Source organism: Lacticaseibacillus jixianensis (assembly GCF_003946485.1).
Classification (GTDB): domain Bacteria; phylum Bacillota; class Bacilli; order Lactobacillales; family Lactobacillaceae; genus Lacticaseibacillus; species Lacticaseibacillus jixianensis.
Map to the genome: position 1 here is coordinate 1 of NZ_RHOJ01000020.1, position 44,211 is coordinate 44,211.

At 58.7% G+C, this 44,211-nt stretch carries 42 protein-coding genes; 21 read left to right on the forward strand and 21 right to left on the reverse strand.

Going from position 1 to position 44,211, the window contains the following annotated elements:
• Positions 1–288: 288 nt before the first annotated feature.
• The 3 genes from EKM85_RS08380 to EKM85_RS08390 all read right to left on the reverse strand — a co-directional run bounded on the left by EKM85_RS08380 (position 289) and on the right by EKM85_RS08390 (position 3,447).
• Positions 289–915, reverse strand: a complete 627-nt coding sequence (locus EKM85_RS08380) for a sugar O-acetyltransferase (protein WP_125585876.1) — start codon at positions 913–915, stop codon at positions 289–291.
• Between the two features lie 394 nt (positions 916–1,309).
• Positions 1,310–2,470 carry an MFS transporter gene (locus tag EKM85_RS08385; protein ID WP_125585878.1) on the reverse strand — a complete coding sequence of 387 codons (1,161 nt, stop codon included), beginning with the start codon at positions 2,468–2,470 and terminating at the stop codon, positions 1,310–1,312.
• A 101-nt stretch (positions 2,471–2,571) separates the two neighbouring features.
• A complete protein-coding gene (locus EKM85_RS08390; protein ID WP_125585880.1) occupies positions 2,572–3,447 on the reverse strand; it encodes an AraC family transcriptional regulator in 876 nt (291 codons plus the stop codon).
• A 210-nt stretch (positions 3,448–3,657) separates the two neighbouring features.
• Here EKM85_RS08390 and EKM85_RS08395 point away from each other — a divergent pair, with 210 nt between their 5' ends.
• Both EKM85_RS08395 and EKM85_RS08400 read left to right on the forward strand, forming a co-directional pair.
• On the forward strand, positions 3,658–4,446 hold the full coding sequence (locus EKM85_RS08395; RefSeq protein WP_125585882.1) for a Cof-type HAD-IIB family hydrolase: 789 nt from the start codon (positions 3,658–3,660) through the stop codon (positions 4,444–4,446).
• A 301-nt stretch (positions 4,447–4,747) separates the two neighbouring features.
• The gene (locus tag EKM85_RS08400; RefSeq protein ID WP_125585884.1) at positions 4,748–5,200 is read left to right on the forward strand and encodes a MarR family winged helix-turn-helix transcriptional regulator; all 453 of its coding nucleotides are present in this window, start codon (positions 4,748–4,750) and stop codon (positions 5,198–5,200) included.
• A 25-nt stretch (positions 5,201–5,225) separates the two neighbouring features.
• Here the strand turns inward: EKM85_RS08400 and EKM85_RS08405 are convergent, their stop codons facing one another.
• The gene (locus EKM85_RS08405) at positions 5,226–5,828 is read right to left on the reverse strand and encodes an FMN-dependent NADH-azoreductase (protein WP_125585886.1); all 603 of its coding nucleotides are present in this window, start codon (positions 5,826–5,828) and stop codon (positions 5,226–5,228) included.
• Positions 5,829–5,984: 156 nt separating this feature from the next.
• A complete protein-coding gene (locus tag EKM85_RS08410; RefSeq protein WP_125585888.1) occupies positions 5,985–6,284 on the reverse strand; it encodes a DUF2316 family protein in 300 nt (99 codons plus the stop codon).
• Between the two features lie 131 nt (positions 6,285–6,415).
• Between EKM85_RS08410 and EKM85_RS08415 the strand changes: the two genes are divergently transcribed.
• The 4 genes from EKM85_RS08415 to EKM85_RS08430 all read left to right on the forward strand — a co-directional run bounded on the left by EKM85_RS08415 (position 6,416) and on the right by EKM85_RS08430 (position 9,278).
• Positions 6,416–6,850, forward strand: a complete 435-nt coding sequence (locus EKM85_RS08415; RefSeq protein WP_164510723.1) for a MarR family winged helix-turn-helix transcriptional regulator — start codon at positions 6,416–6,418, stop codon at positions 6,848–6,850.
• A 39-nt stretch (positions 6,851–6,889) separates the two neighbouring features.
• Positions 6,890–7,759, forward strand: coding sequence for an SDR family NAD(P)-dependent oxidoreductase (locus EKM85_RS08420; RefSeq protein WP_125585892.1), 870 nt, complete (start codon positions 6,890–6,892; stop codon positions 7,757–7,759).
• A 32-nt stretch (positions 7,760–7,791) separates the two neighbouring features.
• Positions 7,792–8,763, forward strand: a complete 972-nt coding sequence (locus tag EKM85_RS08425; protein ID WP_125585894.1) for an amidohydrolase family protein — start codon at positions 7,792–7,794, stop codon at positions 8,761–8,763.
• 164 nt (positions 8,764–8,927) lie between these two features.
• Positions 8,928–9,278 (forward strand): GtrA family protein, encoded by a 351-nt coding sequence (locus EKM85_RS08430; RefSeq protein ID WP_125585896.1) that lies wholly within the window; start codon positions 8,928–8,930, stop codon positions 9,276–9,278.
• Positions 9,279–9,385: 107 nt separating this feature from the next.
• On the opposite strand, the gene EKM85_RS08435 is transcribed toward EKM85_RS08430, so the two are convergent.
• The 9 genes from EKM85_RS08435 to EKM85_RS08475 all read right to left on the reverse strand — a co-directional run bounded on the left by EKM85_RS08435 (position 9,386) and on the right by EKM85_RS08475 (position 19,941).
• Positions 9,386–10,144 carry an ABC transporter permease gene (locus EKM85_RS08435; protein ID WP_125585898.1) on the reverse strand — a complete coding sequence of 253 codons (759 nt, stop codon included), beginning with the start codon at positions 10,142–10,144 and terminating at the stop codon, positions 9,386–9,388.
• Positions 10,033–11,049 carry an ABC transporter ATP-binding protein gene (locus EKM85_RS08440; RefSeq protein ID WP_125585900.1) on the reverse strand — a complete coding sequence of 339 codons (1,017 nt, stop codon included), beginning with the start codon at positions 11,047–11,049 and terminating at the stop codon, positions 10,033–10,035. The genes EKM85_RS08435 and EKM85_RS08440 overlap by 112 nt, the downstream gene beginning before the upstream one ends.
• Complete coding sequence (locus EKM85_RS08445; RefSeq protein ID WP_125585902.1) at positions 11,046–11,252, reverse strand: PLDc N-terminal domain-containing protein; 207 nt, start codon at positions 11,250–11,252, stop codon at positions 11,046–11,048. Before EKM85_RS08445 ends, EKM85_RS08440 begins: the two co-directional genes overlap by 4 nt.
• Before the next feature lie 72 nt (positions 11,253–11,324).
• Complete coding sequence (locus EKM85_RS08450) at positions 11,325–11,987, reverse strand: DUF1648 domain-containing protein (RefSeq protein ID WP_125585904.1); 663 nt, start codon at positions 11,985–11,987, stop codon at positions 11,325–11,327.
• The gene (locus tag EKM85_RS08455) at positions 11,974–12,258 is read right to left on the reverse strand and encodes an autorepressor SdpR family transcription factor (protein ID WP_125585906.1); all 285 of its coding nucleotides are present in this window, start codon (positions 12,256–12,258) and stop codon (positions 11,974–11,976) included. Before EKM85_RS08455 ends, EKM85_RS08450 begins: the two co-directional genes overlap by 14 nt.
• 198 nt (positions 12,259–12,456) lie before the next feature.
• The gene (locus EKM85_RS08460) at positions 12,457–15,105 is read right to left on the reverse strand and encodes a hypothetical protein (protein WP_125585908.1); all 2,649 of its coding nucleotides are present in this window, start codon (positions 15,103–15,105) and stop codon (positions 12,457–12,459) included.
• Positions 15,106–15,248: 143 nt separating this feature from the next.
• Positions 15,249–16,418, reverse strand: a complete 1,170-nt coding sequence (locus tag EKM85_RS08465) for a hypothetical protein (protein WP_125585910.1) — start codon at positions 16,416–16,418, stop codon at positions 15,249–15,251.
• 494 nt (positions 16,419–16,912) lie between these two features.
• Positions 16,913–17,956, reverse strand: coding sequence for a DUF6287 domain-containing protein (locus EKM85_RS08470; RefSeq protein WP_125585912.1), 1,044 nt, complete (start codon positions 17,954–17,956; stop codon positions 16,913–16,915).
• An 839-nt stretch (positions 17,957–18,795) separates the two neighbouring features.
• Entirely contained in the window at positions 18,796–19,941 is a 1,146-nt protein-coding gene (locus tag EKM85_RS08475; RefSeq protein WP_125585914.1) for an HNH endonuclease, read from the reverse strand.
• 311 nt (positions 19,942–20,252) lie between these two features.
• On the opposite strand from EKM85_RS08475, the gene EKM85_RS08480 reads away from it, so the two are divergent.
• The 9 genes from EKM85_RS08480 (at position 20,253) to EKM85_RS08520 (ending at position 28,399) form a co-directional block, all read left to right on the forward strand.
• Positions 20,253–20,540, forward strand: a complete 288-nt coding sequence (locus EKM85_RS08480; protein WP_125585916.1) for a rhodanese-like domain-containing protein — start codon at positions 20,253–20,255, stop codon at positions 20,538–20,540.
• Positions 20,541–20,542: 2 nt separating this feature from the next.
• On the forward strand, positions 20,543–20,851 hold the full coding sequence (locus EKM85_RS08485; RefSeq protein WP_125585918.1) for a rhodanese-like domain-containing protein: 309 nt from the start codon (positions 20,543–20,545) through the stop codon (positions 20,849–20,851).
• Positions 20,848–22,506 carry an FAD-dependent oxidoreductase gene (locus EKM85_RS08490; RefSeq protein WP_125585920.1) on the forward strand — a complete coding sequence of 553 codons (1,659 nt, stop codon included), beginning with the start codon at positions 20,848–20,850 and terminating at the stop codon, positions 22,504–22,506. The genes EKM85_RS08485 and EKM85_RS08490 overlap by 4 nt, the downstream gene beginning before the upstream one ends.
• On the forward strand, positions 22,503–22,760 hold the full coding sequence (locus EKM85_RS08495; protein ID WP_125585922.1) for a metal-sensitive transcriptional regulator: 258 nt from the start codon (positions 22,503–22,505) through the stop codon (positions 22,758–22,760). Before EKM85_RS08490 ends, EKM85_RS08495 begins: the two co-directional genes overlap by 4 nt.
• A gap of 201 nt (positions 22,761–22,961) precedes the next feature.
• On the forward strand, positions 22,962–23,669 hold the full coding sequence (locus tag EKM85_RS08500) for a response regulator transcription factor (protein ID WP_125585924.1): 708 nt from the start codon (positions 22,962–22,964) through the stop codon (positions 23,667–23,669).
• Positions 23,662–24,636, forward strand: a complete 975-nt coding sequence (locus EKM85_RS08505) for a sensor histidine kinase (protein WP_125585926.1) — start codon at positions 23,662–23,664, stop codon at positions 24,634–24,636. The genes EKM85_RS08500 and EKM85_RS08505 overlap by 8 nt, the downstream gene beginning before the upstream one ends.
• 158 nt (positions 24,637–24,794) lie before the next feature.
• Entirely contained in the window at positions 24,795–25,613 is an 819-nt protein-coding gene (locus EKM85_RS08510) for an ABC transporter ATP-binding protein (protein ID WP_125585928.1), read from the forward strand.
• Positions 25,613–27,622: an FtsX-like permease family protein gene (locus EKM85_RS08515; protein WP_125585930.1), complete on the forward strand. Its 2,010-nt coding sequence runs from the start codon at positions 25,613–25,615 to the stop codon at positions 27,620–27,622. Before EKM85_RS08510 ends, EKM85_RS08515 begins: the two co-directional genes overlap by 1 nt.
• Positions 27,623–28,027: 405 nt before the next feature.
• Positions 28,028–28,399 carry a hypothetical protein gene (locus tag EKM85_RS08520; RefSeq protein ID WP_125585932.1) on the forward strand — a complete coding sequence of 124 codons (372 nt, stop codon included), beginning with the start codon at positions 28,028–28,030 and terminating at the stop codon, positions 28,397–28,399.
• 137 nt (positions 28,400–28,536) lie between these two features.
• Here EKM85_RS08520 and rsgA read toward each other — a convergent pair whose 3' ends face one another.
• The 5 genes from rsgA to EKM85_RS08545 form a co-directional block, all read right to left on the reverse strand.
• A complete protein-coding gene (gene rsgA / locus EKM85_RS08525) occupies positions 28,537–29,439 on the reverse strand; it encodes a ribosome small subunit-dependent GTPase A (protein ID WP_225418965.1) in 903 nt (300 codons plus the stop codon).
• A gap of 319 nt (positions 29,440–29,758) precedes the next feature.
• Complete coding sequence (locus EKM85_RS08530; protein WP_125585936.1) at positions 29,759–30,943, reverse strand: RNA-guided endonuclease InsQ/TnpB family protein; 1,185 nt, start codon at positions 30,941–30,943, stop codon at positions 29,759–29,761.
• Positions 30,944–31,556: 613 nt separating this feature from the next.
• Complete coding sequence (locus tag EKM85_RS08535) at positions 31,557–33,872, reverse strand: hypothetical protein (protein WP_125585938.1); 2,316 nt, start codon at positions 33,870–33,872, stop codon at positions 31,557–31,559.
• A gap of 235 nt (positions 33,873–34,107) precedes the next feature.
• Positions 34,108–35,127 (reverse strand): LLM class flavin-dependent oxidoreductase, encoded by a 1,020-nt coding sequence (locus EKM85_RS08540; RefSeq protein ID WP_125585940.1) that lies wholly within the window; start codon positions 35,125–35,127, stop codon positions 34,108–34,110.
• Positions 35,128–35,286: 159 nt separating this feature from the next.
• Entirely contained in the window at positions 35,287–37,461 is a 2,175-nt protein-coding gene (locus EKM85_RS08545; RefSeq protein WP_125585956.1) for a Tex family protein, read from the reverse strand.
• Between the two features lie 135 nt (positions 37,462–37,596).
• Between EKM85_RS08545 and EKM85_RS08550 the strand changes: the two genes are divergently transcribed.
• Together EKM85_RS08550 and EKM85_RS08555 are read left to right on the forward strand one after the other, a co-directional pair.
• Complete coding sequence (locus EKM85_RS08550; RefSeq protein ID WP_125585942.1) at positions 37,597–38,322, forward strand: SDR family NAD(P)-dependent oxidoreductase; 726 nt, start codon at positions 37,597–37,599, stop codon at positions 38,320–38,322.
• A 153-nt stretch (positions 38,323–38,475) separates the two neighbouring features.
• Entirely contained in the window at positions 38,476–39,096 is a 621-nt protein-coding gene (locus EKM85_RS08555) for a hypothetical protein (RefSeq protein WP_125585943.1), read from the forward strand.
• Positions 39,097–39,149: 53 nt separating this feature from the next.
• On the opposite strand, the gene yaaA is transcribed toward EKM85_RS08555, so the two are convergent.
• The gene (gene yaaA, locus EKM85_RS08560; RefSeq protein ID WP_125585945.1) at positions 39,150–39,899 is read right to left on the reverse strand and encodes a peroxide stress protein YaaA; all 750 of its coding nucleotides are present in this window, start codon (positions 39,897–39,899) and stop codon (positions 39,150–39,152) included.
• Between the two features lie 209 nt (positions 39,900–40,108).
• Between yaaA and EKM85_RS08565 the strand changes: the two genes are divergently transcribed.
• The 3 genes from EKM85_RS08565 to EKM85_RS08575 all read left to right on the forward strand — a co-directional run bounded on the left by EKM85_RS08565 (position 40,109) and on the right by EKM85_RS08575 (position 42,231).
• Entirely contained in the window at positions 40,109–40,498 is a 390-nt protein-coding gene (locus EKM85_RS08565; RefSeq protein WP_125585947.1) for a hypothetical protein, read from the forward strand.
• A 71-nt stretch (positions 40,499–40,569) separates the two neighbouring features.
• The gene (locus tag EKM85_RS08570) at positions 40,570–41,019 is read left to right on the forward strand and encodes a hypothetical protein (protein WP_125585948.1); all 450 of its coding nucleotides are present in this window, start codon (positions 40,570–40,572) and stop codon (positions 41,017–41,019) included.
• A 102-nt stretch (positions 41,020–41,121) separates the two neighbouring features.
• Complete coding sequence (locus tag EKM85_RS08575; RefSeq protein ID WP_125585950.1) at positions 41,122–42,231, forward strand: NADH-dependent flavin oxidoreductase; 1,110 nt, start codon at positions 41,122–41,124, stop codon at positions 42,229–42,231.
• Positions 42,232–42,315: 84 nt separating this feature from the next.
• On the opposite strand, the gene EKM85_RS08580 is transcribed toward EKM85_RS08575, so the two are convergent.
• The gene (locus EKM85_RS08580; RefSeq protein WP_125585952.1) at positions 42,316–42,777 is read right to left on the reverse strand and encodes an NUDIX hydrolase; all 462 of its coding nucleotides are present in this window, start codon (positions 42,775–42,777) and stop codon (positions 42,316–42,318) included.
• Positions 42,778–42,930: 153 nt separating this feature from the next.
• Here EKM85_RS08580 and EKM85_RS08585 point away from each other — a divergent pair, with 153 nt between their 5' ends.
• Entirely contained in the window at positions 42,931–43,923 is a 993-nt protein-coding gene (locus EKM85_RS08585; RefSeq protein ID WP_125585954.1) for an aldo/keto reductase, read from the forward strand.
• Positions 43,924–44,211: the final 288 nt, after the last annotated feature.

Here is a 44,211-nt window from a genome sequence, read left to right on the forward strand (position 1 = left end):
ATTATATCGGCGATGGCGGCTGTTTCATATCATGATTACGAGGGCAAAGCAGAGCGGCGCCCTCAGATAGTTTTTTGCGCGGCGCTTGTCCATTCAATCAAGATGTCCTGGTCGCTTTAGAGCACGGAAAAACGACTTCCCTTCTCCACTCTCTTGATTGGAATAATACAAGCCGGCGTTTTTAAATCAAGTTGGCCACGCTCGCCGCTGCGCCAAGAAAATTAAAGTCCCAAGGCAATACGACCGCTTATCATTGTGGTTCCTCCGCAAACAATGCAAGCTGACTAGTTAATCCATGTATTTTGCTAAGAGGTCCGAACTGATTTTCAAATCCTTGAAGTAGTATTCACGGTCATGCTGATTAACCTGACGGGCGATTTTGCATGGATCACCGTAGGCAACCACGTTATCAGGCAGATCTTTGGTGACAATACTGCCAGCGCCAATCACAGCATTATTGCCAATGGTAACGCCTGGCAGGATCGTCGCCGAAGCGCCGATCCAACAATTCTCACCAATGCGGACCGGTGCGTTGTACTGGTAACCCTGCGCCCGCAGCTCTGGAAGGATCGGATGACCCGCGGTGGCGATTGTGACGTTGGGGCCGAACATTGTGCGGCTGCCAACGTAGATGTGCGTATCGTCGACCAGTGTCAGATTAAAATTGGCGTAGATCCGATCACCAAAGTGAACGTGCCTGCCGCCAAAGTTAGCGTGGAAAGGTGGTTCGAGATAGCAGCCCTCGCCAATTTCTGCAAACATCTCATGCAGAAGCTGCTGACGTAATTTCTGCTCACTTGGTCTGGTTTGGTTAAAATCGTAGAGCCGTTCCAAACAAGTTAATTGAATTTTTGAAATTTCGGGATCATCGGGATTGTACAACGCTTGAGAGTGCATCTTTTGCTTATCGTTCATAATATTCTCCTTATTGTTGTTAAGCTGAAAAGTAGTTGAAATAATGAGCCGCATCCGCATTCCTGTTATCACTGGTGGAATTGGCAACGTATACGAGTCGGCGTTTGGGCTAGGGGTGCCCTGCCGTTGCAGTTCGAACTGCATTCGGCAGGGCCGGCCGCCGCCAATCTTAGGGTCTTGGCCAGATCAAGAATTGAAGCGCCGTTAAAACAATCTCAACACCAGAAATTGGTATGCCGCCTATATTTAACCCAGGATTAAGGTGCTTGTTGGGAAACCAATGAGAGGCAAAGATGAGCTCGCGCAAGCGCTTGACGAGTTGATGAAGTAAGGTGGCGATGCGGTTCCAGAGGTGCGTTTTCGATCTTTATCCACAGACGTTTGGTCGGCAAGGTTAGTTTTTCACTCCCCTCTCGCGACGCGCAAAGACGGTGCTGCCGATCGCGATCAGAACTAGGAGCAGCGCGATCCAGACGAGGACATTATCCGCTAAATCCCCCGGCCCGAAGCGACCGATCCAATTCCAGACCACTGGTGCAAAAAAAGCGCTAATAATCGTCGCAATTGTCAAATAACTGCTCACTTGATTGATCAATTGATCGGACAGCCCCAAGTTACTGCGATAGACAATATAGGGACCGGTGTACGAATAGATGAAATTAAAGAAGACTGCAGCCATGATAACAATTACCGGGCTTTGAAACAGGACCATCGCAAGGACGGACAGCCCTGCACCAAAGTAGCCAATGCTAAGCGTGAAGCCGGCGAACCGCTTGTGTAACCTGCCAAAAGTGAGCCCTGCGACTAAGCCCCCAATATTCATGGCCGATAGTGTCCAATTCGCAACGGCGGCGGTGCCAATATGCTGTGCTGAAAACAGAACTGGGATTTTAAGTTGGACGCCCCAGATAATGAGATAGGTGAAGAACGCCAGTATGCACAAGCCAAGTTGCAGTCGCGGCAGCTTATCTTTAGGTTGATTTTTCTGCCGCTCGCCGCTCGCAACATTAGGCAGATACCTGAAGGCTAATAAGGCAATCGGGACTAATAGCATGTAAATTGCAAACACTGCATGCCAGCTAATAGTGATGACGAGGCCTGCAATTGCCAGTAACACCGCATTTCCAAGCGCGGAGATTCCCGTTTGATAGCCTAAAAGCCGGGCCCGGAAATCACCGTTGTAGACATGAGCGATCATGCTGATCGCGTGCGGTGAGAACAGGCCGATCCCCAGCCCCAAAAGAACGCGACAAATGAACAGGAAATAGAAGTTGGTAATGAAGGCGGGCATCGCGCCAAATATCCCACTGACTAATAGCCCGGAAATCACCACCCGGCGAACTCCGAATTTGGTTGTTAAAAAGGGATTCACCATCAGCGTCAGCAGCGCGCTGAGGTTGGCCACCGTGACCGTCCACTCGATCACCGTGGTCGGAACACTGCTGAACTGTTGGTGCAATTGGGGGGTGATGCCAGTGACGATGGTCGAGACACCGCTCACCGCCGACAAGCTTAAGATGCTGGCGAGCGATGAGGCGTTGTGATGATTAGACATAAAAAGGCCTCACTTCTGATTTGAATTCAGGAAGCCACACTAGTGCGGCTGGATCAAATCCTGCGAGTACCTTAGCATGTTTGCTGACGTTTAAAGCGACACTATTGAAGGCAATTGGCGTCGTTGAGGTCGACGTCGTATGGAGACTTGCGGAAGTCAGAAGGCGTTTTATTGGTCCAGTCGTGAAAATTCCGCTGAAAGGTTTTAATGCTCCCAAATCCACAAGCACTTGCGATATAGCCAACGCTCTGGCTAGATTCAATGAGCATCTTCCGAGCATTGATCAACCTGATTTGCCTAATATACTCGTGAACCGACATGCCCAGACTGCTCTGGAATTGCTGGTTGAGGGTCTGCAATGAGACGTGTGCGTCGCTTGCAAGCTGAGAACTGTGAATATCCTCTGCGAACTTGTCGTGGATGTACGCCATCACGTTGCTAACCAACTGCGGATTATCCGTGACGGGTAGATCCTTGACTGAATGCGCAAAGTTCTTTCCAAGAAACGTCAGCAGTTGATAGAAGTGACTTAAAATCTCAAGCCTGTTGTATTCATCAACGCCAGCGCCAATGAGGCGGCGGATCGCCAAAGCATGATTATAGATCTGTAGATATTCGTTTAGCTTGCGTTTTGCGGATGCTTGTCCTTGAAGCTGAAGGTCCCAAGATTGACTGGAAGGTAACTTACCTTGCAGAAAAGTCTCGTCGATAATAAAACCAAACTCATCCCAAGCAAGCCCTTTATCACCGGAAGCACTGTGAATGTTTCGCCGGTTTACCGCCCAGCAATCACCAGGAGTATATACTGTGGTTTCGCCATTTGTCGTGAACGCCAACGGCCCGCCTGCGACCAAAAAGTTTAGCTCGATCCCAGTATGCCAGTGTGGATCAACGGCGATATCCAAGCCTGGTTGGTGTTGGAAAAACTTGAACGGGAGCGTCGGCCATTGCTGCACCTGCTCGAACTTAATGACCAACCGAAACACCCCCAGTTATGTTTGCCGTGAATTGGCTTCAATCCTGATCCATAGCGCCATTACGAATATGCTACGATTTCTTTGTTCGGATGGCAAGCATGCGAAGAATCGGACAAATTGTACCAGATTGTACAGTGAGTCTTCTATTCGGGCGACAAAGACCAGCATGATAGAACCTGACTGGGTACAGCCAATGTAGAGGAGACAGTGATGATCAAGTTAATTGCGACTGACATGGACGGGACATTCTTGCGCGGCGATATGAGCTACGACGAGGTCAAGTTCGCGGCTTTGCACGAGAAGATGAATAAGCAACACATTCAGTTTGTGGTGGCTAGCGGTAACCAATATTACCAGCTTCGATCGTTCTTTACTCAATACGCTAACATCATCTACCTGGCAGAAAACGGCGCATATATTCGGACGCCGGAGAAAGAGTTGATCGTGCACCACTTTGAAGCAGATCAAGTCACGGCGATTCTTAACCAGCTTGGCACTGTTCAAAACATTAAGATGCTGATTTGCGGGCGGAAGAGCGCGTACGCTTTGAGCACCGTCGATGCCGCCCATGTTGAGCAGATGCGGAACTATTACCATCACCTTGACGTAATTGATCGCTATGATCAGATCGACGATGACGTCTTAAAGTTTGCCATCTCGTGCCCACCTGAAATGACGGAGCGCATTGTGAACGAATTAGCAGAAAAGCTCAGGGGATTAGCGGAACCAACCAGTAGTGGTCATGGTGATATTGATCTGATTCAGCCTGGTATCAACAAGGCTGCGGGGCTAAAAGAGCTGGGTCAGTTGCTAGATACCAAGTTAGCCGAGATGGTAGTCTTTGGCGATGGCGGCAACGATTTGGAAATGATTCGTGAAGTTGGCCTGGGCGTTGCAATGGCAAACGCGCAGCCAAACGTGAAGGAAGCATCAGCCGCACAGACTGGGGATAACGAATCGCAGGGGGTGCTTAGTTTCCTTGAAACCCAGGTTCTATAATTTTCGCGATCCGGAAGCTAGGCCAGCCCCAATGTATCGAGGGGCTGAGACGCAAAGCGCCTTTCGCCCCAAACGCAGGCGCCGCGGGGTCATTTGCGGATGCATCAAGCGAGGTAACAAATTCTGCGGTTGTGGGGGCCGGGCTTTACCGCCAATACATAAAATCTCAGCATCCGTTGAGAACGATCAACTTTGCTTGAACCACTCGCTCCCTCACCGGTCAACTCCGCGCCAAAGTTTGTAAAAAAAAGAAATCCTGATATTCTTAGTATGTTGCCGGCAACGGACAAGGAGGCGCAACATGCTGATCTTCAATGAATTTCCGGTCGGGGCAGCGACTTTAAACGTCGTCGCGGCGCACCGGGCCAGGACCGAGGAGGGGCTCCGGGCCCTAGGCGTTTATCCGGGCCAAGAAATGCTGCTGATGGCGCTCCTGAAGGACAGCGCCCAGGCGAAACCACAAACAGAGTTGGCTGCGCTGCTCGGAGTCAACCACTCGACGATTGCCAAATCCGTCCGCCGCATGGCTGCGGCCAAGGTCGTCGCTACCCACGCTTCCGCGCAGGACGGCCGCGTGACCTTAGTAGCCCTGACCCCCACTGGCCTGACCCTGGCTCAGCGGGTCAAGGCCGTGTGTCAAGCGGTAGAACGTCAATCAACGGCCGTACTGTCACCCGCGGAGCAGGCCGAATACATTAGGCTTGCCGCCAAAATGACGGCGGCACTAACCAAAAAGCCACTGAGCGACGACTAGTCTCAGTGGCTTTTCTCTGTCCTGATTAAAATGTTTGGCCCATGGCCTCAGCCTGCTTTTCGGCAGCGGCCACGATGGCTTGCGCCTGGTCCGGGAAGTGATCCATCCCCTCGACCGGCAGATCAATGACCGTTTCGGAGCCCAGGTACTCCAGCGCTGCGTGTACGTACTGCGTCGCCGGATCCTGACCTGCATACTTGCCACCTGCCGCCTGAATGTGCATCACCTTTTTGCCCGGCAGCAAAGCGATGTGCCCGGTGGCAGTGTAACGGAAGGTCTGGCCAACGACCGTGATGGCGTCGATCCAGGACTTCAACTTGGTCGGAATGCCGAGATTCCACATGGGGTTGGCGATGATAATTTTGTCCGCCGCCTTGAATTGGCTTAACGCCGAACCGTAGACAGCCAGCTTAGCCTGAGTGTCAGCCCCAGGCGTCGCGTTCGGGGTGAAGGCGGCCAGCATCTCACCGTCCAGCTCCGGAAAGTTTTCTTGGTAAAGGTTGCGTTCCGTGATCGTGTCTTCAGGATGCGCTGCTTGATAACTCTTCATGAACGTTTCCAACACCCGCATGCTGCGTGAGCGGTCCGGACCGAACGGATGGGCTTTTATCACTAATACTTGACTCATGGCAATAGTCTCCTTTTTGCTTTCGTTAGCTGTTTTCTGACCGGCATTTTAGTTGCCGGCTACCTAAGTACCCTACCATCAAAAAAGGTGGCCGGCAACCCTTTTTGCCAAAGTCGGTGGTCCACGGCGCTCATGCTGGCCGCCAATACCAGGTGGTTAATCGATGAGGCCGCGGTCGATCCGCTCACCATCAAGAAACCAATACTGGTGATAATCGCCTTTCAACGCGGTGAATGGTACCGGCTGCTTGCCTTGCGTCTGGATCTGCTCAATCAGGTAATTCCGCAGGATCCAGGGATCCTCCAGCCGGGCTGGCCGCAGCTGGAGGTCCGCTTCGATCATTGGCTTAGAGGTCCCAAGCGCCGCGGCAATGGTCTGAATATCCAACCCACTGAGGGCGAGATTCTGTTTGAACTCTTCTTTGGTGGCGCGCTGTTGTGAAAGTGTGAGTGACATGGTGATCCCCCTTGATTAGTTGTAATTGCATCTGTTATACTAGCTGGCGTAGCAATGAATGTCAAATGAATACTTGTAAATATAAGCGGGCGACCCGCGCCGTGGGTCACTGCAAAATTAGGGGGACGATCATGAATTTAGGCGAAGACGACCAAATCGTCGACAAGATTTTCCAAGTCTCACAAAGCGAAAAGAACGTGATCCATCGGCAGCTCAAAACTTTTGGGCTCAATGCGATCCAGGCGCGGGCACTGAACTTCATCGCCGACCACCCTGGCACCATCCAAAAGTCCTTGTCTGAACACCTCGGCAAACCTGGCGCCACCACCACCAATATCTTGAAGGTGCTAGAAACCAGCGGGCTGATCGTTCGCCGCGTCCAGGAAACCAACGAACGGCAAAAGCAGCTCTACCTCTCACCTGCCGGTCAGGAAACGGCGGCAGCGGTGCGACAGATTTTTATCGAAATGGAGAACCGCATCCGCTCGCTACTGGCCAAAAACGAGCAGGATCTGTTATTGCGGCTGCTGGATCAGGTCCAAGCTGGCCTCGCCAACGCGCAATAGCCATTCTAACCACCAGATCAATTAAAAGGAGCCTTCCTCATGCCAAACACCATCATTATCACCGGGGCCAACTCTGGCCTTGGGTTTGAAACCACCAAGCAGATCGCCGAACGCAGGCCAGACCTGCAGCTCATCATGGCCTGCCGCAACATGAAAAAGGCCGAGGCAGCCCGGGCCGCCATCCTGAAAGTCGTCCCTGACGCCCACCTGCTGTGTCTCGAACTGGACACCGCTTCGCTGGCCAAGGTCCGGGCCTTTGCGGCGGCCTTCAAAGCGCTCAACCAGCCGCTGGCCGGACTAATTTGCAATGCCGGCATCGCGGGGCGGACGGTCGAAGAAACCGCCGATGGCTTTAACAATATCTTCGAAACGAACTACCTCGGTCATTTTCTCCTGACGCAGCTGCTGCTGCCCCTGATGCGAGAAGGTGCCCGGATCATCAATGTCAGCAGCGACCGCCATGCTGTGCCAGAAGACCTGACCTGGCCCGGGGCTCAAGTCGTGGCGCACAGCGGCAGCGATCCGGTCGTCGATGCCCGCAGCTACTCCTACTCCAAACTTTGCATGCTGCTTTTCACCTACGAACTGGCGCGGCGGTTAGCCACTCAACCAAGCCGGGTGGTCGTCAACGCCGTCAATCCAGGTCTGATGACTGAAACCGGGCTGGCGAAAGACAAATCCCGGTTCACGCCGGAAATGTTGGCGCAAAATGCCGATATCCTCAGCACTGCCAAAGACTCCGGGCGTATGGTGGCTGACCTCATGTGTGAGCCGCAATTTGGCCACGGCCCCGCCAGATACTTTGACCGCAGAAGCGATAACCCGATCCCTTCCTCGCCGCTGTCTTACGACAAGGAAGCGGCTTTGGACCTCTGGCAGTTCAGTATGACTGCTGCCGGTCTCGCCTAGCCACTAGTCACACTCATAAAAGGAGCACTGTCATGAAATTAATCACCGTTGAGGAACACTACGACACCGACCAGAACATCGAGGCCTTCAATCAGCACTCAGCTGTGGCAAACAATAACCCGTTTCAAGATCAGCTGCGGCCCGCACTAGTGGATTTTGCCACCAAGGTCACCTACATGGACCAACACGGCATTGATATGCAGGTCATCTCAGATGCCGGCAACTCGCCGCAGGTCTTGCCCGATCAGTACGCCGCCAGCGGCGCGCACGCGCAAAATGAGACGCTGGCCGAAAACATCAGCCACTATCCAGACCGGTTTGCCGGCCTGGCCACGCTGCCGGCCAATACCCCAGAACGCGCCGCCGAGGAGCTGACTTACGCGGTGACCAAGCTGGGCATGAAAGGCGGCATCATCAGCGGCAGCGTCAATGGCCAGTTTTTAGACGACCCGCGTTTTGAGCCGATCTTTGCGGCGGCCGACCAGCTGAAGACGACCTTGTACCTCCATCCCGGCGTGATCACCGATGAGCAAAAAGCCGTACTCTACGACAGCAAGGCCTACAGTCAAATGGGGGCGACGATGATGGCGGGCGCAATGTGGGGCTGGCACATGGAGCAAGGCATTCAGATCATGCGCCTCATCACGGCTGGCATCTTGGAGAAGTATCCTCACGTCAAGATCGCCTCAGGTCACTGGGGAGAATTCGTGCCGATGTTCCTGGAACGGATCGACGGGTTTTCGCGCCTCGTGTCTACACTTCCGCTGAAGTTCTCAGATTACTACAAGCGCCAGGTCTACATTTCCCCGTCCGGGATGTTCACGGCCCCGCAGATGCAACTGGCCCTCACCGAAATGGGCGCCGATCACATCATGTGGTCGGAAGATTACCCCTACGTTCAGGCAAAAGATCAAGTCCGCCAATTCCTCGCACAGGCTGACCTCACCGCCGCTCAGCGTGAAGCCATCGCTCACGGCACCGCAGAAACGGTTTTCGGCCTTTAATTTCAACCGGCGAGTATCTGAACTTTCTTCAGAAACGCTTCAGTATCCCTGGCTAGTAGATGTGTGACCTGCAGGTTATCCTAGAGGCGAGTACCGAGTAAACCCACTGTTCAAGCGCCGATTGTAGACGCGGCTGACAGCCATTTTCCGCGGGAGGGATCGGATTGAAAACAACCCTGTTACTGGTCGAAGACGAAGCCGCCCTAGCCGATTCGCTGACGACTGAATTTGAGCTGGAGGACTACGATGTGATTTGGGCGCGAGACGGTAGCGTGGGTTTTGCCTTTGCCGCCAATAAACTCGTCGTCTTCGGCTCCGCTGACACCTCCCCGCGCACGGTGCTTAGGGAGGGGATCAGTTTCTTCAGCCTCCGCGGCGCCTCATTGTTGGCCGACACGGCGATTCTCTTCGTCGGTCTCACCCTGTTGCACGGCGCCCCGCTCCTCGTTAAAATCATTGACCAGGTCGTCGTAATTGCGCTGAACTTTGGCTTCAGTAAACAAATTTTCGCGTAACGTATATAAAGAGAAGACCGTCCCGGTGCCGCTAACGACACTGGAACGGTCTTTTCTGCCCTAGTCGACCAAGTCAGGCCCCTCACGCGGCAGCCGCGTTCCCCTGCCTACAGGCGCTTTTGGCTAAACACGGCGATGGCCGCCAGGAGAAAAAGCACGGTCAGCCCGCCGGTGACGCCACTGGCCAGGGCCAGGTCACCTAATGGCATGGTTCCGCGCACGACTGCAAGGTTATCGGCCACGAGTCTGAGCGGCAGCCCGGCCTTCAGCGGCTTAACCAGACTGAGCAGCGCCATCACCACATAGCCCGCCACGACCGTGAAAAAGCCGCCCATCCCGCTGCTCGTGAGCGTCGACCCAAACAGCGTCACCGCGACCAGCAGCAAGCCGAACAGCAGCAGCGGCAGCAGGCCCAGCACGGGATGCTTGGCCAGACTGTCCGGAAAGTAGTACCGCGTGTAGCCCCACGTCACGCCAAAGGCGAGAAGAACCGAGCCACCCCAAAGGATCAACCCCATCAGGTACTTGGCCACCAGCACCGCACTGCGCGCCAGCCCCCGCGCCGCGAAGGGCACCAGCGTGCGCCGACTGACTTCACGGCTAACCGTGTCGCTGAACATGGCCGCTATGAGGAAAATCCCGATTTGGGTGATATTTTTGTAGAACTGCTGCCACGAGTCAAGACTCGTCGGCGTAGGCAAGTTGACCGTCACGTTCAGCGTCGATTTCAGCAGCGTGGGGGTGAGCTTCGCGATCAAGGGACTTTCCAGGCCGACGAGCAGGAAAACGAAGCCAAGCACGAGAAACCGGTAGCGGCGCCAAGCAACGAGGCATTCCTTATTGAGGAAGAACCACACGTTGGCCATTTCACCACCTCCATAAAGATGTCATCAAGCGTGGTGCTCTGCTGGGCCAGGGCGACGGGAATGAGGTCGGCCGCGGCAAGCGCTTGCATCACCATTTTCATCGCGGCAGCGGCCTCGCCGGCGTACGGGACGTCAACGCGCGCACCAGCGGCGGTGGCCGGGCCGCCGAGTGCCGTAGCGGCCTGCCCCGCCGCCAAGGCGTCCGCCATCTGCACCGCGATCCGGGGCCGGGCGTAGCGCTGCCGCAGTTCGGCCAGAGTGCCTTCAGCCTGAAGCTGGCCGCCGTTCAGGATCCCCACGTGGTCCGCCACCCGCTCCACATCGCTCAGAATATGTGTAGAAAAGATGATCGTCATGTCGTGGCGCAGGCTGGCCAGGAGCGCCAGAAAATCATTGCGGCCGCTGGGATCAAGCGCGGAAGTCGGCTCGTCGCAGATGAGCAGCTGCGGCTCAGTCAACAGCGCCTGCGCGATGCCCAGCCGCTGCTTCATCCCGCGCGAAAAGCCGCGGATCCGGCGCCGGTCACTCGGCAGCCCGACCAGCTTGAGCACCGTCTGACAGCGGTCAGCAAGCGCCGCCCCGCGCATCCCGGCCAGCTGGCCGGCAAGCGTCAGGTACTCCCGTGGCGTCATGTCGTCGTAAAACGTGGGCACATCCGGCAGATAGCCGATGGTTGGGAAACTCTCGGGGTGTGGGTCTCCGGCCGGCGCGTCGTTGAACATGATCGTGCCGGCGTCCATCCGCTCCAGCCCCAGAATCAGCCGCATGGTCGTCGTCTTGCCGGCCCCATTTTTGCCGACGAAGCCGTAAATGCTGCCTTCCGGGACCGCCATCGTCAGGTGGTCCAGCACCTGCTTTGCCCCAAACCGCTTGCTGATGTCGTGCAGCTCAACGAGGTTTCTCATTGTTCTTCACGGCCAATCAGAAAATAGGCGATGGCGCCAAACGGTTGGACCAGCACCGCCAGCAGCACCCAGACTAGGCGATTGGCGAAGTGGTAATGCTGGTGGCGGAAAATGCTGACCAGCGCGGTGAGCGTCAAAATCACCTCAGCAATGATCAGCGGGATCAGCAGTGGCAGATACGGGTGTAGATGTTCAGTTGACATGACAAAGCCCCCTTCGGCTTCACTGGGCGGTGCGGGCAGAACGGCGACTCGCTGCGCAGCCTCTGACTTAGTTCACTTCTGCTTGGCGCGCCCGGTCCACCGGTAGCTCACCGGCAACATCACGAGGATCGCCGCGATCACCAGCCCCAGCGCAATGGCCGAGGCCACCGGCGGCAGCAGCAGCGTCACGAGCATGAGCACCCCGCCGGCTACCATGACGTATCCCAGCACGCGGGTCGCCTTCAGGACCCCCGCTGGGTTCTTGATCGTCCACGGCACGTGGTAACCGAACCCGGTCCACCCCTTGTGTGCTGAACTGGCGGGTGCCGTTGGCAAATAATTCCCAAGCAGAATGAACATGGCGCTGACCACCGCGATCGCCCACAGCCTAATGTTGACCGGTTGGCCCTGAGCGTAGCGGATCGTCACGGCGTAGATGACCACGGTGATGACGGGGAAAAACCACACCAGCACGCGCGCCATGCGCGGCGCCCCTTTGCCGTGCGCGTCAGCCCAGTAGGTCGCGCCCATCGTCAGCCAGTGCGCCGCCAGCATGATGCCTGGCAGCCCAAACACCGCCATCGCTTTGGGCATCCACCCGTTTGGCTGGTTGTCGATGCCCCAGTGCGTCACCATGGTGGCCGGCAGCGATGCGTACTGGCTTGCCCCATAAAGCATCGTGGCCAAGATGACGGCGCTGGTGATTGCCATGAGGACCCATTTATTTTTTGTCATCAGAATCGCCTCCAATTCCCAAACTGTATATCCAGTTGAGCACCTCTTCGAACACGCTGGCGTTCAGGTCGTAGTAGATAAAATTCTTCTCACGCCGCTCGGAGATCAAGCCCGCCTGCTTGAGCAGCTTCAGGTGATACGACACCGTCGCGGGAGTCAGGGCGAACTGCGCCGCGATCTCCCCCGCCGGCTTCGACTCACTTTTCAGCAGGTTAAGGATCTGCCGCCGCACCGGATCGGAAATGGCCTTTAACGTGTCACTCATTGCCATGATCGCGGCCTCCATTCAATGTTGATCAGTTTCTACTTAGAAGAATTTCTAATTAGAATATAGTCGGTCCGGATGCGGCCGTCAACCACTATTTAGATTTTTTTCGAATTAGCGTCTCGCTGATGGCGCTGACGTCAAAAATAGCCCGGCAGTGACCTGCTGGGCTTAATCCGGGTGCCGCACGAACCAACTGCGCCGTCACTCTCTGGAATTGATTGCCTGCGCCTTATCATGGTAGAAGGTCTCGATCTGGTCTGGGTACTCCGGTTCGGTCAACACCGCGACCGTTTTACCGGCCACCTGCTTTTGCTCAATGCAGTAAAACTTGCCGGAATCTGAAGGATACCAAGTGTTCCAGACCCGCAGCCCCGCCTTGCCGTTGAACGGCGCCAGCGAGGCGGCCCACCAGTGATCGGCCCGATAACGGTCCCCTGCCGTATACTGCGGACTTAGCGAGCCGCCATTCGCCTGTTCTCGCGCGTGTTGATCCTCGGCGGTGCGAACGGCCTCGTCATAAAGCGAATAGACCCGCCCGTCGTCAGCCGTGCCATCAACTTGAGCAATGGTGTGCTGACCAAAGGTGATCGTCGTCAGCGTGTCGCTATAGGCTTCGTACCCGTACCACGTGCCGCGCATGTTCGCAGGCACCGTGATCGCCTTAAAGCCCTTGGCGTAAGCCGCCGGCGAAGGGTCACCGGCGGGCTTGCCAAGCGTCGCTGTCTGGCTGGCATCGGCCTGCCACTTGAACAGTTGATGCCTAAAGGTGCGCTCATCGGTTTTGACGTCCTTCACGTGGAAAAGCTGACCCACTTCGGTTTCCGCGGACGTTTTCGCGACAAAATTGCCTTCAACGCTGGCATGCTCACGCGCCCCAAGCTTGGCGGCCGCGGTCGGCGAGACCTTGCTGCCGCTGCAGTGAAAGCTGGCATCGGCCTTGATTTCCACCCCGGCTGACGCATTGATGGCGACCAGTGGCTCGCCCAGGATCACCGGCTCGAGCTTGGTCTTGACCGCGGGGGTGAGCGTCCCGTTCACGTCCACGTTGCCCTTAAACGAGCAGGACAGATCCGGCTTCACGCTGGCCGGCTTTTTGCCCTTCTGGTTTGTGACTTCCGCCGTCAGCGCCGCGGCTGCGTTGAGGTCGACCGTCAGCGTTGCTTCTCCGGAGGCGTCCAGGGCGATGATAAACGGGATGTGGACGGTCACCATCGGGACATTGGTGGGAATAATGATCATCCCCACCTGTTTCCCGTCGGCCAGCTTCTTCAGTAGCGCCGAGCTGTCCGGATCCACCGTGACCTGAGCGTTAAAATGATTGTCATATTTCAGGCCTGAGTCGACCTTGGCGTCGTAATTGCCCTTCAAAAAGTCCGCGTCGACGGTCAGGCCGAGCGTGCCCTCCAGGTGCGCCTCGTCCACCACCTCTGCTTCCCCAGGCAGCTGATGTTTCTTGCCAGCCTTCTTAGAACCACTCGCTTCGGCGGGCTCCTCTGCGGGCGCTGTTTTCTCCTCTTCTTGCTTGCGCGGAAACGTCACCTTAAAGTCTTTCGCCGTGGTGGCGCGGTTTTCCACTTGCAGGCCGAAAAAGCCGGCCTGCTGCATGCTCATCCCTGGGGCCCTGCGCCCACTGACGGCGACATCCGCTACGGGGACAAACACCGCCTTGGCCACGTCCGCCTGGCCGCCAGCAGGCGTGGTGCGAATCTGGTGCACCACGCTTTGCGGGGCAGCGCTTTTAATCGTGAGCACTAGCTCGCTAGGCCGGACGTCGACGCCGGTCACCTTCGCCGCCGCACCGCCGTAATTAAACCCGAATGGCGGCACGTACAGCACGTCCCCAACGCGGTAATCACTGGCGGAACCAGCAATGATGAGCCGGGCCCGCGCCGGTTCGATCGTGTAGCGTTCATTGGCAAAACCCACCTGGCGTACATTGCTGCGGAGCACGGCCTCACCCGCTGATTTCGTCACCGTTGCTCCTGCTTGAAGCCGGCCGGCGTCAGCCTTCACGGTGAAATGGTCTGGGCCACCCGGGCTGACTTCACCAGCAACGCCCTGCCCTTTTACCTGGTACTTGTGCGTACTGATCAACCGCGTCTGGGCCACATGGGCAACCGCGGCAACAGTTTGCGTCTCGTGCGTGGTCAGATCTGTGTACGTCAGTTGATTGGCGGCGCCATCAAAGCGCAGCACGAACGGTAGCAGTTGAGCATTCGCCACCCGCTCGTAATCAATCGTTGTCTTAATTTGATACGTCTTCCCGTTCAGCACAAACGGGGTCTTGTTGCTGGCCCGATCAGCGGCTTGGCTGACCTGAAGCGAAGCGCTCGCTAGGCCGCCGCCGACTACCCCAATCACTAAGAGCAGCGCGGCGGCTTTGCGCCTGCGATACACCAGCAGGCCGCCGATGGCCCCGCCGCTGACCACGAGCCCGACCGTGAGCCACAGCCAAGGCGTCTGTTTCGCGTACGCAATTGTCGCGCCCTTTTCACTGACGGCCACCCTGTTTTGCTTGGGGTCGAGGGTGAAGTGGAGGCGGTGTTGGTCGGCGGTGCCAAACGCCTTGACGTGCCACGTGAGCACCACCTGCCGCTGATCGATGGCCTTGGGCAAGGCCGCCTTAACGGTCACGTTGCGATAAAGGTTGTTCGTCGTGTTTCTGAGAATCAGATCATAGCCATTCTTCTGATTTCCCCTCTCGATCACGGTCTGTAGTGGCGCCTGCCCGTCGGCGGAAACAATGGTGGCCGGAAGCCCGATCGTTAGAAGTGCCGCCAGACTCAAGGCAAGGAATAAAAGCCATTTAGTTGTGCGCCGGAATCTCTTTTCTAGAAAATGATTACCCATATTTTCCCCTACTTCCACATTTTATGGGTCAATCATATCACTAAGCTCACTGTTGAGCAGGCATGAATTAGTGGTCGCTGTTGGCCAGTTAACCACCCAAGCACCGCACTGCTTTCAAAGCGCGTCAAGCTTGCCGGTTGGGCTTATTCAAACCGCGCGAACGCATCCCCGAACTGCTTCATGAACTTTGCCATCAGCTTAGGGTCCTGCTTGGTGAGAACATTGCCAGTGCTGGCATCCCCGGCCAGCGTCGCTTTCATCCCCTCCGTCAGCGGCCAATAAGTCTGGATCACGTCCGGCAGCGCGGGATCTGCGCTGTGCTGGCGGGCGTAATCATCCAGGAAGCGCCGCATTTTGGCCGTGGCTTGGTGAAAAGCGGCGTCCTGCGCATCGCTTGCGCCCAGCGACGCGTGAAACGCCTGAATGTTCTTGGCGCGCGCGACGGCCTCGGCCCCTTCTAGCGTGATTTGCCAAAGCAGCCAGGCGAAGCCCTCGAAGACCTCCCCTTCGATCCGGACGTCCATCCCCAACAGCTCCGGATAGCTCAACAGGTCGATTCCCCCGTACTCCTGCGTCCCGTAGTCGTCATAGAAAACTGCCTGCCAGGCCAGCCCCGGATCCTCGCTGTAGCCAACCGCGGCATGGTGCACCACAATGTGCTGGTCGCTGCGCTTCACGGCCAGCGGAGCAAAACTGACCAGCTCATCTAAGACCGTGTCGACGAGCGCGGCCGCGGCCGCTTCATCGACACTTTCCAGCCCCTGCACCAGCGTGCTAACGATCTGCGCGCGGTGATCTCGCTGCTGCGCCGCCTGGGCTAGCTCACCCAGCAGGTAGGTCTCCGGGGCCATGGCCAGGACGATCAGCTGGTCTTCTGCCCGCGCAAAAAATTGGGCCACGTTGACGGCCCGCGGCGCCGACAGGGCGGACCACGTGATCAGATACTCGGCGGCCGCCCCCTCCTGTTTCAGCGTGATTGCCGCGACGTTCGCATCATCCCGCAGCCGCGCCACCCCGCGCGTCCGCGGCTGGCGGTGGCCGGTCAGGAGCCTTTGGGCAATACTGGTGGTTTCCCCGTCCGCCGCCCGCAGCCAAAACCCGTCCGCCACGAATTGGCGGCCGCCTTGGCGCGGCCGCTTCTTGTAGAACATCAACGACGCGATCGCCCCGGGCGGCAGCGTGATGGTTTCGCCGCTCTCAAACCTGATTTCAACCGCGGTTACCGGCGTTAGATCGACTAGGAATTTGCCCTTTGCCATGCGCCGCCGGTATTCCAGCGCGGCGCCAACCGTGATCTCAGCATTTTGTGCCATTACGGTCACTCCTTCCATTCATCAGTGCGCGGATTGCTGACTAGATTGTACGTCAGACCAAGGTGGCAGGCGAGTGAGAGGCCTTTGGCGGCAATTTAAGGGTCGAAACCAGCCCCAAAACAGCCGCTTTTGACCCAAAATGGCCACTTTTGGGTTTGTGACAGCCACCACAATGTGAGCGAAAAACGGGCTATTTCAGGCCCGTTTTGGGGGCATGGAAAAAGTGCCGATTGCGCCAAAATCGCGCCGTTTTTGCTCAGAAAATGGCGAAAATGGGGGAGCAGTTTGCTACGCTGCCCACTTCACCTGCTGCGCAGGCAAAGTGGACCGCTAGGCTAACTGTCCCCCTAAGTGCGTCGCCCCTCTGCACCTTCAAAAAAAGCGGCGGCCAAGCAGCGACCGCCTCCCTCTGTTTATTCTCCTTCCTTACTGGTGACTGCGCAAAGCCGGCGTGGCATCCGTGAGCCCGCGCAGCCGCCAGACCGGCTATTGCGTCAATCCGCGCGATAGTACGCCTGCGAGGCAAAACCGCCCTGGCCGCCGCCAAGGATCAGGCGGTCTTGGGTCATGTCCGAGTCGTCGGCAGTTTGGCCCAGGCTCGGCAATTGCACGCCCTTGGGGACGATGCTCAAGGGGCTCGGTGCGCTCATTGAATGAGGATCGAAGTAGCCCAACGCCCCTTGGATGTAGCCCTGCGTGACCGGACCGCCAGAAATGACTTCTGGATAGCCATTCTGGTCGGCTCCGGCAAGCGCGACCCCCTTGCTCTGAGCAAGGTTCATTGACGCCGGGGCGGTCACGATTTTGCTCGTCACGGTGAGGGTCTTGTCGTCGGTGCGGTTGCGCCACACCCCGGCCAAACTACTGTAATCGCCCGCCGCGATCTGATCGACATTCAGCCCTTGGTACTGCTTCATCTGCGCATCGCTCACGTTCTCAGCGAAGACGGTGGTGTAAGAATTATTCGACGTCCAAAGCTGGACGATGTTCTGCCGGTTCTGGGCATCGCCGGTAATTGTTTTGAACGCCGCGGTGGTGCCCACGGGGTAATACGTGACCGACCAGTTGATCGCGACGCTGTCATCTTTCAGCAGGGCGGTCAGGACCCCGGCTTTTTGCTGATACTTCAGGGCGTAGCTTCCGGTAGCGTCGGTCAGCGAAGCGCCGTCCACCTTGACGTCGCCAAAAGTCAGCGCACGCGGCGCCACTTTCATCGTGTCCGTGCCGCCAGCGATCAAGCCCGCCTGCGTGCCATTTTGAAAGTTGGCGGAGTACGCGATTTGGCGCCAATTACCCGTCAGACTGGCAAAGTTGCCCTTGGCGATCTGACCGAAATTCATCTTGCCCTGCCGACTGGTCGTGCTCGCCTGCTTTTGGTGAGAAGACTTTGCTACCGGCTTGCCTGGTTTCTTGCTGACCGATGCTTGCTTTGGCTTCCCCTGGGCCGCGTCTTGAGCCGGCTGATCGCGACTACCGCACCCCGCTAGCCCCAACAACGCTGCCAGTGAAAGAAGCGTGAATAACTGTTTTCTGCTCATATTGTTAAGATGGCCGCCGCCCCGCGCGCCATCCTTCTCCTCCTCTGCCTTAATACGACAAATATATCACTCTTATTTGGCAGCACCAGCCAGGATAAGCCTGCGCGGCCGCAGACCCGCCTGGCTGTAGGAAAGCGGGCATCACGCTAATTGGCGGTGCCGTGAAGCCCCGGGCGATGGTCTCGTACCTTCGCCAGGTGCGCGCCAATAACGCTGCCGGCGCGACCATCTGGGTGCTCCGGCCGGCCCGGGCTTAATCGCCGAGGGGGCAACAAAAATCACTCAAAATCCCAATTTCTCGAAATCAAGACACGACAAATTTGAAAATAGGCGCGGCCAGCGGAATAAAGCCAAGGGCCGCAAGCGTTTGCCGGCGGCCCTTAAATATGGCCGATTGAGGCAGAAGCGCCTAGACTCTTCTGCCCATCACTGAGCAAGTTAAACCCTATCATATTTGGTCAATCCGCCCCATTCCTTGGCCCCCAAGGGCTGCCAGATTTCACCGCGCCAATTCAAAAATTTGTCGTGTGTCAAATTCTGGAAATCGGCAAATTGCGGCAATTTTCTGCGGAAGCGTCGCCGCGCAACCGAAAATCAAAAAGGGCGACTCATGCGGCGAAGCCTGCGCAAATTCGCGGCCGCCGCACGCGTCGCCCAACTCCGCAATTCTCGTCACCGGCCGGGCCGTCGCCGTTCATCGGGGACTTCGCGTCGGCTCAGGGACCGGGCCAAGTACCGCCTGCCACCAGATGGCTGGCTTCATCGCGGCCGCCGCGACCCTCAGCCGCTCTGGCGGGCGTCTGCGACTGGCAGCCGACTTCGCTTTAAGTGGATCTGCGTCAGTGCTTGAAGATGTTCTGGTAGTGATACTGCAGCGCTTCGGCCTCAGGCGCCGCATGCCGCGGCAGTAACAGTCTGCGGTCCGCGTAAGGCACAAGCAGCCGCTCAAGGGCGGGGTCGTGCTGGATCGCCGGCGACAGCACCACCTTTTTCTCGTCTGGGGTGAAGGTCACAAGGCCCTGGTCAAAGGCCCGGTCCCACAGCGGCGATAGGCAGATCACATTGCCCGGGTCAAGGCGTTTGCGAGCGCTGTCCTTCCACGGGATGATGTGCGAAGCCACAAGCAGCGAGCGGGTGTTGATGCCAGTGACCGCACAGCGGTACGCATAGTTGGCCTTGACCCGCTCAGCTAGCACATTTTGGCCGATGCGGACCTTCATCGTGGCCGCGCGCTCGGTGAACAGGTACTCGCCTTCGAGAATCTGCTGGTACACGTGGCCACTTTCACTCAGCAACGCCACGTCATTGGGGACGTGCGCCTGCGCAAGGAGGTTCACGAAATCGCCGCGCTTGATCTCAGTCATGCCATACTGGTTAAAGAAACGTTGCCAGTCCGGCCGCACCCGGTCCTTGAATTCCCACTTAAAGTCCTGCAGGTCTGGATCCGCAAGCAAGTACGCGGGAAAAGGAAACGGGTGCTCGATTTGCGCGGTGACTCGCCCGTCTGGCAGCGGCGTGATTTGACCGATCTGACCGGCCCCAAACAGGTACCAGGAGTTGGTCTCGCTGGCGCTTTGCGGCCGCCGGTAAATAAACCAGTCCCCTTCCCGCACTTTGCCGAAGTGCCGGGGGTGCCACGAATAGGCGACAAAATCGCTGTCCGCGTAGTTATTGGCCGTGCCCTCGCCCTTCGTGTCGAGGATAAAGTACCGCGCGCCGGTCGCAAACTGAAACGACTCCGCGGCTTGACGCGGCTGGGCGACCGCCGGCTCGGCCATCTCCCGCATAAACTGATCAACACCGATCCCGTAGACCTGCAGCATCCGCACCAGAGTATCCAGCTTCACCAAGGCCATCCCGTTTTCGATACTGGACAACGCGTTGAGCGAGAGATTGACCTCGATGGCCGCCTGCTTGCGCGTCAGGCCGCGACTTTGCCGGAGCCGGTACAACTCACGGCCAAATTTGGCTGCTAACGGTTCCATTGCCTTCACCCCCAGTTTGATTACTTGCTTGTATTTTACCTGGAGATGCAAAGACGGAATACCAAGTGGACTTGGTATTCCGCCTCAATGGCTGTACCAGTTACAAGAAAAAATGTCATCAAGCCAAAACGAGCGCACAGGACGCTTATTGCTGATGGTGCAAAGCACGCCTCCCGCTTGATCGCAACGGCAAAGTTCCCGGCAGCCGTGGCAACAATCCTCGAACGCGTTTGACAATATACCCACCCGGGTATATGGTTAAACCATATCAAATACCCCCACCGGTATTAATCTCATTCTAGGAGGAACCCATGAAAAACATCACTGCTGCCACTTTGGCCGATCAGCTGGCCAACCACCCAACCATCATTGACGTTCGCGAAGACTTTGAATTTGCCACCGGTCATGTGCCCGGCGCCAAAAATATTCCGCTCAGCGAGCTTGCCGAGCGCTACCCAGAAGTCCCGGATGGCGCCTACATCATTTGCCAAACTGGCGGCCGCTCTGCTGGTGCGGCAGAGTTTCTTCAAGCCCACGGCACAGCCGTCATCAACGTGGCGGGCGGCACTTCAGCATGGCCAAAGCCACTGGAGGTGTAACGATGTTCGGATTCTCACCTGTTCACAGTATTACGCCGCAAGCACTGGCCCAGCAGCTCCGCGCCCCTGGCGCCCAGCTTCTTGACGTCCGCGAGCCGTCAGAATACCGCGCCGGGCATATTGCCGGGGCCAAGAATGTCCCGCTTGCGCGCATCGGCTCATATACCCCGCCGGCAAACGCGAAGCTCTACGTGATCTGCCGCTCAGGCGCGCGCTCCAAACGCGCGTACAAGCAGCTGCAAGCACGCGGACTGGACGTCACCAACGTCGCCGGTGGTATGCTAGCATGGCAAGGGAGGACGATATCATGAAGAAAAAATACGTGATTATCGGCGGCGTTGCCGGCGGCATGTCTGCGGCCACCCGCTTGCGGCGACTGCAAGAAGACGCCCAGATCATTGTGCTGGAAAAAGGACCGCACGTGTCGTTTGCCAACTGTGGGCTGCCCTACTATCTCGGCGGCGAGATCACCGAAAAGGGCGACCTGCTGGTGCAAACGCCGGCCAAGCTGAAGGCCCGCTTCAACCTCGACGTGCGCGAAAATAGCACCGCCACGGCGATCGATCCGGCGGGCAAAACCGTCACCGTCCAGACCGCGACCGGCACCTACACCGAAACCTACGACGCCTTGATCCTGGCGCCAGGCGCCAAGCCGGTCGTGCCGCCTTTGCCGGGGCTAAAGGAAGCGCCCAACGTCTTCACCCTGCGCAGCATCCCCGACATGGACCGCATCGACCAGTTCCTGCAGGCCAGTGAGGCGAAAACCGCGGTGGTGATTGGCGGTGGCGCCATTGGGCTAGAAATGACCGAAAGCCTGGTGACACGCGGCCTGACCGTCAGCCTGGTCGAAGCCGGTCCTCACGTCTTCCCCGCCCTTGATGAGGAAATGGCGGCGCCCCTTGAAGCGAGCCTGCGCCAGCACGGCGTGGCGTTGCACGTTAAAGACGCGGCGGCTCAAATTGAAGAAGGGACCGTCATCTTAAATTCTGGCGTCTCCCTGCCCGCCGACATGATCCTGTTGGCCGTGGGGGTCAAGCCGGACACCGCCCTGGCCCAAGCAGCTGGCATCAAGCTTGGCCCGACCGGTGGCATTGCCGTGGACGATCATTATCAAACCTCGCAGCCTGATATCTACGCGGTCGGCGACGCGATCGAGGTCATCAATCAGGTCTCGCATCAGCCGGCATTGATTTCACTGGCAAGTCCCGCCAACCGGCAGGGGCGGCAAGTGGCCGACGGGTTATCCGGTATCAAAACGAAGAACCGCGGCAGTCTGGGTACCGCTATCGCGCGCGTGTTCGCCCAAGCTGCCGCCGCCACCGGACTCAGTGAGGCCCAGGCGGAAAAGCTCGGGCTGAAGGTCAAGGTAGTGCACCTCTCCGGCAAGGACCATGCCGCGTACTACCCCGGCGCAAAGCCGCTTTGGCTCAAGGCCATTTTTGCCCCGGACACTGGCGCGCTCTATGGCGCGCAGGCCGTCGGTGAAAATGGGGTGGACAAACGCATCGACGTGCTGGCCACCGCCATCAAAGGAGGCCTGACGGTGTTCGATCTGCCCGAGCTCGAACTAACCTACGCCCCGCCGTTTGGGGTCGCCAAGGATCCCGTCAACATGCTGGGCTACGTTGCCTCAAACGTGGCGACCGGGCTTTCCCAGACCATCCAGTGGCACGAGCTCAAGAACGCACTGGCGGCGGGCAAGCAGCTGATCGATGTGCGCGAGCCAGCCGAATACGCGCAGGGACACTTTAAAGGCGCCCTCAACCTGCCGCTGGATCAGTTGCGCCAGCGGCTAGGCGAGCTCGACTTAAGCCAGGAATACATCGTCAGTTGTCAGACTGGGCTGCGGAGCTACCTGGCCGAGCGCCTGCTGCGTCAGCACGGCTTCCACGTTCAGAATTTGGACGGCGCAATTGGCCTGTATCAACAGGTGCGCCAGGAGCTGCTGGAAGGAGTAAAATCATGACCCTCCCCTACACGAAAGCAATGGCAAACCGGCTGAAGCGCGCCGATGGGCAGCTGCAAGGCACCATGCGCATGATGGCGAATAACGCCGAATGCCAAGACGTCGTGAGCCAGCTGACGGCCGTGCGCTCGAGCCTCGACAACCTGATCGGCCTGATCGTCGCCGAGAACCTGAAGGACTGCCTGCTGGCGGATGACGCAGGTGACCAAGAGGCCCGCATCAACCAGGCCGTTAAGATGATCATGCGCAAGTAACCCCCCGCCCCGGCGCCACTTGCCGAGCGGGATGGCCCCAAAGAACCGGGTATCATCGGACCAAGGCGCAAGCCGCCCTGGTCTTTTTTGCGTTATTTCCCCGCCCTTGCGGCGATTCAGTCCTAAGCCCGGCCCCAGGACCGCGAAGAACTGCTACACTGAAACCAGTTAATTCACTGGCAGAACGTGTTGGAGGCAGCCATGACCCAGACGATATTTATTGTTGAAGACGAACCCACCATCGCCGGCACGATCGCGGAATACCTGACCAAATGGGGTTATCAAACCGCCGTCGTGCGCGATTTTGCCCATGTTGACCGCGAAATCACCGAAAGCGCGCCGGACCTGGTGCTGATGGACATTCGCCTGCCGTTCTTCAACGGGTTTCACTGGCTGGAGGCGCTGCGGCGCACGTCCAAGGTGCCGGTGATCTTCCTGACCAGCGTCAGCGATGACATGAACCTGGTCATGGCGATGAACATGGGGGCGGATGACTTCCTCACCAAACCGATCGAGCTGCCGGTCCTGCTGGCCAAGATCCAGGGACTCCTGCGCCGCACCTACGAGTACCAGCAGGCCGACGGGGTATACCAGGCCGGGCCGTTCACGCTGGCCGCGCTGGATAACCGCGTGACCTTGGCTGCGCAAGGCGATGAGCCGGCGCAAAGTGTGGACCTCTCGCCGACCGAGACGCGCATCGTGCGCCTGCTATTTGAGACGCCCGGCGCGGTGGTGGCCCGCGAGACGATCATTCACAAGCTCTGGGAGAGCGACGCCTTCATCGACCAGAACACCCTGGCAGTCACAATGACGCGCCTGCGGCAAAAAGGCGCGGCGATCGGCCTGGACCGCGCCATCCAAACCGTGCGCGGCGCCGGCTACCGACTGGCGGTGAGCGCCAATGCGTAAACTTGCCGCCTACCTGCGCGCCCGCACCATCGTCTGGCTGGTCCTGCTCGTCGTGCTCATACTCGCCGCCGGTCTGACCTTCTTGGAAAACCTGCCGCAAGTGGCACTGCTCGACGGCGTGGTGATCGGCGCCGCGGTACTGGTGCCGCTGCTTGCGCTGGACGCCTGGCGCTGGTGCACCCAGCTGAGCCAGCTGCAGCACGTCCCCGCCGACGACCCGCTCGGCCACCTGCCCGCGGCCGCTGACGCAAAGGAAAGGCGCTACCAGCAGCTGATCACCGCGCAAAACCAGGCTCGCGCGGCGGCGCAGGCCAAAGCCGCGCGCCAGACGCAGTCGCTGAGTGATAATTTTGCCCTGTGGAGCCACCAGATGAAGACCCCGCTGGCGGCGCTGGACCTCCTGCTTCAGGTGCCGCCGGTCAAGATCGCGCCCGCCCGCACGGAGCTGAAGCGCATCGACCGGTACGTGCAGATGATGCTCACTTACATCAAGTTCAACGACGTCAACCGCGACCTGGTGCTGCAGCCCACACCGCTCACGCCGCTGGTCAACCAGGTGGTCCGCGACCTGGCCGATTTGTTCATTGAGAAAAACCTCGCCGTGAAGGTCGACCCCCTGCCCACCGTGGTGACGGACAGCCAGTGGCTCCGGTTTATTTTCGAACAGCTCCTGACCAACGCCGCCAAGTACACCGCAACCGGCGGCGTCCACGTTTACGCCAAGGGCGACGCGGTGGTGGTGGCCGACACCGGCATCGGCATCGCCGCCAGCGACCTGCCGCGCCTGTTTGAACCGGGCTTTTCCGGCTACAACGGGCGGATGAACCAGAAGGCCAGCGGGCTGGGCCTTTCCATGAGCCAGACCATTGCGGAGAAACTCGGCCTCAAGCTGAGCATCCAGTCGCAGGTCGGCCGCGGCACCCAAGTGTTCATCCACCTGGCGCAGCAGAGCTGGCCTAGCGAGTGACCTTGCACCACCAGCGTCGTTTGCGCTGGTGGTGTTTTCTGCCTTGCTTACACAAGCGTAAGGTTGCGGCCGCACTTCGTAAGTATTTTTCCCGCGCCTGGAGCCTTATGCTTGAAGCATCAAAGCGTGCGGCCGGTTTGCCGCAGGAGGAGTCACACATGCCCATTCTAGAACTCAAAAACGTCGCCAAAACTTACCATACCCGCTTCAACGCCAACGCCGTCCAGGCCCTGACCGACATCTCGCTATCCGTCGAAGCCGGTGAGTACGTCGCCATCATGGGCGAATCCGGGTCAGGGAAAAGCACCCTGCTCAACCTGATCGCCGCGCTGGACAAGCCGACTGCCGGCAGCATCGACCTGAACGGCACCGAGCTCAGCACGATCCCGGAAAGCCGCGCGGCGAAGTTTCGCCGCGAGCACCTCGGCTTTGTTTTCCAAGACTTCAACCTGCTGGACACCTTCAACGTCAAGGACAACATCCTTCTGCCGCTAGTGCTCAGCAAGACGCCGGTGCCGGCCATGGAAAAGCGGGTCTTAGCGCTGGCGCCCCAGCTGGGGCTGGCCGATAAGCTGACCAAGTTCCCGTACGAGCTCTCCGGCGGCCAGCAGCAGCGCGTCGCCGCCGCCCGCGCGCTGATCACCGATCCTGCGCTGCTCTTGGCGGACGAACCCACCGGCGCCCTGGACTCGCACACCGCCGACGAGCTGCTCACCCTGTTCGGCAAGCTGAACCAGGCGGGCCAGACCATCCTGATGGTCACCCACTCCGCTGTGGCCGCCAGCCACGCCCAGCGCGTGCTGTTCATCCGCGACGGACGGCTGTTCCACCAGCTGTACCGCGGCGACCTCAGCCAAGACGAGCTGCTGGTCAAGATCAGCGACACCATGACGGCGATGCTGGCCAAGCAAACCCCCACCCAGGCTGGCAAGACCGCCAGCGCTGACGCCGCCCACACGGGCAAGGAGGCCGACTAATGTTCTACTTTCGCTTAGCCGCCACCAACCTGCGCGCCCACAAGCGCATTTTTGTGCCGTTCCTACTCGCGATGACCCTGCTCGCCATCATGAACGTGATCATGCTGTCGGTGCACGCGGACGCCGGGGCGATTTTTGGCAATAACGGGGTCGGGGTGCAGGCCGCGGCCACCGAGATGTTCAAGTACGGGGCCATCGTCATGGTGATCCTCGGCGTGATCTTGGCCTGGTACGCTAACGGCTTCTTGCTCAAGCAACGGACCAAGCAGCTGGCCCTTTACAATGTGATCGGGTTCGGCAAGCGTGAGCTGCGGCTGATGGTCGAAGCTGAGCTGGCGCTTTGCGCCGCCATCAGCATCTCCCTGGGCGTGCTTCTTGGAATCGCCTTTTCCCGCCTGAGCTACCTGGTGCTCGGCAAGATGCTGGGCGTGCCGGGCCACGTGGCCTTTGGGCTTGACGCTGTGCCACTGCTTCAGGCCGCCGGCATTATCGCGCTGATCTACCTGCTGCTCGTGCTGCTAGACGCAAACTGGCTGCGCAAGCACCGGCCGCTGGAGATGCTGCGCGCGGCCAGCGCGGGCGAGCGCGAGCCGAAAACGCGCTGGCTGCTTTTGATCATCGGCCTGGTCGCGCTGAGTGCCGGGTACGCCGCCGCGATCGGGATCACCGACCCGCTGGGCGCTTTGCAGTGGTTCTTCATTGCCGTCGTCCTTGTGATCATTGGCACCTACGCCCTGTTCATCGCCGGCTCGGTGTTCATCTTCAAGCTGCTGCGCAAAAACAAGCGCTACTACTACCAGCCCGCGCACTTCATCAACGTCGCCAACATGATCCACCGCATGCGGCAAAACGGCGCGGGGCTGGCCTCCATCACCATCCTAGCGACCATGACGCTGGTGACGATCGCCACGACCATCACCTTGTACTGCGGCGTTCCGCAGATCGTCGCCGCCACGGACCCCGCTGATCTGTCCTACCTAAGAGCGACCAGCGCCGAGACGAAAAAAAGTGCGATCACCCCGGCGCAGAACCAGGCACAGGTGGCCGCCCTGGCCGCCAAGCACCACGTCAAGATCGTCAAGCGCACCGTGGCCACGATCAGTGCCAGCGTCCCGCTGCGGTTTGTCGGCAACCGGGTCCGCCTTGCCTCAGACCAGGACTACTCCGGCCTGTTTGGGCCGAAACCGGGCCTGATGAGCAGCGACCTGATGACGCTGGCCCACTATAACCAAATGACCGGCCGCCACCTGCAGCTCGTTAAAAACGAGATCCTTCTCGGCGGCACCCGGCCGCTGAAGCAGACCACCCTGCAGTTTGGCCGCGCCGAGCCGCTGCGCGTGCGCGGTACGGCCAAGATGGCCTACCAACCGAACGCCGCCGCCATGGGCAACGCGCTGCTCGTCTTCAAGGACGAAGCGGCCATGACGCACGCCGTCCGGGCCTTCGGCAGCAAGGTCGCGCACTTTGCGGCGGCCACCCTGGCGGCCCCGCAAACCACGGTCTACCTCCAATTGAAGGGCACCGATCAGCACCAGATTGCGCTGACCCACGCGATCGACCGCACCAAACTCGGCGCCATGAACGTCCGCGGGGCGGCCGACAACCGCCGGACCGTGCTCCACTGGATGAGCGCCTTCCTCTTCATGGGCATCCTGCTGGGCATCATGTTCATCCTCGCCACCGCGTTGATCCTTTACTACAAGCAGGTCTCGGAAGGGCTGGCCGACGCCAAGCGCTACCGGATCCTGCAGCAGGTCGGCCTGTCGGAGCGCGAGGTCAAACAGACCATCAACTCCCAGCTGCTCACGCTGTTTTACATTCCGCTGATCGTGGCGGGCGTGCACACCGCCATCGCCGCGCCGTTCATCCAGCGGGTGCTGACCCTGTTTCAAATCTTCAACTGGGGCCAGTTCGCCGGCATTGTCGCCGCCACCCTCGCCGTGTTCGCCGTACTGTACGTCATCATGTACAAGGCCACCGCGCAGGTGTACTTCAGGATCGTTAAATAAGGCCGCCGATTGAGTGAATCAGGCGACCAGTAACAACACCGGCAGCGCCCAAGACGCTGCCGGTGTTTTTGCATACGCCGACTGGTCTTTGCATCACGATTCAGAATGATTTTTCTGGGTGGGGGCCGCCTGGCCGGAAACGCCGAGTTAGAGTCAGAAAGGCCGATTTTCTCGCTCTTGGGCGCGAGGAAATCGGCCTTCCTGTTTAACAGAATCGGCCCTGTGCTCGCCGAAAATGGCGATAGCGTCTTTTGCACCTGAAACATCGTCGTCATCGCCCTTTTAAAGCGAATTTCGACGGCACCGCGCGAGCAGAAGCCTTAATAATTGACGGGCTGTGACCCCGCAAATTATAATAAGGCGTTCTTTTTGTTAAGGCCATTATCATTTTAGGAGGAGAAACTTATGAAGACGAAAACATTGATCCAGACCGACGGCATTTACGGGTTGGTCGCAGGCATCATCCTGCTCGTCGCGCCGTTCGTGATCACCGCCTCGGCGATTGGGGACGTCGCCAACGGCAATGCGAACAACACGTCCACTTGGGGCATCATTTTCCTGCTGCTGAAACTCGCCGCCCTGGCGCTGGGCATCTACACCCTGACCTACTACAAGGGCTCAGCCGAGGTGAAGCCGGCCGCGGGCGTGCTGCTGACGGTGGGCGGCGGCGTGGCGCTGATCCCCCTGCTGGGTTGGGTCGGCGGCATCGTGATCATCGTCGGCGGTGGCATCGCCCTGGCCAACCTCAAGAACTTTGGCTCCCCTGCGGCCAGCTGAACGCGGCTGAAGCGCGGGCTCTGAACACCAAATAACCCTCAACGTAGATAAAAACTGGTCAGGCCGCCTCCTCGGCGAGGTGCGCCTGACCAGTTTTCTTATACTTGGATTGTGGCTTTCACTACGCCAGGCCGGGCTTACCGGCGCCGGTGCCGGACTTCTTTCATGAACGCCTTCATCTGCTTCTTGCCGCCAAACATGCGATCGATTTTCGCATTCTCGCGGGCCTTGCCGCGCAGGTCGTTGTTTTGTGCCTGCTCCAGCTTGAGCCGCTGGTAGCTGGCCAGCCGTTCGGCCGCCAGTTCTCCGCTGGCCACCGCAGCCTGAACCGCGCAGCCCGGCTCATGCTGGTGCGTGCAGTCGGAGAACCGGCAGTGCTGAGCCAGCGCCTGGATGTCCGCAAACGTGGCGTCCACGTCCGCCTCAAGCAGCCCGAGCTCCCTCATCCCCGGCGTGTCAATGACGACACTGCCGTTCGAAAGCGGCATCAGCTGCCGCGCCGTGGTGGTGTGGCGGCCGTGGGCGTCGCTTTCGCGCACGGCCTGGGTGACCAGCGTGCCGCCGCCCAGCAGGTGGTTGATCAAAGTCGACTTGCCGACCCCCGATGAGCCCAGAAAGGCGTAGGTCAGCCCCGGCCGCATGAACGCCTCGAGCGCGTCCAGGCCGGCTGTTTGCGTTGCGTCGCACACCAGCACCGGCGCCACGCCCGCCACGCCCGCGACGGCCTCAAGCTGGCCGGCCAGAGCCGGTGCCTGGTCGGCCTTGGTCAGCACAATCGCGGCCTGCGCGCCAGACGAGGCGGCAACGGCCAAGTAACGCTCCAGTCGGCGCAGGTTGAAGTTGGCGTCCAGTGCCATGCACAGCAGAAGCCAGTCGACGTTAGCCGCGACCAGTTGCGCATCGCTGCGCCGGCCCGCAACCTTGCGCAGAAAAACCGAGTGGCGGTCGTTCAGGCGCTCGATCATCGCGGCATCCGCCGGGTGATCCGGCAGCCTGACCTGGACCCAGTCGCCGACTGTCGGAAAATCCTCCGGCCCCATCGCCAAGTTGGCGAGCCGCCCGGCGACTTGGGCGCGGTACTGGCCTGTTTTTGCAACGATGGTGTACTGCTGATGACTCGTTTCAATGACGCGCGCCAGGCTCAGCCCTGCTGCCAGGGCCTGCTCAGCGTGCGCGCCGTAATCTTTAAAATTCAGTGTTCCGTCCTGCTATATAAAATGTGGAAGAATGTCTAATGACACTAGTAAAGGATTATATTTTTCCTTTCGTAGTTGTACATTCATGATTTTACTTGGTCCCGTCAACGCCAGTATTCTTACGTCGGTATGCACCTCGCAACATTGACTGGCTCTTGAACCTTCAGGACATAGCCTGCCCCTGAGCATATTGAATCAAATTCTGGACGGCATTCTCATCGCGCTCAAGTTGAGCGCCACAGCCGTAACAATGAAACTCGTGATGTTTGGTGCCGTGAAGGGCGTTACCTGCCAGCGTCAGTTTGTCATCACCGGTCTTCACCATGCCGCAACGACTACACCGCTGTGTGCTCGGATAGAACCTATCGACCATCACTAACTGACGCCCGTACCATGGTGCCTTGTCTTTCATCAGCACTTTGAAGCGACCGAACAACGAGCGGTGTAAGTTCTTCGCTAGTCGTTTATTCATCTTCATATGCAAGGCATCCAGGTCTTCAATGGCAATGGTGCCATTAAGTCGCACCAACATGGTCGTCAGCTTCTGCACGAAGTCGCCTTGAATCCTCGTCACCTTCTGGTAGGTCCGCTGCAACTTGGTTTTCGCTGCGCGGTAATTGTTAGAACGGAAGTGATTTGGATTTGCCTGACGCTTGCGGGCAAGCCGGCGCTGATACAGCGATACCCGACTGTACAAACCGGTGAGCTGCTCGGTCAGGCCGCGAATGTAAGCCATTGACGCACCGTTGTTATAAACGAATTTGCCAATGTTGGCATCAACGCCACAAATCCGTTCATTTTCAGGCAACGGTTCTGGTGGCGTGACATCAATGCTTAGACAAGCGTAGTAGCCATCCGCTTCCTTGACGATCGAAGTCAGCTTAAGCGCACCTGGCCAGCGCGGCGTTTCGGCCAAGCGGATGTCGTACCACCGATCACGATAACGACGCGGCTTATCCAGCCGCAGCTTGCCATTCACGATAGCTGCTCGATCAGTCTTAAAACTGCATCGACTGCGCTTTTTCGATTTGAACCGCGGCTTGCGATGGTCTGGCATCTTGGAATTAAAGAAATTCGCCCATGCCAAGGCCAAGTCATGGACGGCCAGTTGCAAGATCCGTGCTGAACGGGCATATTGCCAGTCCGCCTTGTTGGCGACCAATTCGTCACGGACCTTTCGTTCATTGGGCCGTGCCGTCTTATCCGCCAGCACCACTGACGCGCCATACATCTCATTCCACGTGGCGAGGGCTTGATTGTAACAATAGCGGCGGTAATCGCATGCCTGCGCTAATGCGCGGCGCATGGTCGCATTTGGGTAACAACGAATCTTGTGCGTTCTCAACATGCTTTCACCTCCATTTCACCTATGAAAATCATAGCAAATGAAGATGAAATCGCATTGTCAAGACAAGATGAAAGTCGTTATCCCGGCTCCATGCATCAGTCAGTAACTTTTCACGAGTTTATCATCTTGGCACACTAGTCATTCTGCCTTCCACTTGATTACTGCAGTTTGACAAAGTGTGACAAATGAACACATTGTGGGACTTTATTGGTTACTGTTAAGTATCTCCATGATCGTGGAAGACTATGCTTTGTAGTCCTCCGGTGACGTGACGGCACCCACTACAATGCTCAACATCGCGCACATCCTTTCTTATTGCGGCTGCTTGGCCGCATGCGGTTATTGTATCAGAATTCAAGGGGTGGCGGAAAGCGCATTCGCAGTGTCACCCCGACCAGCAGACTAAGCCAACTGGTGACCACAATCATCATTCTGGCAACAAGCGGCCTGCCGCTTGACATCCCTTCCTCTCGCTTAATCAGTCCACGAAAGATCACTTCACCCAAATAAGCGGATCTGGCAATGAGCCGCTTGCGGCGGCTGCGTGTCCTCGTTCAGTTACGGACAAACTGATTACAGCATAATTAATCCCTGCCCGGATCAAATTGAACCCTTATAGGTCACCCTTTGACTTTTTTGATTGCATTTTGTTCAGCTCAGCGTGTGCCCGTCTTAAATAGATTAGGCTACGACCGCTAATCTTTTCCTGCTGCTTTCTTTCCTTCACGGGAATTTCGTCCGTGGGTGCTTCATGGAGCATTGTTGTATCGTGTTCTAGTCTCTCAATCATCAACAGCACGTTTTTATCTGTTTGTTCGATCGCGCCTTGGCGATCCTCAAAATCAGGGACCGTACTCAAAATTGTCAATAGCCGCGCCATCAAACCTAGCGTATCCGTCCGGGCATCGCTGAAAACAAGGGAGGTTGCGCTCATCAGTCCGCCACTCGCCAGCCCAATTGCACCACCGCCAGTTGCTAATAATGCTGCCCCACCAGCCATTCCCAATCCGCCAGTTGCCAATGACCCACCACCAAATGCCGCCAGACTCGCATTGGTAAGGGCCACTCCCGACAGACCCGCAAAAGAACTACCGAGCATGGCCGTCGCAATGACCGGTGCGAATAGGTATGCAGTCCCCGCCGTCGCTACCGTTAATCCTGCCGTGACTGCAGCGCCAACTGCCACCGTCTTCCCGCGGTTATTAAGAATATGACGTTCACGTTCATACGTCTTAATCAGCCGTTCATAATTCACCGGGATCCGAGCCTCTAACTGCGGAATGAACTCCGCGGTCAACCATTTAGTCGAATAATGCAGTCCACGATATTTCTTGACGTTTTCTTTGGAGAACGGGACGTAGCCCTTAAAGTCATGAGCTTCCATCAACAAGGCATACAGCCAGGTGGGACTTGAACTCTGATGCCACTCCTCTTGAAAGTCGTCAAGCAACGCCTCAGCCGAAGCAGTCAAAGTCATCCGAGCGGCGATGGCATTGTGCCATGTCTGATACCACTCCTGCTTGAGCGGCAATTGCTTAGTCTGGTTTGTCGTTAGAATATCTGCCTGAATTAGCTGGGCTTCTAGGGACAAAAGCAGCTCCTGCTGCCGTGCGCTCAATGAGGCCTGGGCCAGAATAGGCACTTGGATGTACGGACGGTGAATGACCGAAACGTGTTCTTGATACTTGGTATACATTTCCTGAATATCTTGATGAAGGTACTCGTAATCGCGCACAACGGCTACCGCAAAGCGGCCTAAACCGACAATATTTACCTTCGCAATAAAGGTCTTAACTGATGTTTGCTTCCCAAATCTAGTCGCAATGGCTGCCTGCCCAATATCAACGGCAGAAAAGACGCCGGTAGCGACAACTAACATCCGGCTGATCGCACGATTGTTAAACGGCAAGAAGGTCTGCGGATTGATCTGCATTAAATCTTTCATTTCACTTACCGGCAACTCTTTGATTATTGTTAGCAATCGGCGAACCGAATAAGCCACTCGCACTAAGACTTCATTCAGTACGACCGGTCCTGCCTGCTTTAACAGTAACTTGGTCGTCCCCATTTCTGTGCGCAAATCAAAGCGAATTGGCCTACCGTCACTGTCCTTAAAAGCCGTGCCATTAAACAGCTTTGATAACCAAACTGTGAAAGCTTTCGTTTCTGCATTGTCATGCTTGCGAAGATTGACAAAAAATGGCAACGCCGACAATTCTTTGAGGCTTGCTAAAATTGGTCCAGGGATGCCTGTGCCCTTTCCTGCATTATTGCTTGATCCATCAAAATCACTAATTAGGTGCAGAAACCAATGCAAAGTCCCCAGCGATATTTTCTGGACAAAGTCCTGACCGACGAAACCTTCCGCCGGATCGATCCGCTCACCAAAAGCGTTGCCATCAGTGTCAGTGCCGTAAACAACGCCTGTAAACTGAGCAAGTATCGAGAAGAACAGCCCCACCAGGGTGGGATGGTGGGTGAAATCACGCAAATGATGCTGCAGACCTCCGCCCATCGCAGCTGTCGCCTTATCTCCTGGCATCTTGTATCGTTCCAAGAACCGAATGGCCTTTGTCAGATCATCACCGTGAAATCCTAGCCGCTGGGCAAATTTCATCACAATTTTGTTTGCATCATCCGTACCAACCTGATGGGCCATGGAAAGCGAGAAATCCTTAGTCCAAAAGATATCGAGAATACTGCTAAGTAAGCCGCAGGCGGCCGCCAGCTCATAATCTAAGCGATCAGCCTTAGTCGTCTTTGAATCAAAGTCAGCGCGAACTGTTTCTGATTCACCAAGTAACCGCTCTACAGGATTCGGTTCAAACTGATACGAGGTTGAATACTGTTGGCCGTCTAAATCAAGTAATGGTGGGGCGATCTGTTCTGCTTTCTTGAGCCTAGTCTGCCGCACGTCATCAGGTTTCATAGTCAGTATCCCCTTCTCCCGTTTTAACCATTAACTCAGCGTAGATAAGTGTGCTTATACCAAGTGTACTGCACACAAACAATATTCCTACCGAGAAAATTATTCACGCGTTGCCATTCCCCAATTTCAAAACTCTGAGTCTAATTTCTACTGGCTTCAAGCCCCACAAAAAAACGCTGCAGCATCGCAGCGTTTTGCAAAGTTCAACCTTTTCTGTTCGAGGTCAACGGCCAAGCTACTTCCACCCCAGTGCCGGCGCAATGTCGGTCATGATGGTCTTGAGGATGTGCACGTTGTACGCCACCCCCAGGGTTGACGGCACGGTGATCAGCACCGTGTCGGCCTCCTTGATGGCCTCGTCTTCGGCCAGCTCCTTGACCAGCTGGTCGGGCTCGCCGACGAACATTTTGCCGAAAATGGTCGGGTTTTGGTGGTAAGCCAGGTAGCCCACCTCGTCTTGCGTCTGCGTGCCAGCCGCGAAGTACTGGCGGTCCAGGTCGCTGACGATCGGCATGATCGAGCGGGTGACCAGCGTGCGCGGCGCAAAGTCGTGGCCGGCCTTTTGCCAGGCAGCCTTGAAGGCCCGCAGCTGCTTGGCCTGCTGGATGTGAAACGGCTCGTTAGACTCGTAGTTCACCAGCGTTGAGGACATCAGGTTCATTCCGTGCTCGGCGGCCCAGACCGCCGTGGCCTGGCTGCCGGCGCCCCACCAGACGCGCCGGTGCAACGTCGGGGAAAACGGCTCGAGCCGCCGCAGGCCCGGCTCCTGCGGAAACATCGGCTGTGCGTTCGGTTCGGCGAAGCGCTCGCCCTTGAGCAGCTCCAGGAACTTGAGTGCCCGGGCGCGCGCAATGTTTTTGATCTCCTCTTCAGTGTAGTCGTAACCGAAGTACCGCCAGCCGTCTTGGACCTGCTCCGGCGACCCCCGCCCGACGCCGAGCTGGACGCGATTCTGCGACAGGACGTCCGTGGCCATGACGTTTTCGGCCATCATGAATGGGTTCTCGTAGCGCATGTCCACCAGCCCGGTGCCGATCTCGATCTTTGACGTCTTCGCCGCGATGGCGGCCATCAGCGGATACGGGGTGCCGATCTGGTCGGCGAAGTGGTGCACGCGAAACCACGCCCCATCAATGCCGATCTTCTCCGCCGCGACTGCCAGTTGCACCGATTCCTGATAGCTCTGCGCGGCCGTGGTGACCAGCGAATTATTTTTCTGCCAGAAGCCGAAGCTCAAAAAGCCGATATTCTTCATTTTGCTCGCCTCTTTTGGTTTGATCGATACAGGCAATATAGCTCATTGGCTTACTAATTACAAGTGATTTGTTATTTATCTTGGGCAAAACGGGCAGGCCGCCTTTGCGCAGCCTGCCCGTCCGAAATTCAGTTTCACTTTAGCCGGTGCTGCCGTTGCCTAGTCCTGCGGCGCCACCATGCTCAGCGCAATGCGCTCGCGCTGCAGGTCGACCGAGACGATCCAGACGTCCACGATGTCCCCAACCGAAACGACCGTGTTGGGGTCGCGCACGAACTTAGCGCCCATCCGCGACAGGTGCACCAGGCCGTCGTGCTTCACGCCAATGTCGACAAACGCCCCGAAGTCGACCACGTTGCGCACGGTGCCTTGGAACTTCATCCCCGGCTGGAGGTCTTCCATGGTCAGCACGTCCTGGCGCAAAAGCGGCGCCGGCATGTTATCGCGCAGGTCGCGGCCCGGGTGCGTCAGGCTGGCGACGATGTCCTTCACGGTCGCCATGCCCACGGCCCCGGTCGCAAACTGGGCCAGGTCGAGCTGCGCCAACTTGGTCGCTGCGGCCGGCTCGCCGAGCTGACTGGCGGCCACGCCCGCCGCTTTCAGCAGGGCTTTGGCCACCGGGTAACTTTCCGGGTGAATGTCGGTGTTGTCCAGGGGCTGCTTGCCGCCGATGATGCGCAGGAAGCCTACCGCCTGCTCGTAAGCCTTGGGGCCCAAGCGCGGGACCTTCTTCAGCTGCGGCCGACTAGTGTACGGCCCGTTCTCGTCGCGGTACGCCACGATGTTCTGCGCGATGGTCTTGGACAGACCAGAGATCCGCGCCAGCAGCTGGTAGCTGGCAGTGTTCAGGTTCACCCCGACCTGGTTAACGGCGCGCTCGACCACGGCGTCGACCTCGCTGGCCATGGCCTTGGCCGGCAGGTCGTGCTGGTACTGGCCGACCCCGATGGCCTCCGGGTCGATTTTCACCAGCTCCGCCAAGGGATCCTGCAGGCGGCGGGCGATGCTGATGGCGCTGCGCTGCTCGACGTGCAGGTCGGGGAACTCGTCGCGCGCCTCCTGGCTGGCGGAGTATACGGACGCCCCGGCCTCGCTGACGATCACGTAGAAGATCTTCCGCGGGAGCTGCTTGATGGTCGCGGCCACGAACTGCTCGGACTCGCGGCTGGCGGTGCCATTACCGATGGCGATCATGGTCACCTGGTACCGCTCGAGCAAGGCCGTCAGCTCACCGGCCGCGGCCTGGCGCTGGCGCGGGGAGGCGGGCTTGTGCGGATAGATCACCGCAGTGGCCAGCAGCTTGCCGCTGGGATCCACCACCGCAAGCTTGCAGCCGGTGCGGTAGGCCGGGTCAAACCCGAGCACGACCTTGCCCTTGATTGGCGCCTGCATCAGCAGGTGGTAAAGATTCTGGCCGAAGACCTTGACCGACTGCGCCTCAGCGGCCTCCGTCAGGCTGCCGCGCACCTCGCGCTCAATGGCCGGGCAGATGAACCGCTTGTACGCATCCGCGTAGGCGTCCTCGATGAATGCCGTGGCGGGGCTTTCCGGCCGGTCGCCGATCAGTTTGAAGTGAAAAAAGTGCATGACGGCGCTGGCATCGATGGTCACCTTGACCGTCAGGATCTTCTCCTTTTCGCCGCGGTTCAAGGCCAGCGTGCGGGTGGCGGACATGCCTTTGAACCGGTCGGTAAAATCGTAGAACTGCTGGTAGACGCCTTTTTCGTCGAGTGCCTTACCCTTCGCCTTAACGGTGGCCACGATCTTGCCGGTGCGCTGCGTGTAGCCGCGGACCCAGTTGCGGACCGAGGCCATTTCACTGAAGCGCTCCGCCAGGATCTCATGCGCCCCGTCCAAGACGGCCTGCGTGCTGGGCAGGTCCTTGGCCGAATTCACGAACTGTTTGGCGCGCTTGGTCAAGGGACCGGTGGGAAAAGTCAGGAGCCACCGCGCAAACGGCTCAAGGCCGCGCGCTTTGGCGATGGTCGCCTTGGTCTGGCGCTTCTGCTTGTAAGGCAGATAAAGGTCCTCGACGTCCTGCAGCTTGGCCGCCGCTTGGATCTGCTGCGAGAGCTTGGGCGTCAGCTTGCCGGCCTCCTCGATGGCCTTGATCACGGCCGCCTTGCGGTCCTGGAGGGCCTCGGCGCGGTGGTACGCCTCCTCGATGGCCTGGATCTGCACTTCGTCAAGGCTGCCGGTGGCCTCCTTGCGGTACCGCGCGATGAACGGCACGGTGTTGCCGTCCGCCATCAGGTTCAGCACCGCCGTCACCTGGTGGTCGGTGATCCCGGTCAGGTCCTTTTGCATCAATTGAACAGTTTGCTTTTCGATCAAGTCTTCATCCCTCACAGTTGTTGTCCGCCCGCTTGCACGGTGTGCCTCCATCATACAAGCCGCCTCCACTTTAGACAACGGCCAGCCCTCAGCGTGTTAGAATTGATTATTAAATTCTTAATGGAGGCCATCATATTGACAAACACAGTACTGATCACCGGCGCCAACCGCGGCATCGGCTTTGAAGTGGCAAGGCAGCTCGGGCGAAGCGGCTGGCTGATCCTGCTGGGCGCCCGCAACCAGGCGCGCGGGGAACGGGCCGCCGCGCAGCTCGCTAAGGAAGGCATCAGGGCGGAATGGCTGCAGATCGACCTGGACGATGCGGCCACCATTCACACCGCTGCCCTGACCGCCGCGCACCACCATCCCGAGCTGCGGCTGCTCATCAACAACGCGGGCATTGCCGGCGACATGACCGCCGAGCCCATGGCTGTGACCACAGAGTCTCTGCGGGAGACGCTGAACGTCAACGTCATGGGGACGTTTGAGATGATCAAGGCGTTCACGCCGCTGCTCGCGCGCAATCACGGCCGCATTGCCAACATGACCATTCCCACCAGTCCAAGCCGCTTCTGGCACCCCTTCAGCTACATCATCAGCAAGTCCGCAATGAACCAAATGGTGAAGCTGTTCGGTCAGAGTTTTGCCCGCAAGCAGATCCCAGTCGACATCTTCGGCATCATGCCAGGCGGCGTCTCGACGGACCTGAACGGCCACCTCAAGAGCCCATTCGTCCGGCCGGTGGCAGAAGGCGCAGCCGCGGTCGTCAAAATTGCCACCGATGGTCACCACCACCAGGGCAAGATCGTCGCCGACTACGGCTTCGGCCAAATGGTCGGCCGGCTGATTGCCCGCCATTAATCTAGACCCCGAAAAGACCCGCACCGCTGACAGCCACCTGCCAGGATGCGGGCCTTTTGCGCCAACCGGTCGCGGGTGGCGCAAAGTGGCTGGCGGCGCCTTGGCCTTGCTATAGTTAAAGCAGAAGGTAACCGGAATAAGGAGGGATTACCGATGCCAAGCTCACCATCCCAGAAAGCCGGCGGCCTGCGCAGGCTCGCCGGCAAGACCATTGCCACCCTGGACCAAGTGCTGTCCGGCGTGGGCGCGGTCGCCGACACCGTCAGCAAAGTCGCCCCCGGCGTCGTCGACGAAAGTGCCAAGGCGCTTGACGCCCACCGGGCCAAGCATAAGGGCGACTTCAAAATGCCCGCGCTGATCGATCTGCCGCTAGCGGAGGCCAAGCGCGTGCTAGATCACTACCAGCTTCAGCACGCACTGGTGCTCCTCGCCCCGGCCCCGCAGTACGCGGCGGCCCGCTCCGATGTGATCCTCACGACCAGCCCCAAACCCAACGCAAAGGTAGCGCCAAACACGTTTGTCCGCGCCTACTACGTCAGCGCTGAGGGGGTGGCGGCCAGCAAGCAGCTGGTGGCGACCCGGCAGGCAGCAAAACGCGACGCCAAAATCGCGAACAAGGCCGCGCGGCGGATCCTGGCACGAGAAGTCGGCCACGGGCTCAAGCAGCTGCCGGCCAAGCTTACGAAGCGCCTAGGCCGCAAAGATTCTGGCTTGCCGCCCGAAGCTGATGCGGCCAGCGAGACTGACCAGATGACCCAGTCTGACCGACCGTGATCGTTGGCCCTTGCCGCTTGGTGCAGGGGCTTTTTTCTCAAGTGCTTAACGGTCTAGCGCGGTTCTTTGCTGAGAAAGACCAGTTTATTCGGCGTTGAAAGCGCGGCTGAATACTGGTAGCGCGGATCGCTGAACGCCTTGAGGGCGGCCGGGTCGGCCATCTGATGCTCGGCGGCAAAGCGCACCATCGCCCCGCGGGCCATCTTGGCCCGCGTCGCCCGGGTCTTAATCCGGCCGTCCTCCAGGTGGCCAAACACCACTTCCACCAGCTGATCCTGCGGCTGCAAATACGGCGTAATGGCCTTGGCGTACTCTTTGGACGCAAGGTTGACCACCGGCTGCGACCAGTCGAGCGCGCGGTAAAGTTTATCGCCCCAAAACTGGTAAAGGTTCGCGGCCTGCCCCACGGCCAGCTTGCTGCCAAGCTCCAGCCGGTAAGGGACAATGGCATCAAACGGCCGCAGCACCCCGTAAAACCCCGACAGGATCCGCAGGTGGTCGCTCAGGTAACGCAGGCCCGCCGCGGTGAGCAGATCCGGGGCCATGCTCTGGTACTGGATGCCCACGTAGCTCATCACCGCCGGGCCCGGCTGGTCGCGGAGGTTCATCTGCCGCAGCCACTGATAGTCGGGCTTGGCCAGCTGGTCGCTGCACTGCCAAAGCGCCTTGGCCTCCTCGTAAGACAGCTGGCGCAGCGCGGCCAGCAGTGTTTGCGCTTGCGCCAGGTACTGCGGCCAGGCCGCGGGGGCAAAGCTCTCGTGATCCACGTGCATCTTTTTCGCTGGCGCAATGATCAACTGCATGGGGCACCCTCGCTTCCATCGGCCGGCCCCGGCCGGCCTGAATTAATGCTGTTATTATACCCAATCAGGCACGCTAAACAAGCGGAACGCCCGCCGGACTCGGTGCGGTCCCAAGCGAGCCCGGGTCATTTTCAAACGCGCAAAGGCCAACCCGCCGCGCTGACCGCCTGCAAATCAGGTATGATAAAGGCAACAAAGGAGTTGATTGGATGTTCGACTTACCCACCTACCTCAAGCGGCCCGACGCGCTGACCAAAGCCGAGGCTTACCAGATTTACCAAGCGCTCCACCCGCGCAACGCGGACACCGACGAGGACTTTGCCACCCTGTGGGCAATGGTCCTTGAGGATGCTCTGGCGTACGCGTCGATTCGGGTCAGATGGAATCTGCAGTCACGCGCAGAGCGGAACGCCGTCGATGCCGCCCGCACCGCGCATCACAACAGCTTTATCAAGGCCCTGCAGGCGCTCAGCCGCCACACGACAAAGTGCGGGGCGCCTGACTGGCTCAAACAGCTGGGCGACCCCGCAGTGAACCGCAAGCGTATTGGCGATTTTGCCGGCTACCTCGTCCTGTTCGGCGTCCTGCAGGGAAGATAGGCCTTACGCCGGATGGTTTTCCCTGCTGGCTTTTCGTATGCTTGAGCAAAGCCTAAATAGGAGGTCTCGTCATGAAATCCACCTTCGCCAAACTGGTCCTGGTTGCCGTCATCCCGCTCACCCTGCTCGCCGCGTGCGGGGTCGGCCAAAATACCAGCAGCCCTAGTCCCAGCACCAGCCAGACCAGCACCCGCTCGGCCGTCAGCCACCTGGCAGACGTGGAAAACCGCGGGCTGCCGGTTCAAAACAAGCAGGACATCACCGGCGCCGCGCTGACTGCACTCAAGCGCCAGTACGGCAGCGGCATCGCCAGCGCCGTCGCCTTCACCAACGACCACGGCACCAAAATGTACATCCTCGTGGCCAAGACGACCGCGGACGCCAATGCGATTCGCAGCAAATTTGCGGCGGCCAACTGGTCCGTTAAAGCCGACCCGAGCCGCCAGCTGATCTTCGCGGCCGAACGCAGCCTCGCTTCCGGCTGGTTCGAGAAGTACCAAAAGCCGATCTTCCGCGGCTGATCCGCTTCGCCTGCCTGACTCATGGGCAGGTTTTTTTGGCCCGCTCGCAGCCTCCGTCCTGCTCTATACTGGGAGTGTCTCTTAAGAAAGGAGCCGATTCCTATGACCAAGTACCAATTTCTCCGCCCTTACACATTCAAAAACGGCGTCACGGTCCAAAACCAGGTCGTCATCCCGCCGATGACCGAGTGTTCCGCTTTTGAGGAAGGCTCCGTCACCGAAGACGAGCTGCGCTACTTTCGCATTCACAGCGGTGGCGCCGGCTTGTTCATCTCCCCTGTCGCCAACGTGACCCCCGGCGGCAAGGGCTTTGAAGGCGAGCTCTCAGTCGCCGAAGACCGGTACCTGCCCGGCCTCACGCGCATGGCCAGCGCGATGAAACAAGGCGGCAGCCGGGCCGTCCTGCAGATTTTCCACGCCGGCCGCATGACCAATTCGAAGATCTTGCGCGGCAGGCAGCCGGTTTCGGCCAGTGCCGTTGCGGCAGTAAGGCCAGGCGCCGAGACGCCCCGCGCGATGACTGAAGCAGAAATCGCTGCCGTAATTGAAGCCTTCGGGCAAGCGACGCGGCGGGCCATTGTCGCCGGCTTTGACGGGGTCGAGCTGCACGGCGCCAACACCTACCTCATGCAGCAGTTTTTCTCCCCGCACAGCAACCGTCGCACCGATCAATGGGGCGGCAGCCTGGCCAACCGCGAGCGCTTCGCCTTGGCCATCATCAAGCGCGTGCACGAAGTTGTTGACCAGTACGCTGACCGGCCGTTTCTGATTGGCTATCGCATCTCCCCGGAAGAAATCGAGACGCCGGGGATTCGCCTGAAGGACACGCTGCAGTTCGTCGCCACCCTGGCGAACCAGCCGCTGGATTACCTCCACGTCTCGCAGGGCCGGGCCTTCCAGACCTCGTTGAACGACCCCACCGACACCGAACCGGTGATTGTGAAAATTCGGCGCCAGGTCGCCGGCCGGCTGCCGCTGATCGCCGTTGGGTCGGTGACGACCCCGGCCGACGCCGAAAAGGTGATGGCGGCGGGAATCGACCTGGTCGCGCTCGGCCGAGAAATGCTGCGGGAGCCGCTCTGGGTCCAGAAGGTGGCGGCCGGCGACGAGGCTGCGATCCGCTACACAGTCTCACCGGCAGAGCTGGATGAGCTGGGGATCACGCCGCCGCTGTGGCGGTTTCTAACGGTCCACATGCACGCCGATATGTAGATAACATCAGCCAGCTAAGCCAGCTAGGCCAGGACAGCAAAAGCGCGGGTCAATCACGTGATTGCCCGCGCTTTTTGTTGCGCTCTACCGCCCGGCCCGCGCCAAGTAATCCGCAATGGCGTGGCGGTGGGCCGCCGGGATGTTGGTCGGCAGCTGATCAAACGGCACCCAGCGGTACTGCAGGGACTCGGCGTCGGCCACCTGCGGCGTGCCGGTCACGTGCTCGGCGTAGTACGCGGTCGTCACCATGTCGAACTGGTCCCCGTTTGCCGCCGTCCGCATCCCCTCTCCCGAATAGACGTTGAGCAGCGTCAGCGCGCTGGCGTCCAGACGCATGCCGGTTTCTTCGGCGACCTCGCGGACCACCGTCTCCCGCGTCGTTTCGCCCAGCTCCATCAGCCCGCCCGGCAGTCCCCAGCGCTTCGCCGGTTCGTTGCGCTGCTGCATGAGCAGTGCGCCATCCGCGTTCACCAACACCGCGCAGCTGCCGTTCAGGATCAGGCGCCGGTGCCCGACAATTTGACGCAGCGCTTCGATGTAACCCATGGTGCCACCTCCTGCTTGAATGTGATCCCATTTTACCGCGTGGCGGCTTTCCCCACCACCCGCCAAATGCTTTGCACGCCGCTTTCGGTAGTGCTAATGTAAGTAACGGTACAGTAAGAAAGCGTTATCTAATACTGCAAAGGGAGAGCACACATGGAAAATTATCTCGCATCACCAACACGTTACGATCATATGCAGTACCGCCGCGTGGGCAACAGCGGCCTCAAGCTGTCGGCCTTGTCGCTGGGGCTGTGGCATAACTTCGGCAGCGTCGATCCGCTGGAGAACCAGCGCCACCTGCTGCGGCACGCGTTTGACCTCGGCATCACCTGCTTTGACATCGCCAACAACTACGGCCCGGAGCCCGGCAGTGCCGAAAGCAACTTCGGCCGCATTTTTAAGGCGGACTTCAATCCCTACCGCGACGAGCTCGTCATCACCTCCAAGGCCGGCTACTACATGTGGCCCGGCCCTTACGGCGAGTGGGGCTCCCGCAAGAACATCATCGCCAGCTGCGACCAGAGTCTCGCCCGCACCGGCCTGGACTACTTCGACATCTTCTACTCCCACCGCTTCGACCCGGACACCCCGCTGGAAGAAACGGCCCTCGCCCTCGACCAGCTGGTCAAAAGCGGCAAGGCCCTCTACGTTGGGCTGTCCAACTACGATCCGGAGCAGACGGAGAAAATGGCGGCCATCTTCAAGGACCTCAAGACGCCTTACATCATCCACCAGGACCGCTACAACATCTTCAACCGCGGCCCTGAAGACGGGCTCTTCCCGACGCTGGCAAAGGACCAGACCGGGGCCGTTGTCTTCAGCCCGCTGGCGCAGGGCATGCTGACGGGCCGCTACCTCAACGGCATTCCGGCCGACTCCCGCGCCGCACGCAAGGACAGCCCGTTCCTGCACGTTGCGGACGTCGAAAACAAGCTCAGCCAGATCAAGGCGCTGAACGCGATCGCCGAAAAGCGCGGCCAGACGCTTGCCGAAATGGCGCTGGCTTGGGACCTGCGCCAACCGGTCGTTGCCAGTGTCATCATCGGCGCCAGCAAGGTCAGCCAGCTTGACGACAACGTCAAGGCGCTGGCCAACCTTAACTTCAGCGAGGAAGAGGAACAAGCCATCGCCGACGCTTTGGCATAACTCAACCGCTCAAACCGCTTCGCGAAATCCGCGAGGCGGTTTTTTTCGTGCAAGTCGTGCGCCTTGCGCCGGGCGGCGGGGCTTCGTTAGGCTGGAAGTAGGCCCGAAGCCGGGAAGCTGAGACAGCTTGCGTAATCGGGCTTTGGGTTCGCAACGCGGGAGTGGCTAGCTACGGTCGCAGCTTCACTCGCTTTGCGAGTAAAGCCTCAACCTAGATAATATGAAGTGACCCCCTAGATTGTCGACACGGGGATTTAGATTGATAATGTTGTTAGCTAAAACAAACAA

Bases quoted from the DNA above. Each gene is read 5' to 3' on its own strand.
- rsgA (WP_225418965.1), bottom strand. From the start codon at position 29,439: ATGGGGCCGGAGGATTTTCCGACAGTCGGCGACTGGGTCCAGGTCAGG.
- EKM85_RS08420 (WP_125585892.1), top strand. From the start codon at position 6,890: ATGCCAAACACCATCATTATCACCGGGGCCAACTCTGGCCTTGGGTTT.
- EKM85_RS08520 (WP_125585932.1), top strand. From the start codon at position 28,028: ATGAAGACGAAAACATTGATCCAGACCGACGGCATTTACGGGTTGGTC.
- EKM85_RS08575 (WP_125585950.1), top strand. From the start codon at position 41,122: ATGACCAAGTACCAATTTCTCCGCCCTTACACATTCAAAAACGGCGTC.
- EKM85_RS08470 (WP_125585912.1), bottom strand. From the start codon at position 17,956: ATGAGCAGAAAACAGTTATTCACGCTTCTTTCACTGGCAGCGTTGTTG.
- EKM85_RS08480 (WP_125585916.1), top strand. From the start codon at position 20,253: ATGAAAAACATCACTGCTGCCACTTTGGCCGATCAGCTGGCCAACCAC.
- EKM85_RS08585 (WP_125585954.1), top strand. From the start codon at position 42,931: ATGGAAAATTATCTCGCATCACCAACACGTTACGATCATATGCAGTAC.
- EKM85_RS08495 (WP_125585922.1), top strand. From the start codon at position 22,503: ATGACCCTCCCCTACACGAAAGCAATGGCAAACCGGCTGAAGCGCGCC.
- EKM85_RS08535 (WP_125585938.1), bottom strand. From the start codon at position 33,872: ATGAAACCTGATGACGTGCGGCAGACTAGGCTCAAGAAAGCAGAACAG.
- EKM85_RS08450 (WP_125585904.1), bottom strand. From the start codon at position 11,987: ATGACAAAAAATAAATGGGTCCTCATGGCAATCACCAGCGCCGTCATC.
- EKM85_RS08425 (WP_125585894.1), top strand. From the start codon at position 7,792: ATGAAATTAATCACCGTTGAGGAACACTACGACACCGACCAGAACATC.
- EKM85_RS08505 (WP_125585926.1), top strand. From the start codon at position 23,662: ATGCGTAAACTTGCCGCCTACCTGCGCGCCCGCACCATCGTCTGGCTG.
- EKM85_RS08410 (WP_125585888.1), bottom strand. From the start codon at position 6,284: ATGTCACTCACACTTTCACAACAGCGCGCCACCAAAGAAGAGTTCAAA.
- EKM85_RS08510 (WP_125585928.1), top strand. From the start codon at position 24,795: ATGCCCATTCTAGAACTCAAAAACGTCGCCAAAACTTACCATACCCGC.
- EKM85_RS08530 (WP_125585936.1), bottom strand. From the start codon at position 30,943: ATGTTGAGAACGCACAAGATTCGTTGTTACCCAAATGCGACCATGCGC.
- EKM85_RS08580 (WP_125585952.1), bottom strand. From the start codon at position 42,777: ATGGGTTACATCGAAGCGCTGCGTCAAATTGTCGGGCACCGGCGCCTG.
- EKM85_RS08460 (WP_125585908.1), bottom strand. From the start codon at position 15,105: ATGGGTAATCATTTTCTAGAAAAGAGATTCCGGCGCACAACTAAATGG.
- EKM85_RS08415 (WP_164510723.1), top strand. From the start codon at position 6,416: ATGAATTTAGGCGAAGACGACCAAATCGTCGACAAGATTTTCCAAGTC.
- EKM85_RS08380 (WP_125585876.1), bottom strand. From the start codon at position 915: ATGAACGATAAGCAAAAGATGCACTCTCAAGCGTTGTACAATCCCGAT.
- EKM85_RS08500 (WP_125585924.1), top strand. From the start codon at position 22,962: ATGACCCAGACGATATTTATTGTTGAAGACGAACCCACCATCGCCGGC.
- EKM85_RS08540 (WP_125585940.1), bottom strand. From the start codon at position 35,127: ATGAAGAATATCGGCTTTTTGAGCTTCGGCTTCTGGCAGAAAAATAAT.
- EKM85_RS08405 (WP_125585886.1), bottom strand. From the start codon at position 5,828: ATGAGTCAAGTATTAGTGATAAAAGCCCATCCGTTCGGTCCGGACCGC.
- EKM85_RS08485 (WP_125585918.1), top strand. From the start codon at position 20,543: ATGTTCGGATTCTCACCTGTTCACAGTATTACGCCGCAAGCACTGGCC.
- EKM85_RS08435 (WP_125585898.1), bottom strand. From the start codon at position 10,144: ATGGCCAACGTGTGGTTCTTCCTCAATAAGGAATGCCTCGTTGCTTGG.
- EKM85_RS08490 (WP_125585920.1), top strand. From the start codon at position 20,848: ATGAAGAAAAAATACGTGATTATCGGCGGCGTTGCCGGCGGCATGTCT.
- EKM85_RS08445 (WP_125585902.1), bottom strand. From the start codon at position 11,252: ATGTCAACTGAACATCTACACCCGTATCTGCCACTGCTGATCCCGCTG.
- yaaA (WP_125585945.1), bottom strand. From the start codon at position 39,899: ATGCAGTTGATCATTGCGCCAGCGAAAAAGATGCACGTGGATCACGAG.
- EKM85_RS08385 (WP_125585878.1), bottom strand. From the start codon at position 2,470: ATGTCTAATCATCACAACGCCTCATCGCTCGCCAGCATCTTAAGCTTG.
- EKM85_RS08395 (WP_125585882.1), top strand. From the start codon at position 3,658: ATGATCAAGTTAATTGCGACTGACATGGACGGGACATTCTTGCGCGGC.
- EKM85_RS08555 (WP_125585943.1), top strand. From the start codon at position 38,476: ATGCCAAGCTCACCATCCCAGAAAGCCGGCGGCCTGCGCAGGCTCGCC.
- EKM85_RS08570 (WP_125585948.1), top strand. From the start codon at position 40,570: ATGAAATCCACCTTCGCCAAACTGGTCCTGGTTGCCGTCATCCCGCTC.
- EKM85_RS08565 (WP_125585947.1), top strand. From the start codon at position 40,109: ATGTTCGACTTACCCACCTACCTCAAGCGGCCCGACGCGCTGACCAAA.
- EKM85_RS08465 (WP_125585910.1), bottom strand. From the start codon at position 16,418: ATGGCACAAAATGCTGAGATCACGGTTGGCGCCGCGCTGGAATACCGG.
- EKM85_RS08440 (WP_125585900.1), bottom strand. From the start codon at position 11,049: ATGAGAAACCTCGTTGAGCTGCACGACATCAGCAAGCGGTTTGGGGCA.
- EKM85_RS08475 (WP_125585914.1), bottom strand. From the start codon at position 19,941: ATGGAACCGTTAGCAGCCAAATTTGGCCGTGAGTTGTACCGGCTCCGG.
- EKM85_RS08515 (WP_125585930.1), top strand. From the start codon at position 25,613: ATGTTCTACTTTCGCTTAGCCGCCACCAACCTGCGCGCCCACAAGCGC.
- EKM85_RS08400 (WP_125585884.1), top strand. From the start codon at position 4,748: ATGCTGATCTTCAATGAATTTCCGGTCGGGGCAGCGACTTTAAACGTC.
- EKM85_RS08455 (WP_125585906.1), bottom strand. From the start codon at position 12,258: ATGGCAATGAGTGACACGTTAAAGGCCATTTCCGATCCGGTGCGGCGG.